48 protein-coding genes (1 of these 48 running past the window's edge) are annotated in these 57,671 nt (G+C 58.3%); 36 read left to right on the forward strand and 12 right to left on the reverse strand.

The annotated features are described in order from the left end of the window. Positions 1 to 90: 90 nt before the first annotated feature. The gene (locus Q3866_RS05300; protein ID WP_301830172.1) at positions 91 to 495 is read left to right on the forward strand and encodes a GtrA family protein; all 405 of its coding nucleotides are present in this window, start codon (positions 91 to 93) and stop codon (positions 493 to 495) included. Positions 496 to 615: 120 nt separating this feature from the next. On the opposite strand, the gene Q3866_RS05305 is transcribed toward Q3866_RS05300, so the two are convergent. The 5 genes from Q3866_RS05305 to Q3866_RS05325 all read right to left on the reverse strand — a co-directional run bounded on the left by Q3866_RS05305 (position 616) and on the right by Q3866_RS05325 (position 7,434). Then, positions 616 to 1,584, reverse strand: coding sequence for a glycosyltransferase family 2 protein (locus Q3866_RS05305; RefSeq protein ID WP_301830173.1), 969 nt, complete (start codon positions 1,582 to 1,584; stop codon positions 616 to 618). Positions 1,585 to 1,637: 53 nt separating this feature from the next. After that, positions 1,638 to 3,827 carry a hypothetical protein gene (locus tag Q3866_RS05310; protein ID WP_301830174.1) on the reverse strand — a complete coding sequence of 730 codons (2,190 nt, stop codon included), beginning with the start codon at positions 3,825 to 3,827 and terminating at the stop codon, positions 1,638 to 1,640. A gap of 218 nt (positions 3,828 to 4,045) precedes the next feature. After that, complete coding sequence (locus Q3866_RS05315; protein ID WP_301830175.1) at positions 4,046 to 5,641, reverse strand: ABC transporter permease subunit; 1,596 nt, start codon at positions 5,639 to 5,641, stop codon at positions 4,046 to 4,048. 9 nt (positions 5,642 to 5,650) lie between these two features. Beyond that, positions 5,651 to 6,445 carry an ABC transporter ATP-binding protein gene (locus Q3866_RS05320; RefSeq protein ID WP_301830176.1) on the reverse strand — a complete coding sequence of 265 codons (795 nt, stop codon included), beginning with the start codon at positions 6,443 to 6,445 and terminating at the stop codon, positions 5,651 to 5,653. Further along, entirely contained in the window at positions 6,433 to 7,434 is a 1,002-nt protein-coding gene (locus Q3866_RS05325) for an extracellular solute-binding protein (protein WP_301830177.1), read from the reverse strand. Before Q3866_RS05325 ends, Q3866_RS05320 begins: the two co-directional genes overlap by 13 nt. Positions 7,435 to 7,954: 520 nt before the next feature. Between Q3866_RS05325 and Q3866_RS05330 the strand changes: the two genes are divergently transcribed. Continuing rightward, entirely contained in the window at positions 7,955 to 8,848 is an 894-nt protein-coding gene (locus Q3866_RS05330; RefSeq protein WP_301830178.1) for an NTP transferase domain-containing protein, read from the forward strand. Between the two features lie 252 nt (positions 8,849 to 9,100). Here Q3866_RS05330 and ilvD read toward each other — a convergent pair whose 3' ends face one another. Next, a complete protein-coding gene (gene ilvD / locus Q3866_RS05335) occupies positions 9,101 to 10,741 on the reverse strand; it encodes a dihydroxy-acid dehydratase (RefSeq protein WP_301830179.1) in 1,641 nt (546 codons plus the stop codon). A gap of 482 nt (positions 10,742 to 11,223) precedes the next feature. On the opposite strand from ilvD, the gene Q3866_RS05340 reads away from it, so the two are divergent. The 11 genes from Q3866_RS05340 to Q3866_RS05390 all read left to right on the forward strand — a co-directional run bounded on the left by Q3866_RS05340 (position 11,224) and on the right by Q3866_RS05390 (position 20,576). Continuing rightward, on the forward strand, positions 11,224 to 11,850 hold the full coding sequence (locus Q3866_RS05340; protein ID WP_301830180.1) for a bifunctional 4-hydroxy-2-oxoglutarate aldolase/2-dehydro-3-deoxy-phosphogluconate aldolase: 627 nt from the start codon (positions 11,224 to 11,226) through the stop codon (positions 11,848 to 11,850). A gap of 2 nt (positions 11,851 to 11,852) precedes the next feature. Continuing rightward, positions 11,853 to 12,314 (forward strand): PTS sugar transporter subunit IIA, encoded by a 462-nt coding sequence (locus Q3866_RS05345; RefSeq protein WP_126422629.1) that lies wholly within the window; start codon positions 11,853 to 11,855, stop codon positions 12,312 to 12,314. Positions 12,315 to 12,375: 61 nt separating this feature from the next. Then, positions 12,376 to 12,654: a PTS sugar transporter subunit IIB gene (locus Q3866_RS05350; protein WP_301830181.1), complete on the forward strand. Its 279-nt coding sequence runs from the start codon at positions 12,376 to 12,378 to the stop codon at positions 12,652 to 12,654. Positions 12,655 to 12,760: 106 nt separating this feature from the next. After that, on the forward strand, positions 12,761 to 14,122 hold the full coding sequence (locus Q3866_RS05355; protein ID WP_301830182.1) for a PTS galactitol transporter subunit IIC: 1,362 nt from the start codon (positions 12,761 to 12,763) through the stop codon (positions 14,120 to 14,122). Between the two features lie 31 nt (positions 14,123 to 14,153). Continuing rightward, positions 14,154 to 15,149: an NAD(P)-dependent oxidoreductase gene (locus Q3866_RS05360; protein WP_301830183.1), complete on the forward strand. Its 996-nt coding sequence runs from the start codon at positions 14,154 to 14,156 to the stop codon at positions 15,147 to 15,149. Between the two features lie 77 nt (positions 15,150 to 15,226). Then, positions 15,227 to 15,493, forward strand: a complete 267-nt coding sequence (locus Q3866_RS05365; RefSeq protein ID WP_301830184.1) for a UxaA family hydrolase — start codon at positions 15,227 to 15,229, stop codon at positions 15,491 to 15,493. After that, the gene (locus Q3866_RS05370; protein ID WP_301830185.1) at positions 15,486 to 16,661 is read left to right on the forward strand and encodes a UxaA family hydrolase; all 1,176 of its coding nucleotides are present in this window, start codon (positions 15,486 to 15,488) and stop codon (positions 16,659 to 16,661) included. The genes Q3866_RS05365 and Q3866_RS05370 overlap by 8 nt, the downstream gene beginning before the upstream one ends. A gap of 52 nt (positions 16,662 to 16,713) precedes the next feature. After that, positions 16,714 to 17,805: an iron-containing alcohol dehydrogenase gene (locus tag Q3866_RS05375; protein ID WP_301830186.1), complete on the forward strand. Its 1,092-nt coding sequence runs from the start codon at positions 16,714 to 16,716 to the stop codon at positions 17,803 to 17,805. Positions 17,806 to 17,927: 122 nt separating this feature from the next. Beyond that, positions 17,928 to 18,908 carry a phosphoglycerate dehydrogenase gene (locus tag Q3866_RS05380; protein ID WP_301830281.1) on the forward strand — a complete coding sequence of 327 codons (981 nt, stop codon included), beginning with the start codon at positions 17,928 to 17,930 and terminating at the stop codon, positions 18,906 to 18,908. Positions 18,909 to 19,105: 197 nt separating this feature from the next. Further along, the gene (locus tag Q3866_RS05385) at positions 19,106 to 20,011 is read left to right on the forward strand and encodes a hypothetical protein (RefSeq protein ID WP_301830188.1); all 906 of its coding nucleotides are present in this window, start codon (positions 19,106 to 19,108) and stop codon (positions 20,009 to 20,011) included. Positions 20,012 to 20,042: 31 nt separating this feature from the next. After that, complete coding sequence (locus tag Q3866_RS05390) at positions 20,043 to 20,576, forward strand: hypothetical protein (RefSeq protein WP_301830190.1); 534 nt, start codon at positions 20,043 to 20,045, stop codon at positions 20,574 to 20,576. Between the two features lie 67 nt (positions 20,577 to 20,643). On the opposite strand, the gene Q3866_RS05395 is transcribed toward Q3866_RS05390, so the two are convergent. After that, the gene (locus Q3866_RS05395) at positions 20,644 to 21,435 is read right to left on the reverse strand and encodes a glycosyltransferase (protein ID WP_301830192.1); all 792 of its coding nucleotides are present in this window, start codon (positions 21,433 to 21,435) and stop codon (positions 20,644 to 20,646) included. A gap of 112 nt (positions 21,436 to 21,547) precedes the next feature. Between Q3866_RS05395 and Q3866_RS05400 the strand changes: the two genes are divergently transcribed. After that, positions 21,548 to 22,276: a glycosyltransferase family 2 protein gene (locus Q3866_RS05400; RefSeq protein WP_301830196.1), complete on the forward strand. Its 729-nt coding sequence runs from the start codon at positions 21,548 to 21,550 to the stop codon at positions 22,274 to 22,276. A 4-nt stretch (positions 22,277 to 22,280) separates the two neighbouring features. Further along, the gene (locus Q3866_RS05405; protein ID WP_301830199.1) at positions 22,281 to 22,634 is read left to right on the forward strand and encodes a DUF2304 domain-containing protein; all 354 of its coding nucleotides are present in this window, start codon (positions 22,281 to 22,283) and stop codon (positions 22,632 to 22,634) included. Positions 22,635 to 22,712: 78 nt separating this feature from the next. Here the strand turns inward: Q3866_RS05405 and Q3866_RS05410 are convergent, their stop codons facing one another. Further along, on the reverse strand, positions 22,713 to 24,722 hold the full coding sequence (locus tag Q3866_RS05410; RefSeq protein WP_301830201.1) for a hypothetical protein: 2,010 nt from the start codon (positions 24,720 to 24,722) through the stop codon (positions 22,713 to 22,715). A 447-nt stretch (positions 24,723 to 25,169) separates the two neighbouring features. Here Q3866_RS05410 and Q3866_RS05415 point away from each other — a divergent pair, with 447 nt between their 5' ends. Together Q3866_RS05415 and Q3866_RS05420 are read left to right on the forward strand one after the other, a co-directional pair. Continuing rightward, the gene (locus Q3866_RS05415; protein WP_301830203.1) at positions 25,170 to 27,356 is read left to right on the forward strand and encodes a L,D-transpeptidase family protein; all 2,187 of its coding nucleotides are present in this window, start codon (positions 25,170 to 25,172) and stop codon (positions 27,354 to 27,356) included. Between the two features lie 164 nt (positions 27,357 to 27,520). Continuing rightward, positions 27,521 to 28,519, forward strand: coding sequence for a hypothetical protein (locus tag Q3866_RS05420; RefSeq protein ID WP_301830205.1), 999 nt, complete (start codon positions 27,521 to 27,523; stop codon positions 28,517 to 28,519). Positions 28,520 to 28,602: 83 nt separating this feature from the next. Here Q3866_RS05420 and Q3866_RS05425 read toward each other — a convergent pair whose 3' ends face one another. Further along, a complete protein-coding gene (locus Q3866_RS05425) occupies positions 28,603 to 29,544 on the reverse strand; it encodes a DMT family transporter (protein ID WP_301830207.1) in 942 nt (313 codons plus the stop codon). Between the two features lie 3 nt (positions 29,545 to 29,547). Beyond that, entirely contained in the window at positions 29,548 to 31,317 is a 1,770-nt protein-coding gene (locus Q3866_RS05430) for a phosphotransferase (RefSeq protein ID WP_301830208.1), read from the reverse strand. Between the two features lie 235 nt (positions 31,318 to 31,552). Between Q3866_RS05430 and Q3866_RS05435 the strand changes: the two genes are divergently transcribed. The 5 genes from Q3866_RS05435 to Q3866_RS05455 all read left to right on the forward strand — a co-directional run bounded on the left by Q3866_RS05435 (position 31,553) and on the right by Q3866_RS05455 (position 36,398). After that, on the forward strand, positions 31,553 to 32,308 hold the full coding sequence (locus Q3866_RS05435) for a phosphocholine cytidylyltransferase family protein (protein WP_301830210.1): 756 nt from the start codon (positions 31,553 to 31,555) through the stop codon (positions 32,306 to 32,308). A 9-nt stretch (positions 32,309 to 32,317) separates the two neighbouring features. Next, on the forward strand, positions 32,318 to 33,382 hold the full coding sequence (locus Q3866_RS05440) for an alanine--glyoxylate aminotransferase family protein (RefSeq protein ID WP_301830211.1): 1,065 nt from the start codon (positions 32,318 to 32,320) through the stop codon (positions 33,380 to 33,382). Between the two features lie 92 nt (positions 33,383 to 33,474). Beyond that, the gene (locus Q3866_RS05445) at positions 33,475 to 34,269 is read left to right on the forward strand and encodes a phosphorylcholine transferase LicD (RefSeq protein WP_301830213.1); all 795 of its coding nucleotides are present in this window, start codon (positions 33,475 to 33,477) and stop codon (positions 34,267 to 34,269) included. 29 nt (positions 34,270 to 34,298) lie between these two features. Further along, positions 34,299 to 35,153 carry a phosphorylcholine transferase LicD gene (locus tag Q3866_RS05450; protein ID WP_301830215.1) on the forward strand — a complete coding sequence of 285 codons (855 nt, stop codon included), beginning with the start codon at positions 34,299 to 34,301 and terminating at the stop codon, positions 35,151 to 35,153. A 3-nt stretch (positions 35,154 to 35,156) separates the two neighbouring features. Next, on the forward strand, positions 35,157 to 36,398 hold the full coding sequence (locus Q3866_RS05455) for a lipopolysaccharide biosynthesis protein (protein WP_301830217.1): 1,242 nt from the start codon (positions 35,157 to 35,159) through the stop codon (positions 36,396 to 36,398). On the opposite strand, the gene Q3866_RS05460 is transcribed toward Q3866_RS05455, so the two are convergent. Continuing rightward, positions 36,399 to 37,460 carry an acyltransferase gene (locus Q3866_RS05460; protein WP_301830219.1) on the reverse strand — a complete coding sequence of 354 codons (1,062 nt, stop codon included), beginning with the start codon at positions 37,458 to 37,460 and terminating at the stop codon, positions 36,399 to 36,401. A gap of 238 nt (positions 37,461 to 37,698) precedes the next feature. Here Q3866_RS05460 and Q3866_RS05465 point away from each other — a divergent pair, with 238 nt between their 5' ends. From Q3866_RS05465 to Q3866_RS05505, 9 genes are all read left to right on the forward strand, one after another. Next, positions 37,699 to 39,789 (forward strand): DUF2142 domain-containing protein, encoded by a 2,091-nt coding sequence (locus Q3866_RS05465; protein WP_301830220.1) that lies wholly within the window; start codon positions 37,699 to 37,701, stop codon positions 39,787 to 39,789. A 12-nt stretch (positions 39,790 to 39,801) separates the two neighbouring features. Next, a complete protein-coding gene (locus Q3866_RS05470) occupies positions 39,802 to 42,171 on the forward strand; it encodes a glycosyltransferase family 2 protein (protein ID WP_301830222.1) in 2,370 nt (789 codons plus the stop codon). Between the two features lie 34 nt (positions 42,172 to 42,205). Continuing rightward, positions 42,206 to 43,414 (forward strand): DUF4422 domain-containing protein, encoded by a 1,209-nt coding sequence (locus Q3866_RS05475; RefSeq protein WP_301830224.1) that lies wholly within the window; start codon positions 42,206 to 42,208, stop codon positions 43,412 to 43,414. Between the two features lie 123 nt (positions 43,415 to 43,537). Continuing rightward, entirely contained in the window at positions 43,538 to 44,437 is a 900-nt protein-coding gene (rfbA, locus tag Q3866_RS05480; protein WP_301830226.1) for a glucose-1-phosphate thymidylyltransferase RfbA, read from the forward strand. A 2-nt stretch (positions 44,438 to 44,439) separates the two neighbouring features. Continuing rightward, positions 44,440 to 45,459, forward strand: coding sequence for a dTDP-glucose 4,6-dehydratase (gene rfbB / locus Q3866_RS05485; RefSeq protein WP_301830228.1), 1,020 nt, complete (start codon positions 44,440 to 44,442; stop codon positions 45,457 to 45,459). Between the two features lie 9 nt (positions 45,460 to 45,468). After that, complete coding sequence (locus Q3866_RS05490; RefSeq protein ID WP_301830230.1) at positions 45,469 to 46,932, forward strand: bifunctional dTDP-4-dehydrorhamnose 3,5-epimerase family protein/NAD(P)-dependent oxidoreductase; 1,464 nt, start codon at positions 45,469 to 45,471, stop codon at positions 46,930 to 46,932. Between the two features lie 88 nt (positions 46,933 to 47,020). Then, on the forward strand, positions 47,021 to 48,838 hold the full coding sequence (locus Q3866_RS05495; RefSeq protein ID WP_301830232.1) for a glycosyltransferase: 1,818 nt from the start codon (positions 47,021 to 47,023) through the stop codon (positions 48,836 to 48,838). A 240-nt stretch (positions 48,839 to 49,078) separates the two neighbouring features. Further along, complete coding sequence (locus Q3866_RS05500) at positions 49,079 to 50,578, forward strand: ATP-binding protein (RefSeq protein WP_301830233.1); 1,500 nt, start codon at positions 49,079 to 49,081, stop codon at positions 50,576 to 50,578. Between the two features lie 308 nt (positions 50,579 to 50,886). Further along, positions 50,887 to 52,218 carry a hypothetical protein gene (locus tag Q3866_RS05505; RefSeq protein ID WP_301830235.1) on the forward strand — a complete coding sequence of 444 codons (1,332 nt, stop codon included), beginning with the start codon at positions 50,887 to 50,889 and terminating at the stop codon, positions 52,216 to 52,218. Between the two features lie 101 nt (positions 52,219 to 52,319). On the opposite strand, the gene Q3866_RS05510 is transcribed toward Q3866_RS05505, so the two are convergent. Beyond that, positions 52,320 to 54,347, reverse strand: a complete 2,028-nt coding sequence (locus Q3866_RS05510) for a translation factor GTPase family protein (protein ID WP_301830236.1) — start codon at positions 54,345 to 54,347, stop codon at positions 52,320 to 52,322. A 224-nt stretch (positions 54,348 to 54,571) separates the two neighbouring features. Here Q3866_RS05510 and Q3866_RS05515 point away from each other — a divergent pair, with 224 nt between their 5' ends. The 5 genes from Q3866_RS05515 to Q3866_RS05535 all read left to right on the forward strand — a co-directional run. After that, a complete protein-coding gene (locus tag Q3866_RS05515) occupies positions 54,572 to 55,009 on the forward strand; it encodes a DUF4869 domain-containing protein (protein ID WP_301830238.1) in 438 nt (145 codons plus the stop codon). 31 nt (positions 55,010 to 55,040) lie between these two features. Next, positions 55,041 to 55,211 carry a hypothetical protein gene (locus Q3866_RS05520; RefSeq protein WP_301830240.1) on the forward strand — a complete coding sequence of 57 codons (171 nt, stop codon included), beginning with the start codon at positions 55,041 to 55,043 and terminating at the stop codon, positions 55,209 to 55,211. An 86-nt stretch (positions 55,212 to 55,297) separates the two neighbouring features. After that, positions 55,298 to 56,497 carry a Fic family protein gene (locus Q3866_RS05525; protein WP_301830242.1) on the forward strand — a complete coding sequence of 400 codons (1,200 nt, stop codon included), beginning with the start codon at positions 55,298 to 55,300 and terminating at the stop codon, positions 56,495 to 56,497. 254 nt (positions 56,498 to 56,751) lie between these two features. Then, positions 56,752 to 57,222, forward strand: a complete 471-nt coding sequence (locus tag Q3866_RS05530) for an arginine repressor (RefSeq protein WP_293824624.1) — start codon at positions 56,752 to 56,754, stop codon at positions 57,220 to 57,222. Positions 57,223 to 57,324: 102 nt separating this feature from the next. Continuing rightward, positions 57,325 to 57,671, forward strand: the 5' end (the start) of a protein-coding gene (locus tag Q3866_RS05535; protein WP_301830244.1) for an argininosuccinate synthase. 976 nt of this gene lie beyond the right edge of the window; 347 of the gene's 1,323 nt are visible here — the first part of the coding sequence; its start codon is at positions 57,325 to 57,327; the stop codon falls past the right edge of the window.

Raw genomic sequence — 57,671 nt, forward strand, 5'->3', positions numbered from 1 at the left:
GGGGGTCGAGCCGGCCCCCCGGGCGACGTCTATTTAATTAGGCTAATCTATGATCGTTTGTCATCCCCGAGGCACTACAGGAGCGTTCAAGTGCGCAATCTTATCGAGCAGTTCATGAAGTTTGGTGTGGTGGGCATCGTCGCCTTCTTTATCGATTACGGCGTGCTGATGCTCCTCTCGCAGGGCTTTGGCGTTGACGCGGTGCTGTCTGCCGGCATCTCGTTCTGTGTCTCCGTGGTGTTCAACTACGTGGCATCCATGCGCTTTGTGTTCACTCACCGCGATGACCTTAGCCGCTCTCGCGAGTTTTTCATCTTCATCATCCTGTCTGTTATCGGCCTTGTCATCAATGAGCTCATCATGCTGGCCGGCGTGGCTGCGCTGGGCGATTCCGCGTTGACGGTCACGATTACCAAGCTTGTCGCCACGGTTATCGTCCTGGTCTGGAACTTCTTCTCGCGGAAGAAGTGGCTCGACGGCGGAGACGTCGAGTAGAGATGTTCGCTATAAGCTGGTGCCAGAAAGAGGCCGCCTCATTTTTAGACCCATTGGTTTATAAATGAGGCGGCCATTTCTGTTAGTTGGCATCGAGCTGGATCTATAAGGGCGGAAGCTCTAGTTGTCGTCGCGGCTTTCCCAGGTGCGCTTGGAGATGATCCAGCGGGGGCGGCGCTTGGTCTCCATGTAGACCTTGCCCACGTACTCGCCGATCACGCCCAGGGAGAGCATCTGCACGCCCCCCATGAAGCACACCGCCGCGGTGGTGGAGGCCCAGCCCGTGACCGTGGCGCCCATGGCGTGGCGCACGAGAACCCACACGATGGCAACGAGGCTGGCCAGGGCGACGACCAGCCCCGTCCAGGCGATGAGGCGGATGGGCCTCACCGACAGGCTCGTGATGCCGTCGACGGCGAGCGCCACCATCTTGGAGAGCGGGTAGTGGGACTGGCCCGCCATGCGCTCGTGGCGCTCGTAGTAGACGGACGTGCTCTTGAAGCCCACGAGCGGCACCATGCCGCGCAGGAACAGGTTGACCTCGCCGAACCGCGAGAGCGCCTCCAAGGCGTCCTTCGCCATGAGGCGGTAGTCGGCGTGGTTGTAGACGCACTCCACGCCCATGGACCCCAGCAGGCGGTAGAAGCCCTGGGCGGTGGCGCGCTTGAAGGCCGTGTCGGTCTCGCGGGAGGAGCGCACGCCGTAGACCACGTCGCAGCCGTCGAGGTAGGCGTCGACCATCTCCCCCATGGCAGAGATGTCGTCCTGGCCATCGCAGTCGATTGAGATGGCGCAGTCGCAGCTGTGCCGGCACTCCATGAGGCCGGCGAGGAGGGCGTTCTGGTGGCCGCGGTTGCGCGAGAGCGACATGCCGCGGAAGCGCGGGTCCTGCTCGGACAGGCCCTCGATGATCTCCCAGGTCCTGTCCCTTGAGCCGTCGTTCACGAGCAGCACGTGGCTCGCGGGGTCGGCCCTGCCGCTGCCCACCAGCTCGTCGAGCTCGGCGGTGAACAGCCCGCTCGTCACGGGCAGGACCTCCTGCTCGTTGTAGCAGGGGATGACGATGCAGATGACGGGCGGCTTGCGCATGGGTGCTCCAAATCTTCTCAGCAAGAGGGCCGGTGCTGGCCGGCCCTCGCGAACTACTTTTGATTGTAGCCTTCCATATCGACGTCCCACACGCGGCCCGTCTCATGCCAGCTGGAGAATTCGTTGGCCTTGCCGTCGACCTCGTACTCGACCAGGTGCCAGTCGACCTTGCCGTCGTGATCGTTCCAGTAGAAGAGGCGCGGGCGATCCCCGTCCGTGACCTCGAAGACGGGCTTGCCGTCTGCCATGACGGTGGAGGAGCCCGTGGCGTCTGTCGCAGAGCCGCTCCAGGCGCCCGCGGCCCACTCGAGGGTGGCCGGCAGGTCAACGTGGCCGGTGGGCACCTCGCTTATCTGCATGGGCGTGCTGGCGTCTGCGCCGGCGGGCTTCACGAGCAGGATGGGCGAGGTGGTCTTGTTGAGACGCGCGTGGTTCCAGGGCCAGACGCCGTGGTCGGCCGTGATGACGATGGTCGACTGGTCGTAGACGCCCAGGTCCTTGAGCTGGCGGATGTACTCCTCGACGATGCTGAGCGAGCCACGCGCCTGGTTCACGAGCGAGGCGTGGTCTGACTGGTCTACCTGCACCGTGTTGCCGTTCTGGTCCATGATGTAGGGCCAGTGCGAGCCCTGGCAGTGGATGATGCGGTAGGCGCCGGCCTCGGCCGTGTCGTCGGCCTTGATGACGGGCTGGGAGAACTCGCGGTGGAGCTCGGCGTCGTCGAGGACGTAGGGGGTGTTCTCGGGCGTGCGGGCGTCGGTGGGAACCACGGCGTCGTTCAGCTGGTCTGTGGTGAACCAGAAGATGGGCTTGAGCGGGTAGGGGAGGTCGCGGTAGAGGCCGCAGCCGCCCAGTGCCTTGGCGCAGGCGAAGAAGTCTGCGAAGAAGGGTTCCACGGTGTGGACGTTTATGGTCTTGCCCTCGAGGGCATTCAGGCCATAGGTCACGGAGTCCGAGTAAACGCCCACCGAGTAGCCTTGGTCGTTGGCCACGTTGAGCAGATTGCGGTCGCTGAACCAGCTCTCGAGCTGCTGCGTGTCAAAGGTGCTGCTCGAGGGGTCGAAGTCGTGGCCCGTCACGATGAAGGGGATGCCGTAGCGCGTGGGGATCATCGAGCCCACGGAGTTGTGGTACCAGGTGAAGCCGTCCAGCTCGTCCGCGGCGTCGGGGTAGGCGGCCATGACGTCGTCCATGTCCTTGGTGTCGAACATGTCGAGGACGAAGACGATGACGTTGCTCTTGGATGAGACGCTCGTGAGGCCCTCCTCGGTGACGGTGGGGCGGCTCAGGGCCTCGGCGTAGCGGCCGGCAAGGGCACCGAGGCCCACGCCCTGTGCGAGGCAGATGACGAGGCAAGCGGCCACGGCGGCAACGCGGCTCCACAGCGGGCGGATGAGGGCAAAGGCAACGAATGCAGCGATAACCACGAGCCAGACGACAGTGGAGACGAGCATGCACTTGTCGTAGATGGACCAGTCGATGAGGGAGCCATCGGCGGAAGGCAGGTTACGGTTGAGCAGAACCTCCTGCAACAGGGTGCACACGCAGACGGCGGCGATGACGGCGAGCACAACGTCGAACGCGCGGCCGCAGGTTGCACTCGCGGCAAGGGCGATAGCCGCGGCGGCGAGGAGCGCGAGCACCACGAGCGGCAGCCATACGTTGGCGAGCGAGAACGAGAGCGACGAGCAGCCCGGGATGACGACCTCGAGCGGCGCCACGAAGAAGACACAGAGGGAAAGGACGAGGGCGCAGACGAAGGCGAGGACGAGGCGCGTGCGCCAGCGAAGCGTGGGCGCAAAGGGCTTGCGGGGGCGCATGAGGTCGCGGGCGGCGTCGTCTGCGGAGGCGAGGGAGGCAGCGCGAGCGTCAGCGCTTGTCTCGGCAGCGTCGAGGGCGTGGACGGTGGGCTCGACGGCCTTGCCGGCGTTCTCGTCGACGTGCATGGCGCGCAGTAGCCAGCGGCGGGCGCGGCGCCACACGACGCCCAGGACCGCCGAGAGGGCCACGGCCACGCCGGCGAGCGCCTGGATGGTGTAGGTCATGACCGAGGGGTCGACGTAGGCGAGCGCCGGGCGCGCGAGGGCGCCCCACAGGCAGGTGGCCGTGGCGGCGAGGAACAACACGTCGAGCGCGGCGAGTGCGAGGCGCGGAGCGTGCGTGAGGTGCGGGGCGCGTGCGGCCGTAGCGTGGCAGACGGCAGCTCGCGGGGCGGGGGCAAGGCGGGAGGCGCGAGAACTCATGCGGGGCCTTTCTTCATGAAAAAGCCGCCAGCCCGAGGGCTGGCGGCGTGTCAGCATCGTGCCTTATGAGTATAAGCGCAGCATGTTTGTTCGCTCGTCCAAAATACGTGCTAGAAGGCCGATGGATGCGTATTTTGGATGAGCGGATGGAGGTGGCCGGCGCGGCGAGCGCGAGAAGGGCGACGGTCTGCGATGGTCGCCGCCCTTCTCGGCCAAAGCTACTTGGCGAGCGTGCGCTTGACGGCGGCGAAGACCACCTTGGCGGCGACGTTGGTCACGAAGATCACCATGGAGACGAGCGCCGCGCACTCGACGAGCATCTGCGTGTCGAAGTCCGAGATGAGCAGGGCCAGCGGCATGTGCGAGACGTTTGCCAGGAACGCCACGGCGCTAATCGTGACCATGCAGTTCACGAAGAAGTACGAGGCCATCTCGATGATGGTGCCCAAGGTCTGCGGGACGAAGACGTCGAGGATCATGCGGCGGCGCGGGATGCCCAGCGTCTGGCCCACGGCCTCGAGGCTTGCGTTGAGCTTGTTGAGGGCGTTGTAGGCCATGAGGTAGGGGCTCGCGAAGAAGTGCACGAGGTTCACCATGATGAGGATGCCGATGGTGCCGTAGAGGGGCGTGCCCTTGAAGAACATCATGTAGGCGAGGCCCAGGACGATGCCGGGGATAGCCATCGTGGTGATGCACACGAGGTGGAGTGCCCGTCCGAACCCGCCCTGCGCGCGGGCCGAGACGTAGGCCGCAAGCCAGCTCACCGCGGCTCCCAGCACCGACACCGTAATGGCGATGACGATGGAGTTGAGCCAGTACTCGTCCATGCCAAAGACGAGGGCACGGTCGATGTTGGCGAGCGTGGGGGTCATGGTGATGGGGTATTTGACCACGAAGGCCACGACCGAGAAGGCTGCGAGCGGGCTCACCAGAAAGAGGGCAAGGGCAACGAGCAGGACCCAGCCTGCGACGTCGCGCCCGGCGCTCTTGCCCACGCGCTTGGGGTGCACGCTAAAGGCGAGGTTGCCCTGGGCGTTGGTGAGAAGGTCGACCACGAAGGCCACGATGGCCGGCAGGATGAGCGCCACGCCAATGGCCACGCCCGAGTCAAAGTTGAGGCGGCCGATGACCTCCTGGTACATGAGCACCGAAAGCGTGGAGTACTTGCCGCCCACCATGATGGGCACGCCGTAGTCGGTGATGATGAGCGTGAAGGTGGCGAAGACGGTCGAGACGAGCGGGCGGGCCAGGTAGGGCAGCGTGATACGCGCAAACTGGGAGGCCTTGGGGATGCCCATGATATCTGCCGCGTCGTAGACCTGGCAGTTCTCGTAGCGCAGGGCGTCGTAGAGCATGAGGAACGCCGGCGGGAACGAGTAGAGCAGCGCGCCCATGACGATGCCCTGCAGGCCGTAAATGTTCCAGCTGGTGCCCAGGAAGTTCGTGACGATGCCGTTGGAGCCAAAGAGGTAGACGAGGCCCATGCCGTGGGCGATTGACGGAATGAGCATGGGCAGAGTGAGCACGATGGCCCAGGCGTTGCGGAGGGGCACGTTGGTGCGCGTGAGCGTGAGGGCCGCGGCGAGCGCGAGCGCCACCGAAAGGGCGGTGCCGAGCAGCGACGAGACCACGGAGTTGCCCAGCGACGTGGCAAAGGCCGGGGTGGAGAAGACCTCCAGGGCACCCGGCGAGGCGAGGTGAAGCAGCAGCGCCACCACGGGGGCGATGACGGCCACGGCGAAGAAGACCGCGAGCAGAATGCGTGCGGCGCTCATGCCCGAGAGGCGAGCGACCGGCTTGTTGGAGTTTGCCATGTGCACCGCCTACTGCACGAACTGCATGAACTTCTTGAGGGAGCCGATCTTCCTCGAGAGGTTGTCGATGACGAAGGTGCGGATGTAGTCGCTCGCGGGATTGGAGAGCAGCTCCTCGGGCGTGCCCAGCTGCTCGATGGCGCCGTCGTGCATGACCATGACGCGGTCGGAGAGGGCGAAGGCCTCCTCCTGGTCGTGGGTGATGTAGATCATGGTGGTGCCAAACTCGGCCTGGATCTGCTTGAGGTCCGCGCGCAGGGCGAGGCGGGTCTCGACGTCGAGGGCGCTCATGGGCTCGTCGAACAGGATGACGCCGGGGTTCAGGGCGAGCGTGCGGGCAATCGAGACGCGCTGCTGCTGGCCGCCGGAGAGCTGGGAGACGCGCTTGGCGCCCTGGTCTGCGAGGCCCACGCGGGCGAGCAGATCGCTCGCGATCTTGGCCTTGTTGGGTTTAAGGTCCGCGTGGAAGGAGAGCGGGTACTCGACGTTCTCCTGCACGGTCATGTTCTCGAACAGGGCATAGTCCTGAAACACGATGCCCATGCCACGCTGCGAGGGCGCGAGGCGGGTGAGGTCTTTGCCGGCGGCGGTGATGGTGCCGCCGTCTGCGGTCTCCAGGCCAATGAGCAGGCGCAGCGTGGTGGTCTTGCCGCAGCCCGAGGGGCCCAGGATTGAGAGGAACTCGCCGGCGCGCACGTCAAAGGAGATGCCGTGCAGGATCTCGCGGCCGCCGTAGACCTTGCGCAGGGCGCGGACCTCGAGGACGTTGCCCGTGGCGGGCGTTGCGTTGTCTAGTACTTCCATGCGTCTAGCAGCCTTTCCTTGAGGTCGACGTCGAACAGGCCGTCCATGTTTGCGTACGTGATGTTGGTGGGGTAGCCCTCGATGGTGGTGTGCTGGTCCTTGAAGACCTGGTCGGGCACGAAGGCCTGCTTGTCGAGGAGGATGCCGCGGCTATAGAACCACTGCATGACGTCCCAGACGGCCTGGCGGTCTTCGTGACCCTTTACCACGGCGATGCCGTTCATGGTCCAGGGCACGCCCTCGGGAAAGAGGTCGAGCTCGGTAGGGGCGCCGTCGTTGCGCTCGTTGACAAGCTCGAAGACGAGGGAGAGGCCAAGGCCCGCCTCGCCACGGGTGAGGGCGCTTGCGGGGGCGCCGCCCGAGGAGGTGAACTGGTAAACGTTTTGGGCCAGGGAGTCGAAGTAGTCCAGCGCCCCGTCGAGGCCGAGGAGGTTCACCATCGAGTAGTAGAAGTTGTAGCCGGTGCTTGATGCCTTGGGGTTGGGCATGGTGACGAGGCCCTGGAAGCGCGGATCGAGCAGGTCGTCGAGGCCTGTGGGGGCGGCGATGCCTGCGCGGGCGAGGACCTGGGTGTTGTGGGCGAAGCAGCCGCACTCGCGGGTGAGGGGCATGATCTTGTCGGAGATTACGAGGTCGTCCGCGAAGGTGGAGAGGTCGAAGCGCTCTGCGAGGGGCACGAGGGAGTCTTCGGCGGCGCGCAGGTAGCCGGCCTCGACGCCGAGGGCGATGTCGAACTCGGCGGAGGCACCCTCCATCTTGAGGCGGGCGGCGAGGTTGCCGGTGGACATGTACTTGAGGCGGACGTCGAGGTCTGGGAGCTCGCTGCGAATGGCCGTCATGAGGTTCTCGTTGCGGTTGCCCTCGCAGGAGGAGTAGATGATGACCTGGTTGTCTGCCCCGCGCGAGGAGCACCCGGCGAGGGGTGCCGCGAGGCCGTAGGCCGCGACGCCGGCGGCGAGGCCGGAGACGAACTGTCTTCTTGTGATCATTGGTTTCCTTGGTTGCGCAGGCGCTGGGGCGCCCGGTTGGTGGTGCCTTTAGTTGTGTGGGCGGCGGGCGCGGGCCTGCCGCGTGTGGTGCTGGTAGGCGGACGCCGTGGGGTATCTGCCGCGTGCGATTTGCGGGCGCTGTTGGGTACCCGTCTCGCACGATGTTCAACAGTATGACTGAAGTGCGGCTGAAATGAGCGTGCAGTGGGACAAAAGTCGAGAAAGTGCGGCGTGTTCATGTTCAATACTATGGCAGCGAGCTGGCGGAGCTGGAACATGGGCGTACTAGTGCGTGCGCTCGTCCAAATTACGTACGGAGATCATTCGATCGTCCAAACTACGTGTTAAATGGCCTGGGAGTGCGTAAATTGGATGAACCGACAATTAAGGTGCGTTAATTGGACGAGCGGATGGCGCGGGCGGGCGCGAGAGCCTCGTGCGAGCGCGAGAGACGCGTGTGGCTTTGACGCGTAGAATGGTTGCTACGTTTATGAGTGAGCCCCGAGCTGTGGAGAGCCGCATGGAGTACAAGGAGTTTCTCGTTCTGACCGCCCTTGAGCAGGCCGAGGGGTATGCGCTGACGCAGCGCGAGCTGGCCGAGAAGACCAAGATGAGCGTTGGGAGCGTAAACGCGGTGGTGGCCGCGGCAACCGAGAAGGGCTGGATGAGCGACGGGGCGCTTGCGGCGGCGGGCCTGGCGGCGCTCGAGCCGTACCGCGTGAAGCGCGCGGTGTTCATTGCGGCGGGGTTTGGCAGCAGGCTCGTGCCCATTACGCTCAACACGCCCAAGCCGCTGGTGCGCGTGAGGGGCACGAGGATCATCGACACCCTGCTCGACGCGGTGCAGCGGGCGGGCATCGAGGATGTCTATATTGTGCGCGGGTACTATGGCGAGCAGTTTGACCAGCTGCTGTACAAGTACCCCAACATCAAGTTCATCGAGAACCCGATGTACAACGAGGCCAACAATATCTCGAGCCTCATGGCCGCGAGGTACCAGTTGCAGGGCGCGTACGTGATCGAGAGCGACCTATTGCTGTCGAACCCGGAGCTGATTCAGCGGTACCAGTACCACTCCAACTACCTGGCCATTCCCATGGAGCGGTCTGACGACTGGTGCTTTGACGTGGACAAGAAGGGCGTCATCGAGCGCGTGCGCGTGGGTGGCGACGGCGGCGTGTGGCAGATGGTGGGCATCTCGTACTGGACGCCCGAGGATGGTCACAGGCTGGTGGGCGACATCGAGAAGACCATTGCCATGCCGGGCGGTAAGGAGCGCTACTGGGACGAGGTGCCCCTGACGTACTGCGCCGACCACTACGACGTGCACGTGCGTGAGTGCCGTCAGGAGGACATCGTAGAGATTGACACGTTTAAGGACCTACAGCGGCTCGACAGCGCGTATGCGGGGTAGCGGCTGGTGCATGATGTGAGACTGAGGGGCGGCGGCGCCCCTCTTTTGGTGACGTGGCCCATCGCATTTCAGCATCGCTGGGAGGCTAGGATGGGCGCTGATGGGTGGAGGATGACGCATTGTGGGGCATGCACAGCATTGCGGGGTATGCGCATAAAAAGAGGCCCGACGCATCAGGCCTCTCAGATGCCGTCCGCAAGCGACACCGCTATTGATTGAAATGATAAAAGGGCGGGCCAAAGGGCTGATTGGTTATCTCAAGACGGCACCCGTCTTTGCGGACCCCACTTGCTTGGCATAGCGAGCAAGAAGCCTTCCGCCATTCTCGTGAATCACTGGCCTCCACGCCGCACGCCTGCGCTCCAGCTCGGCCTCATCCACCTCAAGCTCAATGAGGTTCTGACTCAGATCAACGCGGATGATGTCGCCATCCTCCACAAGCGCAATGGGCGCACCGTCGAGCGCCTCGGGGCACAGGTAGCCAACGGACAGACCGCCCGAGGCGCCAGAGAAACGCCCGTCGGTGATCACGGCAGAGCTGGGAATGCCCTTCATGATCTCCGTCACGCGGTGGAGCTCCTTCATGCCTGGCCCACCCTTTGGACCCTCGTAGCGCACGACAACGCCCGTGCCAGCGGCAATACGGTGCTCGTTATAGGCTGCAAACGCCTCGTCCTCGGAGTTGAACACCATGGCGGGGCCATTCCACACGTGTTGGCTGGCCGGAACGGCACTCGTCTTGACCAGCGCTCCCTCCGGAGCCAGGTTGCCGTAGAGAACCTGGATGCCATTGGCAACCGACGCCGGATCGTCCTGCGTCCTGATAACCGAGCGATCAACGGGGATGTCGCCCGCGAGCTCGCTGGCCATGGTCTTGCCGCTTACCGTCATGACACTCGTATCGAGGCTCGCTTCGATGGTCTTGAGAATCGCGGGGATGCCGCCAGCCTTGTATAGGTTGATGCACGAGATGTCCCCGTTGGGCACCACGTTGCAGACAACGGGCGTGCGCGAGGTCACCTCAGCGACCTTGGCCCACGTGCACTCAAGGCCAAGCTCGTCTGCCAGCGCGGGCAGGTGAATAAGCGCGTTGAGCGAGCCACCGATTGAGGCCAACAAGGCCACGGCATTGTCGAGCGCAGCCTGCGTCATGATGTCGCTTGGCTTGATGTTCCTGCGTACGAGGTCAACAACGGCAGCGCCGGTGCGCCTGGCGGAGAACCTGCGCTGGCTCGTCGAGGAGGGCCACAGGGCGCCATAGGGCAGCATCATGCCCAGGCCCTCGCAGAGGCACCCCATCGTGTTGGCCGTACCCAAGAACGGGCAGATGCCGGGACCCGTGTAGTAACGGAGCGTCCCCTCGATGACCTCGCGCTCGGTGGCTTCTCCCGCCAGGAAGCGGGCACGTAGGGCCTTGGATTCGGACGGCTTGATCTCGTCATAGCAGGGGCCCGCGGTAACGATGGCGGCAGGCAGGTCGATGCGCGCCGCGGCCATAAGCATGCCAGGAATGATCTTGTCGCAGCTACCCATGTAGACCACGCCGTCAAAGCAGCCCTCACCCACAATCATGGCCTCGCACGAGTCCGTGATGAGGTCGCGGTGGGGCAGACAGTAGCGCATGCCCGCATGGCCTTGCGCCACGCCGTCGCACATGCCAATGGTATTGAACTCGATGGGCTCGCCGCCAGCCTCGAGGATTCCCTTCTTGACCTCGGCGGCAAGCTGGCGCAGGGGCTCGTGGCCGGGGCAAAGCTCGTTCCAGCTGTTGGCAATGGCAATGAGCGGCTTGTCCGGATTCTCAAGAGAGTCAATGGATACGCCCGCCGCCGCAAGGTGAGCCTTAGAGATGGTCCTCTGGAAGGGCTCCAATTTGTCAATTGCTCGCTGCATGGGGAATCCCCTTTCCCGATAGATGGGGCTGCTTGGTAGACACCGCGGACGAGGAAATTCCTGATTGCGCGGCTGGGCCCATAGTATCGCCTCTCAAGGCGCATGCCCCTGCTCTTGCTCATTAGGCATGAAATATGGAGTAAGTGTGTAGAGACTTAACATATAAATGCTTAGATATGCAAAGAGAAAATGAAAATATGCAATTCGTAATGAATGAATTACGCGGTCGGGGGGGCGCCTCAAAGAAATCAAATTTAGTATTCGGTAAACGGTGCTTTATCATTTCAATAAAACGCAGGTATTTCGCATTTTTAGACTGGAAAATTGCCGTTTACGGATTTGAACTTTACTGTTTCTCCAAGAGCGAAGAAAATATGAACCCGTAATTCAGAGCTTTAGTGAATTATGCATTAGTAAAGACAAGCACTTTAACGACTTCAGGCCATGACTTCGGTTCTAACGGGGGAGAGGAGAAGAGCTGGATGTTTGACAAGAATGCTGATTTTCCCAAGGTGACGGTGATTCTTCGAGGCTATACGTACGAGCAATGCCGCTGCGTGGTCGAGCAGCTCGTTGGCACGAAGCTCAATGCCGTTGAGGTTGCGTTTAACACTCCAGGCGCTGCCGGCATTATCGAGAGGCTTAACGAGGAGTTTGGCTCCGAGGTAAAGATTGGCGCCGGCACGGTCACGACGGAAGAGCGCGCGGTTGCCGCCGTTAAGGCGGGCGCGCACTTCATGTTGTCGCCTATCAACTTCTCGGACCGGATCTTTGAGATTGCGAAGGACGCCGGTGTGGTAACGGTCCCCGCGGCGTTTAGTCCCTCCGAAATCGTTGAGATGTTCGACAAGGGCGCCGACATCGTGAAGGTGTTCCCCGCGGGCATCCTGGGCCCCAAGTACTTTAGCGACGTGCAAGCTCCTCTGGATTACTTGCCTCTCATGGCTGTTGGCGGCGTTAACGGCGGCAACGTCCAGGAGTTCTTCGATGCCAGCTGCTCTTACGCCGGAATTGGCTCCGGCATTTTCGACAAGCAGGACATCAGAGAGATGAACTCGTCGGCCCTGGCGGACCAGATTACTGAGTTCGAGAAGCGCGTGAGGTGGTAGCGATGGCGGGAGTTAAGTTCAACGAGTCGCTCGTTCTGGATCTTGAGAATCCCGAGAGCACGGCCCAGGTCGAGGGCGTACTGGCAAACCACCTTTATGAGCTTGGTAGCGTTAAGGAAAGCTATATGGGTGCCTTGGCTGAGCGCGAGAAGAACTATCCCACGGCGCTCGAGGTCGGCGAGATTAACGTGGCCATACCTCACTGCGACGCCGAGAACGCTAATGAGGCCGCGGTCTGCGTTGGCATTCTTCGCAAGCCAGTGGATTGGCGACGCATGGATGACCCCGACGCCACGACGCCCGTGAGGCTCGTTTTCATGCTTGCACTTAACGAGGCTCACTCCCACCTCGAGATGATTCAGAAGATCATCGGCGTTATCCAGGACCAGGAGTTTGCCAAGAAGCTTGCCGAAAGCAATGCCCATGAGGCTTACGAGCTTCTCGCTCCTCGATTCGCAGAGTAGTCAACTTGCGTAGGTTGTTTAAAACCGCGGCACGGGTCGCGGGGGAAGAAAGGATAGCCAGATGAAGAAGATCTTGTTTGCGTGTGGCAACGGCATGGTGACGTCGACAATGGTCGCACACAAGGTGACCGACTACCTCAAGGAGAACGGCGTTGAGGTCAAGTACAGCCAATGTCGCGTCCAGGAGGTGGAGCATCTCGCCCAGGATTACGACCTTGTGGTTACTTCGGGCAGGTTCAAGAAGGGTGCCGTCCAGACGCCGGTGATCATGGGAACTCCTCTGCTCACGGGCATTAACGAGAAGGCCGTCCTGCAGCAGATTCTCGACGCGGTCAAGTAGGCAGTATCCGGCGGGAGAGGCACTGTCGGTCTGTATAGGTTTGATGGATTACCAGTTTGAAAGGAAAGTGAGGTAAAGAGGCATGGACGCATTCCTGAATGGATTCATGACGGTGTTTAACGCCATCATGAACGCCGGAGTCTACGTGATGCTGCCTATCATCATCACGCTTCTCTCCCTGCTCTTTGGTCTGAAGCTGAGTAAGGCTTTTAAGGCCGGTGTTACGATTGCCATTGGCTTCGCAGGCATCAACCTTGTCGTTCAGCTTATGAAGGATCAGCTTGGCCCCGCGGCAAAGGCCATGGTTGATACCGTTGGTATTCAGCTCGATGTTCTCGACGTGGGATGGAGCGCTCTTGCGTCGGCCGCTTGGGCAAGCACCCTCGTTCCTGTTATCGTGCTCGAGGTTATTGCCATCAATATCGTGATGGTGGTTCTTAAGCTGACGGATACGATGGACATCGATATTTGGAACTACCACAGCATGCTTACCTGTGGTGGCCTGATCTTCTTCGTGACCGGCAACCCTGCATACGCTTTGATTGGCGTTGCCATCATGTCAATCATCACGTTCAAGTTCGCCGACTGGACGCAGCCCTTTGTGTCTCACTACTTTGGCATCCCCGGAGTTTCGCTGCCTCATGTGCCTGCTCAGAGCTCCCTTATCATTGCGGCTCCCCTGAACTGGCTCTTCGATAAGATTCCCGGTCTCAACAAAATCGATATCGATATGTCTGGCGTTCGCAAGTATCTCGGCTTCTTCGGTGAGCCCTGGATGCTTGGACTTATCCTCGGCTGCGTCATTGGTGCGCTTGCCGGCTATGATCCGGGTAAGATTTTCACCCTTGGTATTTACATGTCTGCCGTCATGGTGCTCATCCCCCGCATGACCCAGATCTTCGTTGAGGGCCTTATGCCCGTGTCCGAGGCGGCTGGCGAGTGGTGCCAGAAGCACTTCAACGGCCGAGAGCTTCACATTGGCCTTGACGCTGCCGTCATCGTCGGCGATGAGTCCGTCATTACGCTGACGCTGCTCATGACCCCCATCACCATTCTTCTTGCTGTGATTCTGCCTGGTAACCGCATGCTTCCGTTTGCCGACCTCGCGGTCATCACGTTCCGCATCTGCCTTATCCTGGCCATTTGCCGCGGCAACATGTTCCGCTCGCTCATCATCGGCACCGTTGTCATGGCATCGGTTCTCTACTGCGGAACTTGGTCTGCTGAGGCTATGACCGGCTTTGCTACGGCTACCGGTCTGAGCTTTGACTCGGGTCTCATCGGCTCCTTCTGCGGACCGTCCCTGCTTATGTCCTACATCATTTTCAAGGCCTGCACCACGAATCCTGTGGTCATCATCCCGATTATTCTCGTCGTTCTCGCTGCCGTTTGGTACATCGTCGAGAAGAAGGTTGGTATGAAGAAGGTCGAGGAGTACGCCGCCGCTTGCGACGACATGTTGGAATAGCTCGAGCCGAGCGCATCTGAAAGGTTGAGTCATGGGGCAGAACATGAGTGGTGTGAGTATAGCTATCACCAATACGAATTCTTTTGGCTATGCCATCCCTGATCATATGGAGCGGCTCGAGAAGCTTGGACCCGTGAAGCGGGTAAGCGTACCTGGCGATTGTTGTGGCAGGGAGCTTGCTGAAGCGGTTGGCGATGCGAATATTATCATCACCTCTGGAACGCCCCAGTTCGACAGGGAGTTCTTTGAGTGCAAGCCTGAGATGAAGCTTGTTGCTCGCCACGGTCTCGGATTCAACAACGTTGACGTTGACGCCGCAAGGGAGTGCGGATGCTTCGTCACGAAGGTTGAGAAGTCTGTTGAGCGGGAGGCCGTGGCCGAATGTGCCGTCTGCGAAATGATCGATTTGATTCGCAAGTTCTGGCGTGGCACGCGTGCGGCCGAATCTAACAGATGGCTTGACCGTGGCCAGTTCGTTGGATTTGAACTCCGTAACCGAACGGTTGGTATTGTTGGCTGCGGTAATATCGGCAGTCGCGTTGCGGAGATTCTCCATCACGGTTTCGGCGCGCGGGTAATTGCTAACGATCCCGTAAGGGATGAGGCGTGGGCGCAAGAGGCCGGCATTGAGTATGTTGGTCTGGATACGCTCGTTGCCGAGTCTGATGTCATTACGCTCCACGCGACCCTTAACCCAACATCCTTCCATCTTGTTGATGAGAAGTTCCTTGCTGGAATTAAGCCGGGGGCATATCTCGTTAACACGGCGCGAGGCGACATGCTCGATCAGGATGCCGTTGTCAACGCCCTTTCGAGCGGCAGGCTTGCGGGACTCGCAATCGATGCCACGAGCGTTGAGCCCCCTGCTCCCGACGATCCGTTCCTCAATAATCCCCGCGTTCTCATCACGCCGCATATCGGGGCCTATACGGTAGAGGCGCTGAAAGGTATGGGCGACATCTGTGTCGGCAATGCCGAGCTTGTGGCTAGGGGAGAGAGGCCAGAGCATATCGTCTGGGAAGAGTAAGAGTGGCGAGGGGCGGGCACCAATACCGCCCGCCCTTTTCTTTTGATCGGAGAGCCATGAATAAGCGCGCCTTGCTTATGAACGAGAAGGACAACGTCATCACGGTTATCGACGCCGTCCAGAGCGGTGACGTGATTACGGTTACGCGCAAGGACGGAACCGTCGTGGGCGACCTGAAGGCGCTCGAGGCGGCTGACCGCTATCACAAGCTGGCTTATTTGGATTTGGAGCCGGGCGATCTTGTAACTAAGTATGGCCAAACCATCGGGCGCGCCACTTGCGCAATTAGGCGTGGGGAGTATGTGCACGTCCACAACATCGAGAGCGTAAAGACCAATGATTAGCGGATTTATTAGGCCTGACGGCAAGGTCGGAATTCGAAACAAGGTCCTAATCCTGTCAACTGTTGGCTGCGCAAACAACACTGTCAAGAGGATTGCCGCACAGGTCGAGGGGACGGTTGCTCTTCCCAACGTTAAGGGTTGCGGACAGATTGGCAAAGGCATCGATATCATGCGCCGCTGCCTTGCCAACGTTACCCAGAACCCGAATGTCTATGGCACGATCATTGTGGGCTTGGGCTGCGAGACGACTAAGCCGCACGAGCTGGCTGAGCATGTTCGTTCGCTTTCTGACAAGCCCGTGGAAGTGTTTACCATCCAGGAGCTTGGAGGTACGCCCAAGGCAATTGCCTACGGCGTTGCGCTCGCCCGGAAGATGGTTGCCGAGGCGGGGCTTGTGCCTCGCGTCCCTGTTGAGCCCTCCAAGATTGTTCTCGCTACCAATTGCGGTGGGTCTGACGCCACGAGTGGTCTCGCCGCCAATCCAACCGTTGGCGCCTGCTCTGACATCCTGATTTCCAAGGGCGGAACGGTGATGCTGGGAGAGACTACTGAGCTCATTGGTACCGAGCACCTGCTTGGCGAGCGTGCAAAGGACGATAAGGTCAGGAACGACATCTACACGATTGTTCAAGACCTCGAGCATCAATTTATTGCCAACGGTATTGACGTCCGTGGAGCAAACCCGACCCCGGGCAATATGAAGGGTGGCCTTTCTACTCTCGAGGAGAAGGCCCTCGGAGGCATCTCCAAGGGGGGATCAGGACCTATTAACCAGGTTGTTGGATATGGCGAGATCCCGTCTGAAAATGGCCTCGTCATTATGGATACGCCTGGATATGACATCGAGAGCGTGTCGGGCATGGCCGTTGGCGGTGCACAGGTCTGTATCTTTACGAGCGGACGCGGTAACCCCGTGGGCAATGCTCTCATTCCCGTGATTAAGGTTACGGGTAACCCCGAGACGTACGAATCGATGAAGGATAACACCGATCTTGATACCTCTGGTGTTATCGATGGCTCTGACACAATTGATTCTCTTGGCGAGAAGCTGTACGGCATTCTCGAAGATGTGTGCAACGGCATGCCCTGCAAGTCCGAGGCTTACGGGTTCGATGACTTTGCGGTCTATCACAACGAGGAGATTTGGTGTACCTGCGACCTTTCGTAGGACTTGATGGGCTGCCCGTCGCATTAACCGTTTCGTTTGCATGGAGGTTCTAATGGATTTGTCTTCGCGTGACTCGGCAATTAAGTTTGGTATGGGTCGGTACAGGCAGGCGTCAGGCCTGTTGGAGCAGCTTGGAGATGAGTTGTCTCGCTTTGGCAATAAGGCTCTTGTGATTGCTGGCGAGCGCTCATGGGGAGCTGTGAGAGACCGTCTTGTTCCCGTGTTTGAAGAGTCAAAAATCGAAACAAGCCTTGTGATCTGGAAGGGTGCCTGCTGTGCCGAAGGGGCTAGGGAGCTCAGCGGTAAGGCGAAGGAAATTGGAGCAAGCCAGATTATTGGCATTGGCGGAGGCAAGATAATAGACCTCGCCAAGGCTACTGCGGAGCTGAGCGGTGTTGGTGCAACGCTCATTCCCACCAACGTTGCTCAGTGCGCACCAGGGGCATGCACGAGTGTGATGTACACACCAGATGGAGCCAAGGATGTTACGTGGCGCTATGGGCATGAGGTCAACGGGTGTTACATAGACCTCGACGTGATTGCCCAATGTCCGCCCCGGTATCTTGCTGCCGGGATCGTCGATGCAATGGCCAAGAAGATCGAGATATTGAACGGCAGACCAGACCTCGAGCTGGCGTCAACGGACATCGATTTGTATACCGCGTATAACCTCGCGTGCTACACCTATGACGTTCTTGATGGTCGCTGGCAGCAGGCTATTGAGGACAACAGGGCGGGTCGGGTAACTAAGGCCCTGGAAGATGTCGTTTTTGCCGCGGTGCCCGTTACCGGCGTTATCTCCAACACCACGAGGGGATATAACCAAACTCAGATTGCCCATGTGATATATGACGGGGTGCGAACGCTCTTTACCGAAGAGGCGAAGCAGTCCCTTCACGGGGAAATTGTTGCCGTTGGCCTGTTCTGTCAGCTGTATTTCAATGGGCTTGAGAAGGAAGAAGATGGCCTGAAGAACATGCTGAGAAGCATGGAAATGCCGCTTACGCTTCCGGACCTGGGCATCGACGCCAAGGAGGAAAACCTCGAAGCGCTTGAGCGTTATATTGCTGGGTCGCGCCACTTCAATGACAAAGATCCTGACGCCAGAAAGAGGCTCCACCGCGCGATGCTTGAAATGATTTAGCCGCCTGCAACATAGAGGCGGGACGGGCCGGGTCAATCTAACAAAATGACCCGGCCCATATTTGTGCCGCTCCGTTTTATACTCCTGTCCAGATTCGTTATTCAAGAAGAAGAGCCTTGGAAATGCAGAATGCCCCCTTCAAAGTCGTTTCTTTTGCCGCTACGTTTGGCGTCTTTACGACGGAGCCAAAACAACGGCTTGAAGATGCCGGCTGCGAGGTAAAGATCATTAAGCATAGCCGCGTGCTGACCGATGCCGAGAAGATTGGCTGCGCAAGGGATGCCGATGCCGTCATTCTTGGCGTCAATGGCATGTCGAGACGCGTGATTAACGCCCTGCCAAAGCTGAAGGTCATTGCTCGGCATGGTCGCGGCATAGATGGCATTGACTACAAGGCGGCGACAGACAAGGGCGTTATGGTCGTGAATGCCCCTGGTGTCAACATTGAGGAGACAGCAGACCTTACGTTAGGCCTCATCCTCGATCTTGAGCGGCACATTACCCAGATGAACAATGACCTCAAGGCTGGTATCTGGGAAAAGCGTGCTGGGCGCAGTCTATATGGCAAGACGATTGGCATCATTGGCGTGGGTGACATTGGCCTTGCCGTTGCGCGGCGTGCGATGGGCTTTGGCATGGATATCCTGGGCAACGACATTCGTCAGCGGCCCGATGCGGCAAAGACGGGGCTGATGTTCACGGGGCTGAACGACTTGCTCAAGCGAAGCGATATCGTGACTATTCACACGCCGCTCACTGCATCGACTGCCAACCTGATTGGTGCCAAAGAGCTGAGGATGATGCGCGAGGACGCGATTCTTGTTAACACCTCGCGCTGGGGAATCATCAGAAAGGAAGCACTGGAGAAGGCGCTACGATCTGGCCAGTTAATGGGATATGCGACCGACGTGCACGAGCAGGAGCCAGGCCCTGCCCCGTCGTTTGCCGACCTACCGAACGTTATTGTTACGCCTCATGCTGGATCGGCTACATACGAGACCAACCTGCGCATGGGCATGACGGTTGCTGACAACATCATTGCCGTGAAGGACGGCGTAACGCCGCCCAACCTGGTTACGCCGGTCTCGTTAATATTTGGGTAGAGCGATGGCGCGTTGCTTGGCAATGGCTGTCTCTCTTAGTCGCTCGCTCTCTCCCCGTACGAGCCGGCAGATGTTGGCTCGGATTGGCCTGGGCTGTCCTGAGCCATAGGACATAGATGTAAATTGAGTAAAGCCGAGATGTGAAATGACGTGACGATACGGCTCGCTGAGTTGGGCGAAAGGAAGATGAGCAAGGAATGAAAACCCTGTCTGCGAGAAGAACCTTGGTCGTGTATCGCCTGTGGCTCAACAAGCCAGGAAAACCCGATGAAGTGTTTTGGACAAACGATATTGCGGGCGTCGATATCTTGGAAGTATTTGGAGAGTTTTGCCGTAACGAAAATGACCTCATTCAGGTCAGTGGCACCGAACGATTCCTCATGGTCGGTACGCCTGCACAAGACTCTGACTGCTGCTTTGTTACGGTGCAGTCTGGCAGGGCGGGCGTTTCAGGCTCGGTTATTAACACCGCGACTGCAGAAAAGAGTTACGGATATGGAGCGAACGAGGCGGATATGGTTTCCTCGCGTTTCGTGCTAATTCGGCGAAAGGAGTATGGGTATGCCCTTGCATGTGTGGAGAGGGTTCCCAACGATGCCGGGCCGACGGTCGTGCTTTCGGCGTTTGAAGGATATATCAAGAAGGGGCAGATACGGGCAAGCGTAAATCGCGAGCAGGTACAGGAAGAACAGGCGCTCAAGGCGTTTAAGGGAATTGAAGAGATTGAAGTTAGAAGGTATGTTCGCAGCTCTGACAGGAGCGAAGGAGTAATTATCGAGCCAGCTTATATTTCGCATATCGTAAAGCATAAGAGGAACATGTTATTCCCGCTTCGTCTGATAAACGACATTTTTAATGATAAGAGCAGTTTGACTGCAGTATTGGGAATACCTGATGAATTCGACGGAAAAGAGGAATATAAGGTTCGTCTTAGAGGAAAAGACGGGTCATCGAGAGCGTTTGCACTTGATGGTGACTTACGTGTTCCAGTGGTTGAAATTTTGAACGAATCTGGGGAGGCGCCGGTCGCAGATAGCGAGCTTATAAACCGCTGTCGAGAGATTGCCGACGGAATCTATGATTCGTATGGCAGAATGCTGTAGGTTCTTCATTCGCTTGAACGGAGGTGGCGGAATGGGGAAAATGAACCTAACAAGTGTTTATTTAAAGTACTTCGCCACGCTTGTCGATGCAAGAACTGAAATAATTAGCTACTCGGATGTCGGAATTCAAGTGGTCGCACCATTAGTGGGTGGCGCCGCATTCTTTGTGTGCTGGCCGCTGGACCCTCAAGCAGTCGATAGCCTGTCTACCGACGTCATAACGGCAGTCTCAATTATATCGGCGCTTCTATGTGGTGTGGCTGTCATGATTTTTCAGCTGCGCTTGCAGCTTGCATCGAGTGACGGACCCATTCCAACTTCAGGCGAATCAAAATTAATAGATGAGCTATTTAACGAAGTCTTATGGGCAGTACTTTGTGGTTTTGGGGCCGTCCTGTTGTTGGCGCTAAGAGCTGCGGCTCCAATGGGAACGGATATCTGGAAGATCGATATCTCACTATCCGTGGCGCTTATGATTAATTTTGTTATGGTGACATCAATGTGCATAAAGCGCCTTAGTGCTGCTTACGAAATGATAACCAAGAATTGGATTCCAAGACATTAATTGATAGCCTACATTTTTCAGGCCGAGGTTTATAGCCTCGGCCTGAATGTCTCCATCAAAGATAGCCTTACCCGTTGCTCTTTTGCCCGGCTGCGTAGAAATGGTTGATGAATGCGGCTATGGGCTTGGGCCAGAAGAGGGAGAGCATGGCCAAGTCCTCCCTGGTCCTCGTATTGTCCTTGATGAGGGCCGATGTCTCAGAGCCGCCATGAATCCTGTGCCACATGAGAACCTCAGGGTCATAGGCAAACGAGCCTTCCATGCGCGAGAACTTCTCCCAAGCTTGCCAGTCGAGGTCGGACTTAAAACCTTCCACAAATAGGGGCCTATTGAGGTTTGGCATGACGTAGGTTACGGCTGGGCAGCAGATGGGCGATCCAAGTGAGAGGCAGCGCCTGCGAATTAGCCTCGAGCTGCCAAAATGGCCGTTTTCAAGGGGCTTGAGCAGCGCGTGCTTAATGTTGAGAAGTCTGTTGCTGGTGACCTTGCCCTCGGGGCGAAGCTCGCCATAGCCGGAGAAGAAAATGAGCGGCCTTGCCGTGCTATTTACTTTTTCGAGCATTCGCTCAGCATAGCGGGGTTCGTAGAGATCATCCTGGTGGGCGATGGTAACAAGGGAAGTCTCGCAGTGCTCGATGGCACAGTTCCAGTCATGGGCAATTCCTGGCTCGCCCGTATTAACGAAGAGCTTGATGCCGTACTTGCTTGCTACGGAGGAGATGCCTTCGTTTGGCGTTGAGGTTGAGATGAGGATGTGCGAATTAACCGTTTGGCTCAAGAGGGATTCGACGCACTCACCAAGATAGGGGGATGCTCCGTAGGCGCAAAGGGCAAACGTGTGATCGGAAGGCGAGAACAAGACGGAACTCCTTGAAAATGGAGGGCTGAAGCGATGTTTCAAACGCGGATCGTAAGCATTAGACTTAACTATACTTCAGAAGATTGAAGCCGATACGAAACCATGGAGCTACATGCCATCTATTGAAACAACGAATGCTGCGGAGCCGCGCGTTCTCGTCATTATCCCTGCTTACAACGAAAGTGAGTGCATTCTTGCGACTGCTCACAAAATTGAAGCGTGTGGTTATGACTATATTGTTGTAAACGATGGCTCAAAGGACGACACGCTTTCAATTTGCCGTGCAAACGACTTAAACGTCCTCGATCTTCCGCAAAACCTTGGAATTGGCGGGGCAGTACAGGCTGGCCACAAATATGCTCAACGATACGGGTATGACATCGACATTCAGGTCGATGGCGACGGTCAGCATGATCCTTCATACATCCCAAAGTTAGTCGAGCAAATCAGCAATGGTGCTGACCTCGCGGTCGGCTCTCGCTTTCTCGAGAAGACGGACGGATTCCAGTCGACCTTTATGCGCCGCGTTGGCATTACTTGGCTTTCATGGTGGATTAAACTCTTTACGGGAGAGACAGTTACAGACCCAACATCTGGCTTTCGCGCGTGTGGCAGAAGGGCCATTGATCTTTTCTGCAAGAACTATCCTGACGATTACCCGGAGCCTGAATCACTTGCCCTGGCAATGAAGACGGGGCTCTCCGTTCGAGAGACGTCGGTAAAGATGCTGGAGCGCCAGGGTGGCCAATCGTCCATCGGTGGCTTTTCCTCGGTCTATTACATGATTAAGGTTTCTCTGGCCATTTGGATTGTTTGCTGGACTCATGGAAAGGAGGCATAGCGACATGAGCGTTGTCATTCGCATCTCCGCTGCTGCTTTCTTTCTCATATTCCTTATCTATGTGCTTGGACTTGTTTCCAAGGGGAAGCTACAACTTAAATACTCGTTGCTTTGGATGGTACTTTGCATCGCGATTCTCATCTGCGATGCGTTTCCGGTTATCCCATTCTGGTTTTCGAGAACGTTGGGCTTTATAACACCCTCTAACTTCATTCTCATCGTGGCTATTGCCGTCCTTTTTGCGATATGCCTTTCGCTCAGCATCGCTGTCAGCAGGTTAGTTGCTGCGGTCAAGAATCTGGCCCAGAGAGTTGCCCTCTTGGAAAAGGAGCTCAAGGATGCCGAAAAGACGGACTAAGGCAGTCCGCGAGTGAAAAGCGCGCCCGGTACGGAAAATTGCCATCCGTACCGGGCGTTCAATTTGGCCAAGTTGCCGCTAGCGTTCCTTATTGGGAATCCAACGTCCGCTCTCGTCTACGTAATACGGTCCAATCCACTGGCTTTTCGCCATGGCTCCGCTGCTGGTGAGGTAATAGTTGCCAAGCCAGCATGAGTACTGCATGGCACCACTTGAATTCAAGTAGTACCACTCATCTCCAATAGGCACCCATCCAGTTTCCATTGCCCCGGTATTTGTATCCAGGTAATACCATGTGGAGCCTATGAGCTGCCAACCGGTTCTCATGCTCCCGATGGTCGGATCGAACCAGTACCAACTTCCGTTCGTGTACAGCCACCCGGTATCCATGGCGCCCGACGACGATAGGTGATAGAGGTCACTTCCAATACGAGCCCAGCCGACACGCATTGCATAATTTGCGGTGTCAAGCCAGTACCAGCTTCCGCCAACGCGAATCCAGCCACTAACGAGGTTGCCGTCTCGAGTAGTCCAATACCAAGTTCCATCGAGAAGAGCCCAGCCGTTGCTGCACATTCCGCAGCCCGAATTAAATGCATATGAGTAGCTGCCTATGTGTAAGATTTCGTTCTGGGCGGCCTTTCCAGTGCTAGGGTCAAACCAGTACCACCAGCTGCCAATATGCTGCCAGTCGACGGCGCGCGTTCCGTTGTCGAGCCAGTACCAAGCCCCATCGCGATTATCCCAGCCCGAAGAGTAACCGGTCCATATGCCAGAGCTGGTGAAGTCGGACCACTGGCCGCTAATCAATGTTCTCGATGTGGCCATCGCTCCGCTTGAGGAGTCAAACCAATACCATGAGCCTGAGATGATATTCCAGCCAGTTGCCATCGCGCCGGACGAACTAAGCCAATATGTGCCACTACCTAGTTTGAGCCAACCGGTTTGCATTGCACCATTTTGATTCATCCAGTACCAAGAACCGTCGACATTGACCCAGCCCGTCTGCATGGCGCCAGTCGTGGGATCGAGATAGTACCAGGTACCATCGATGTAAGCCCAGCCCTTGCTGCGCTCGCCATTGGAGACGGCCTGCCAATACCAATTCCCATTCTCGTAGACCCACTTCTTCATTACGGAAAGATAATGGGCCTTCTCGTCGCGATAACGGTTCTGCCAGCCGTTCCAATACTCGGGCTGGCCGGGATAACGACGGGCGACGTTGTTAACGACGAAGTCGCATAGCGTGGTGACGAGCTGCTCGTCGTCCATCGCTCCGTTGATTCCGGAGTTCTTGATAAACCAGTTGGCGCCGTAGTAGAGGCCGCTTTGTACATAGCTTCGGCCACCGCCCTGCCCAAACAGGTTGGCCATGCCCCAGACGAGGCTCTTGACGCTGTCCGAGCGGTTGTCGATGTTGATGCCAAAGGCCTGCATGCTTCCGCGTATGCCGGTGACACCATCGTAGTACTGGGTGTAGGCCCAGTCGTTCTGGAGCTGGGAGAACTCAGTGGGGTCTGCCTTATAGCAGGCGTGCCACACGGAGTTGAGGTCGTTGCCGAGCTGGGTGAACGTTCCGTTGCTTCGAGTGGCGTCGCTTACGTCCCAGCTATATCGGGAGCCAATGATTGCAAGGCACGAATACTTACTCGGGTTGTAGTAATAGACAGATTGGAGAAACGAGCCAAGGTCGTAGCGATTGTCAAACTGGAAGTAGCCCAGCGCGTGATAGCCGTCGCCCCAGCTCAGTCCCTGGTCGTAGTTCTGACCGCTCTCCCATTTGCAGAAATAGAGCATCTCGGAGGGAATGCTGCGAGGGGAGATGGAGCGAGCGCGTGGACTTGCGGCGAAGAGGGCGATGCCGTTGTCCTCGTTTTGCCCGGCGTCGTCTGATTCGGCTTGAGCTTGGGCCTCGGCCTCGTCCGGATTCTCTCCCGCGCTTAGAACTTGGGCCCTATCGAACTGATTGCCGTAGAGTTCGGACAGCGTGTCCGCCCATGAGGGAGTGGGGCAGAACAGACTGCCGAGCAAGAACGTAAAGGCAATAATGGCGGCAGTGTAACGAGGCCGGCGGCTAGTGATAAGCATACGTGCTCCGTAGTGTAGTGAGTTTGCATTTGAGAGCGACCCCTTCATTCTATGAAACTGTGGGAAACGGCTGGGCGCGATTGGTCAACTTTTCGCTTGGCCAAATAGAACCCATCTATTTCTGGGGGAGTGGATTGCAAAGTTTAAGATTGTCTTAAATTGAGAGAATGGCCGTTTGGTTTCCGGGGAGTACAGACAATGGCTTTTAAGAATAGATTGCCCTTTCTCGTGACGGGAAGCATCCTTGTAGCTTCAGTTCTAATTACCTCCCCCTCGATAGCTGTTGGTGAGGAGTCCGTTTCGGAAGCTTTGCAAGCTGCTGACGAAAGCGGTCTGCAGACTGATGAACGCGATGCTTCTGGCGAGGCACAGGGTACGCCGATTCAGGATGGATGGGCGGATGCCACTCAAGGTCGCAAGTATTGGAAAGACGGAACAGGCGATGCCTTGGCGAATGACGGAATAACGGGCGCGAGCGTTGCCGACGTGCCGCTGAGTGACGAAACGCCCAGTGAGCCCAACGCCGGCTCCGGCGCCCCCGCCCAGCCGGCCGCGGGCTGGGTCGAGAGGGACGGGGCGCGCTACTACCTCGACGAGGACGGCGCCGCGCGCACGGGCTGGCTGCTCGACGGCGGCTCCTGGTACTGGCTCGACCCGCAGACCGGCGCCATGGCCACCGGCTGGGTCGCCGCCGGCGGCTCCTGGTACTGGCTCGACCCCGCCACGGGCGCGATGGCCACGGGCCGCGCCGAGTGCGGCGGCGCCTGGTCCGACTTCTCCGGCTCGGGCGCCTGGCTCGGCTACTCGTCGGGCTGGGACCTGCGCGACGGCTCCTGGCACTGGCTCGAGGGCGGCCGCCGCGCCACCGGCTGGCGGCTGATCGGCGGCTCCTGGTACTGGATGGACCCCGACGGCGACATGGCCACCGGCTGGGCGAGCGTGGGCGGCTACCGCTTCCACTTCGCCGGCTTCGGCGGCATGGACACCGGCTGGCTGCTCGACGGCGGCTCCTGGTACTGGCTCGACCCCTCGCGCGGCGACCTGCGCACCGGCTGGATCTCGAACGGGGGCCGCTGGTACTGGGCCGACCCCGCCACCGGCGCGTGCGCCCGCGACGGGGTCGTGGAGGTCGGCTCGGCCTCCTACGCCTTCGACTCCTCCTGCGCCATGGGGGAGGGCGGCTGGTGCCTCGCCGGCGGCAGGCGGTACTGGGCCGGCGAGGGCGGCGCCCTGCTCACCGGCTGGCGCAGCGTGGGCGGCTCCTGGTACTGGATGGACCCCTCGACGGGGGCGATGGCGACGGGCCTCGCCGAGATCGGCTCCTACAGGTACTACCTCGCCCCCTCCGGCGCCATGGCAACCGGCTGGGCGCGGGACGCCTCCGAGGGCTGCTGGTACTACGCCTCGCCCGACGGCAACCTGCTCACCGGCTGGCAGCTCGTCGGCGGCAGGTGGTACTGGATGGACGGCGTCACGGCCAGGATGCAGACGGGATGGCTGACGCTGGGCGGGGCGACCTACCATCTCTCCGACTCCGGCGCGATGGACACGTCTTGCTGGGTTGACGGTGCCAACGGTGAGTCCAGCTGGATTAATGCCGATGGCGTTCTCTCCGCGACCGTCTCGGGCGATGTCGTCAGGCTCGCAGACGGGTCGACTCCGGACGACGGCCTCACCAAGGTTGGTGACGCTTGGTTCTATCTTGTTGATGGCAAGATCCAACATGGCGGCGTGACCATCGGCGGGGTTGCGCACCTGTTCGACGAGACGACCGGTCGCGCTGTGACTGGCTGGCACGTTGATGCCGATGGCGTCCGCCGTCACTATGACGACAAGGGCGCCGTTCAGACCGGCTGGGTTCGCGATGGCGGATGGTACTATCTCGGCTCCGACGGCGCCGCAACTACCGGCTGGAAGGTCGTCGACGGGCGTTGGTATTACTTTGACTCCAGCGATGGCAAGATGCAGACGGGCTGGCTCCTCGACAACGGCCGCTGGTACTGGTTCGAGAACTCCGGCGCCATGGCCACGGGCTGGGTTTGGACCGGCGGCGCCTGGTACTACATGGACGCCGACGGCTCCATGCATACTGGCTGGCTGAACCTCGGCGGTACCTGGTACTACCTAGCTTCCTCCGGTGCCATGCAGACCGGCTGGGTTTATGACGGCAGCGCGTACTACTTCTGCGCGAGTGACGGTCATTGGGTTCCCACCAATGCCGAGTACCGTGACATGCTCAACTGGGCTCAGGGTTATTCGAGCGCGACCAACTACCTTATTCTGGTAGACACGGTCAACTGCAGGGTCGGCATCTACTACGGTAGCTATGGCTCTTGGACTGTCACCAAGGAGTTCATCTGCAGCCCGGGCGCGCCTTCGACGCCCACGGTTAAGGGCCAGTTCACCGTGCAGGACAAGGGCTACGTGTTTGGCCATGGCTACAGCTGCTATTACTACACTCAGTTCTACAACGACTATCTCTTCCACTCCGTGCTGTATAACGAGGGCACGAGGGTGATTCAGGATGGTCGTCTTGGCCAGCACCTCTCGCATGGTTGCGTGCGTCTTGCCATCGAGAATGCCAAGTGGATCTATGACAACATTCCTCGTGGCACCAAGGTGGTTATCTGGTAACTGCTTTGATCGAAGCTTTTCTTGGAGGTGCTCGTCGGCTTTCCGGCGGGCGCCTTTTCTGTTTATCGGCAAAAGCGGGCTTCTACAGAATTGCGTCCTCGGATTATGAATGCATGGATAGACTAAAGGCGTCTATAGGCAGCCGGTTAAGGAGCGTGGTCTCTATGAGGTTGGCAGGGAAATCGGGCTTTAGAGAGAGACTGTTCGTGGCTCTGCTGCTTTCAGCTTTAGTCCTGTGCGGCCTGCCTGCGCCTTTGGCATATGCCGATACTGCGGGACAGGATGGCATCGTCTCTGGAGCTGTCGATACTGAGCCCGAGCCAGCCGAGCCCGCTGGTTCTTGGAAGGCTAACGGCCATGGCTGGTGGTACGAGTTTGAAACGGGCTCTTACCCATGCAGTCAGTGGCTTGATCTTGACGGGACCTGGTATTGGTTTGACTCCAGTGGTTATATGGCAACGGGCTGGGTTTCCGTTGGAGGAGCTTGGTATTATTTCGATTCCTCTGGCGCCATGGCGACTGGCTGGCGCTACCTGGGTGGGTCTTGGTACTACCTTCGCGACTCTGGCGCCATGGCCACCGGCTGGTTTATGGTCGACGGAACCTGGTACTTTGCCGATGCCTCCGGTGCTATGAGGACGGGCTGGCTCAATCTCGGCGGCACTTGGTATTACCTTGCTGGCTCTGGCGCCATGGCAACTGGATGGCAGGCCTTGGACAGCTCCTGGTATTACATGGATACTTCTGGAGCCATGAAGACCGGCTGGCTCTTGCTGGGTGATACCTGGTATTACTTCTCCGGGTCAGGTGCCATGCTGACTGGCTGGCAGTCAATTGGAGGCTCCTGGTACTACTTCTATGGCTCTGGCGCAATGGCGGCTTCCTGCTGGGTGGGCAACTACTATCTCACGGCATCGGGCGCCATGGCCACGAGCCAGCGGATTGATGACTACTACGTTGGCTCCGATGGCGCTTGGATTCCTGGCTATGGCACTGGTGGTAGCTATGGATCGTGGGATGGCGTCACGGTGTACTGGACGGCTTATGGAAAGGCATGGCACAAGTCAAAGTCTTGCCCAACCTTGAACCGAAGCAATCCTATCCAGGGAACGATCTCTCAGGTTGGCAGCAGGACCAGGTGCAAGGTCTGTGGCGGGCACTAAGCATCGCGCGGCGCACCTGTAAGGAAGGAGGGCCCGCCTCGATATCGAGGCGGGCCCTCCTTTTGCAAGTGTTTGCTTGTTAGCTAGACTTCGGCCCTCTTGCCGAAGAGCTCGTTCCAGTCGGAGGCGGCGAGCACCGTTCCAACGAGGATGACGATGCAGAAGAAGACGGTGGCAAGGGAGGGGACGGTTCCCTGGAGGATGAACCCAAAGGCAACGGCCCAGGCCGAGTAGGAGATGTTGAGCGCCATGGCCTTGGCGGCGCCAATGAGTGAGATGCCCTTGTAGTAGAAGAGATAGGATGCCGTGCCGGCAAGGGCGGACAGGGCAACAACGCCTGTAGCGAAGCTGGGAATGGCACTGGCGGCAAAGCCCCAGGCACCAAAGACGGGCACAACAACCAGGCCATAGACAAGGGCGGACGTGGTCTCGCGAATCTGGAGGGCCGTCTCGTTGTCCACGGCGTCATCCTTCATGCCCCAGGCGCACAGGACGGCTTCGGAACCCCAACCAATGACGGCGAGGACGGCCCCGGCGAGGCCAAGCGTCGTGTTGCCCATCTCGGAGTCGCCTGCAGAGATGACGCCCATGGCCATAACACCGAGCAGGGCAACGATGAGTGCCGCAATCTGCTTGGCACTCATGCGCTCCTTGAGCAGGATAAAGGACAGCAGCGCTCCGAGTGCGGGATAGAAGGCAGAGATGATGGCAGTGTAGGCGGGACCAATGTTGTTGATGGCGATGACGTAGCCCGTCATGCCAATGGGGCCACCGAGCAGGGCGCCGAGCATGACCACGAGGCCGCTCCTGGTCTTGAGGGCCGCAACGGTGTCCTTGAGACGACCGCGAACGCCCATGTAGATGAGTAGCCAGATGGCGCATCCCGCATCGTGGATGAAGGAGCTGGCAATGCTGGCGAAGGCGGCGGCGTCCGCCGTGCCAAAGTAGGGGGCCATGGCAAGAGCAATGCCCAGAACAACGGTATCAAGGCCCCAAAGGATGCCACTAAAGAGTCCAAACTTCATGGCTTACTGCTCCTCTCGATAGAGCTCGAGCGCCTTAGTGAGGTACTCGCGGCCGTAGTTGTAGTAGATGTAGAGCCACTCGCCCACAAAGTCGCCCTCGGCCTCCTTGAGAAGGGACCACAGGTACCAGCACCAGCCGGCAAGGGCGATGTGGGCAAGGTTGTGCGCACGCTCCGCGCGCGTGGGCTTGCGACCAAAGTAGGCCTCGAGCGCCGCGTCAATCTCCTCGGGGGAGAGCTGACAGCACACGCAGAAAGTGCCAAAGTCATTGGCGTAGTCGCTCATGCCGGAGTACTCCCAGTCGATGAGGTAGTACTTGTCTGCCTCATCGATAAGGAAGTTGAGCATGAAGAAGTCGTTGTGGCACAGGCAAGTGGGGGCATTGTCCGCGGCGACAAAGGCCTCCAGGGCGTCGGCGTCTGCGGCGTCATCGGCGTAGCCGGGGATGTCGATGGGGCCCTTCTCCAGAAGGAGGCTCTCGTAGCGCTTTGCCTCGGCATAGAAGTCGAACTTGGTGTCGACCTTTACGTCTGACTCATGGAGCGAGCGAGCCATCTTCATGGCGCGGGCCACCTGGGAGGCATCGTGTGGGTCGAGGTTCTTACAGTTGGGAATGAAGTGGGAGATTTTCCAGCCGCGGGCGGGGTCCTCGTAGATGAAGGTCTCATCGATGCCCAGCTCCTTGGCGACCTTCTGGGCGGCCACCTCGCCAGCGCGGTTGATGAGCAGCTCGGTGCCAATGCCCGGGTGGCGGTAGACGTACTCGCCGCTGTTGGTGGCAAAGTGGCAGGAGAGGTTGGTAAGACCCTGCTTGAGGGGGTAGACGTCGTGAATCTCGGCCTTGGTGCAGCCAAGGACATTGACGATGTTGTCGAAGATCTCTGAGTCGACGTTTTCTAGGAAGTGCGGGTCGAAGACGCGAAGCTCGTCGAGGGAGTCGAACTCGTTGATGACGCCCGCGGGGTAGGGACGCAGCACCATGTCGAGCTCCTTGATGTGCTCGATGTAGAGGTCTTCCCAGAGCTTGTCCGTGGTCTCGGGGAGGGCGTACTCTTCGTCGAGAATCTGGGAGAAGCGCTGCGAGAAGGTGCGGTCGAAGTAGACGTGGCCCAGCATGTACCAGGAGCTGGCCCCACCAACCGTCACCTTGGTGATGCGGTTGTTTGCGCCCGTGGTGATGCACCACTCCTTCGTGGCCCCCTCTGCGTACTGTGCGGAGTAGTAGGCCTTCCAGACATAGGCCTCAAAAGGATTCTCGGTGAAGTAATCATCGCTCGAGCAGACATAGGTGTTCCCAAGCTTGTTGCGGACGCGCCACAGGGAGCCGTTGTTGTTGCGGGAGGCATACTCATCGTTGTTGACGATCTCGACGCCGTACTTGTTGCGAAGGTAGAAGAAATACTCCTTCTTGTAGCCAACCACAACCGTGATGTCATCGATGCCGGCGGCCTTGAGCTGCTCGATCTGGCGCTCGATGAGAACCTCGCCGCGCACCTTCAGGAGGCCCTTGGGCTTCTCATAAGAGATGGGGGCAAAGCGGGAGGAGAGGCCGGCGGCAAGGATGATGGCGTTCTCTACTTTGTAGGGAGCGAGGGCATCTTTGCCGGTGCTGGTGAGGCTGCCGTTCTCGATAAAGCCGTTTGCAACGAGGGCCTTGAGCGTTGCATTGACGGTTCCGAGCGAGAGGTCTGAGGCCGAGGCGATGTCTCGCTGGCTGGCGTTGGGCGCCTGCCTGAGGGCGTTGAGGACCTCGAATTGATTCTTAGTGAGCATTGCGGCTCCTTGTTGTTGCGTTCAAGTTCTATTTGAGTATAGCGATATTGAACGATTGTTCAATTATGTCGAGCAAAATAGAAGAATGAACAGCCGCTGAACGACAATAACTATAGGTTCCTTATCAAAAACCTCTGGTTTCTCGGGGTTGCTGGTAAGGTTGGTAATGCGGCGCGAACGAACGCGCGCTTAGCTGAGATGTGCGTCTAAAACCGACGCCCGTTTGGAGGCTAGTGTGAAGGCACTGATTATGGCTGCGGGGGTAGGCAGCCGCTTAAGCGATGCCCCCCACGATCCCAAGTGCACACTTTCTATTGGCGACGGCGAGTCCGTCATTGCGCACACCATGGGAATTCTCAAAAACCGTTGCGTGGAGCCGCACCTTGTTGTTGGCTTTGAGCGAAATAAGGTGCGCGCTGCGTTGTCAGCCTATCCTGAGGTTGTCTTTCACGACAATCCCTTCTATCGCGTGACGAATTCAATTGGCTCCTGCTGGCTTGTGCGCCCGGTTATTCTCGAGGCGATCAGGAATGGTGAGGATCTCCTTCTGGCAAATGGCGATGTGTACTGGAATGAAGAACTCCTTGATTTGCTCTGCAGCGTCCCTGATGAATGCCTGATGCTGTGCGATAAGACGAGGGCTGAAACGGGGGATTACTTTTTCCACCTCGAGAACGGTTATATCACCGAGTATGGAAAGGAGATGGCCCCCGAGAAGCGTGACTGCGAGTACGTTGGTATCACGCTGATTCGCTCCAGCTTCCTTCCAGTTTTCCTGGCACATCTGGACCAGCTAATTTGGCAGGAGAATTATGGAATGTGGTGGGAAGACGCACTATATGCCGCTTGTGAGTCGCATCCCATAAGGGCGCTGGATGTCGAGGGACATTTTTGGAGCGAGATCGACTACATCGAGGACTATCAGCGCATCCTTGACCATCTTGGCATGGGGGTCGATGCCCGGCAGTTGCTTAGGAAAGCCCGATTTTAGGTGATGGACATGAAGCTATTTACCATTGGTCCGGTAGAAATGTATCCGGAAACACTAGAGATTCGAGCGAGACAGATTCCCTATTTTAGGAATCAGTCTTTCTCAAGAGTCGTTCTGGAATCCAGTGAAATGCTCAAGAACCTCCTTGATGCCCCCGCTGATTCTGAGTGCATTATGCTCACATGCTCGGGAACGGGTGGTATGGAGGCTGCGGTCATGAATTGCCTCGGCATAAATGACCGCGCTTTAGTTATTGACGGCGGCTCTTTTGGTAATCGATTCTGCGAGATTCTGCAGACGCGCGGGATTCCCTACGATAGAGTTAAGGTGCCTGAGGGAGAGGCGCTCAGCTCCGATCTCTTGGATGCTGCCGATGGCGGCTGTCATACGGCCCTTCTGGTAAATTATGACGAGACGTCTACGGGCCAGCTATATGACATCGAGATGCTTGCAGATTACTGCCATCGCAACAGCCTGACATTTATAGTCGACGCGATTTCGGCATTTCTTTCTGACCCGCTGTCGATGAGAGCTTCCGATATCGATGCTGTAATTGTCAGCTCCCAAAAGGCCCTTGCCCTTGCGCCGGGCTTATCATGCGTGGTTCTTTCGCCCAGAATGAAGGAAAGGATTCTCTCTTCCGACGAGTGCCCTTCGTACTATTTCGATTTCAAATCTTACATTTCTAATGGAAAGCGTGGACAGACGCCGTTTACCCCTGCAGTTGGTGTCATCTACGAGCTTCATCAACGTCTGGGTTCGTTGATCTCCAATGGAGGAGCGGCCGTCGAAATTGCGAGGGTTAAGGCGATTGCCAATGACTTTAGGCAGAGGGTTATCGAACTTCCGGTTGAGCTGCCGAGCTATCCCATTTCGAACGCGCTGACACCCTTGATTCTTCGCAGCGGTGGTGCAAGGGCATTGCTCGATAAGCTCGAACAGGATGGTTTTGTGCTAAATCCATGCGGGGGGAAGCATTCTGATGACATGGTGCGCGTTGCCCACGTGGGCAATCACTCTGTTTCGAATAACATAGAGCTCGTCGAAGCAATGACTAGGGCCTTGCTTAACTAGCCAGAGCTTCTTTGATTCCTCAAACTGGGACGGGGCATAATTTGAAAGTTTATGATCAGGAAACGCTCACTCATGTTCAGCGATGCGAACTCATGATTCTTAGGGATTTTGTCTCAATTTGCAATGAGAACGGCCTTTCTTATTTTGGTATCGCGGGAACTGGAATTGGCGCTCTGCGGCACGGGGGCTTCATTCCCTGGGATGACGATATTGATGTGGGTCTTTTGGCGGCTGACTACGAAAAGCTGATCTCCATTGTCCGCAGGGACTATTCGGATAAGTACGAGGTAATCAATGCCTCGATCAATATCGAATATCCCCTTCCGACAACGAGAATCATGCTAAAAGGGACGCAGTTCTGTGAGGAGTCTCTTTCGCACCTTCCTCTGGACTTGGGCATATTCCTTGATGTCTATTCATTTGACAATGTTGCTGCAGACGAGCGCTCATATAGAAAGCAAGCGTGGGATGCTTGGTTTTGGTCACATGTGAGAATCTTGCTCAGCGTTCCCGATCCAGTTATCCAGATCAAGGGCGTTCGCGGCAACGCTGTTCGTCTGGCGTGCAAGGCTGCGTCGAAGACGTTTAACCTGATTGGCCTTTCTAGGGAAAAGGTATACGAGAAAGAGACTGAGGCTCGCAATCGCTACAGAGGTGTAGATACCGGTAGAGTGGGATACCTCTGCGACACCGATCGTCTTACGCAGACCTATTCTCTCGATGACGTCTTTCCACTGAGGACTATTCGATACGAAGGCATGGATATAACGTTTCCCAACAAGCTTGAGAGCATGCTCGAGGCCCTCTACGGGGACTATATGCAGCTTCCACCTGAGGATTCGCGAAAGAATCACTACCCTGCCAGGCTTAGCTTTGGGAGCTACTAATATCCAGTAAAGAAGTAACGGGGAGTACCGTGTCTTTTACAGAATACGAAGATAAAGATGAGCTTAGAAAGCTGCAGCTCGTAACGACGATGGTCCTTGGTGAGTTTGACCGCGTTTGCAAGCAGCTATCGATTCCGTATTTCATCTACGGAGGCACGGCGATAGGCGCCGTACGTCATGGAGGCTTTATTCCGTGGGATGACGATATCGACGTGGCAATGTTTAGGTCCGACTATGAGAGGTTCATGGCTGAGGCGCCGGCGGTTCTGGGCGATGACTATGGTCTGGTTGATTACAAGACCGAGCGTGACTATCCCGCTTGTGATGCCAATCTCGTGCTGAAGGGCACTCTCTGCGTTCCCGAAGAATTTGATAAGTGTAAATTTCAGTATCCCATTGGCATCGGTGTTTACGCTTTTGACAAGCTGTCTGATAACCCAAGACTGAGAAAGCGGCAGTTGTCTGCAACCTGGTTCTGGGCTCGCCTCGCTTTTCTCTGCGGCACTCCATGTCCTCATTTGTCCCTTGAGGGGTGGAAGCGCGGCTTCGTTCTTTTGTTGTGTTATTTGGGCCACGGCCTGCTAAAGGTTTTCCATATTTCTCCTACATGGATTCATTCAAAGTGGGAGAAAGCTGCCATGGCTGCATCGGATGAACCGGATGGGCTCTTTGTCGACTTTACTGACAGGTCTCCCATTGACTGGGGAGTGCATAAGGAAGAAGTCTTTCCTCTGAAAGAAATCACGTTTGAGGATTTAGCTGTTTCGATTCCCAGGCAGTATGATGCGATTCTTCGTAGGGGCTATGGCGATTACATGCAGCTGCCTGCTGAAGACAACCGTAAGAATCACCATCCGTCAAAGCTTGATTTTGGAAGGTTTTAGATAGTGTCGGAATCAGCCGAGCAGCTGAAGAAAAACTACTTCTGGAACACGCTCGGGAGCCTAATGAACGCGGCCTCAAGCGCGCTTTTATTGTTGATCGTTACACGCTTCACGGGCGCTTATAGCGCGGGCGTCTTTTCGATTGCCTACGCGGTCGGCCAGCAGTTTCTATCCGTTGGCTCATTTGAGATGCGCACGTATCAGGCTACGGATTCTGAAGGGCGCTTTCCTTTCTCGGTTTACCTCGGGTCTCGCGTTGTCACCGTGGTTTTGATGGCGCTGACAATTATCGTTTACGCATTGTACGCAGATGGACCAACATATGATGCTCTGCTAATTGTTTTGATTGCCGGGCTCCGCTTCTTTGATGCCACCGAGGACGTATTTCATGGCATGTTTCAACAGCGCGGGCGTCTTGACATTGCGGGCAGAGCCTTTTTCTTTCGAGTTCTTACTACCACGGTGCTCTTTAGCGCTGGCGCGATCCTTACGGGTGATTTGCTGATTTGCTGTTTGCTTTCGGCTGTTGGCTCTCTGGCGGTTGAGGTCATCCTCAATCTGCCTCCCGCAAAGAAATACGAAAATGCGATAAAGCTGTCGTTTGAGTGGAAGTCTCTCGCAAGACTTCTAGCAGCCTGTTTCCCACTGTTTATTGCCTCGTTCCTTCTCAATGACTTGGTGAATGTTCCAAGGTTTGGGATTGAGGCGGTGATGCAGAAGGAGACTCAGACTGTCTATTCGATTCTGTATATGCCGGCAATGATTATCAACTTGCTTGTTGGATTTGTATTTAAACCTCTTCTTACTAGTCTCGCCGAGAAATGGTCTTCTGGAGACAGGCTTGGCTACTATGGGATTCTTGGAAAAGGCGCGGCCCTAATTGTCGTTGCCCTCATCTTGGCTATGGCCGTCGCCTATCCATATGGCACCCCTGTCCTTTCGTGGCTGTACGGCGTTGACGTCTCTTCTTATAGGACGGAGCTGATGGCTATTCTTATAGGGGGCGCCTTCAACGCGCTGAGCGTGATTCTGTACTATGGCCTGGTGACGGTGAGGCTCCAAGGCCTTGTTGTAGTCGGCTATGGCGTTTCTGTCTTGGTCGCCCATGCTCTATCAGGCATAATGATTGCCGAGAGTGGGTTGATGGGCGCAGTTCTCCTATACGACTTGTCTATGGGATTGCTTGCTGCCTTATTCGTCGCCTTTCTGTTCCTTGGACTAAGAATCGCTGGAAGGCAGAGCTAGCTAGTTTGAATTCTGCCAAGCCTTGTGCGCCAGTGAAGTGAGCATATTTGAGGCCTTTAGTCCGAGCATGCCAAAGAGACCTGCAAGGATAAAAGAAAGAAGAGAAAGACCATGTACGTCAATGGTGGGAAAGGCTTGAACCACTATTTGGCCCATAGGCCAGCCCCAAAGATAGATTCCGTAGGAAAGCTCGTGCTTGTTTAGGAACAAACTCGCTTTTAGTGGCGTTGCGTAGAAAGCGGCCCATGTTACAAAGACGGGGAAGCAGACAATCATTGCGAGGTCTGACAACCCCGCTGCAAGAAGACAGAGGAAGGCGGCGAGAGAAATCGAAGCCGCCTTCCTTGATATACGGATGGAATCTCGGAAAACATAGGCGGTTGTTCCCAGCCAATATAGAATGACTGGCCTAACAATACTGACTTGGGCAGGATATGCCGCCAGTAGATATCCAATGGTTGGGATAAGACAGATGCTGCACGCTGCAAGATAGCGCTTCTTGTCGAAGTGCGTCAGCTTATACGCACAGAAAACGAATATATAGCAGCAGAATTCAACGGGCAGGGTCCACAGTGATCCATCTACAACATCCGGATAAGGATTCGACATGAATAGTCCAGGCAAGTAATGGTATGGAATAAGAATGGCGTTTAGGAGGAATAGAAGTACCTGATTACTGCCGAAGTACTCGCCGAAGCCTAGGGATGAAAAGAGCGGACCGAGGATAAAAGCTAGGAAAATGACGAGGAACAGGAGCTCAGGCAGAAGCCTAACCAGGCGCTTCTTGAAAAAGGAAGAACCCGTATGGCTTCGCGCAGCGCTGCCTGCGATGAGATAGCCTCCAAAGAAGAAAAAGCAACCAACAGCAAACGCGCCGAAGCCCAGAGATCCATGAGAGATGGTGTCCAAAAGCTCTCTCTGAGAGTGCTCCGCTCCATATCGGAGGGCAAAGGAGTGGCTGAGAATGACGAAATAAGAGCATATAAGTCGAATGACTGCGAGGTTATTGCTGCGTCCGACGGCCATGGCCTTCAGCGTCTTTACGTTGTTGTCGCGGAACATATCGGCTCCAAATCAGCTGTGTTTCGGAATGTGCGATTTCGCTTTGCGGATGAAATGGTAAAGAATTGTATATCCGTCGATAGCGCTCTGGCCATGAGCTTCTAATGACCTACTATATCTTCTTCTATAAGTGCCTTGTTTTATAACCGCTTTTCACAGACTGCAGTTTTACTGTCATACTGACTATGAATTAACGCGAGACATTTTAGTTGGAATCCATTTTGCGGGAGGGCATACAATGAGTTCGGCCTTTCACCTTGTTGGCGGTGACGCTCTGCAGACTTATCCCAAGATTGTGGGGAAGAGGCTTTCAAAACTGCTGATTGCATCTGTCGGGATAGCTGTAGCTGGAGCTATTTTCATCTATACGCAATTGGGGACTAACCTGCTTTCAATGTATTTGGTGTGGGCGACTGGGCTCCTCATAGCGGAGGCATATGCGTTCCTAACCTTTTTTCGCCGCCCTAAGGACAGCGTATTTGGTAATACGACTCCAAAGAAGTTGGCGGTTCTTCTTACTATCGATCTGGGCATAAGCGTTCTGATTGAGTTTTTGACCATTTTGGGAACGAAAACTGGCTCGGTCCTATCCGTTGCGTCGTGGCAGCCAAAGCGTATGGCTATCGTTCTCGCGGCCTTGGTTGTGCTAACGATGCTCGCTACGGAGTATCTGCCGGTTAAGGACGATGCTAATGGCGTGAACAACGTCGACAACGTTCGACCTTCACGACTTTCGAAGAAAAGTAAGGTTCAGCTAAGGCATGCGGCCCCTTATGTTATTGCAGCCGCGGTCGTTGCACTCTTAATCTGCATTATTCCCGCAAACATTTCAGCTGCGTCTAGGGCGATTTTGGTCGTTTTCGTTGAGATTAGCCTTGGGGCATTGGCGTATAATGCGTGTTCGCCCGCATTTCGCCCCGAGCGCATCTTTGTCGCTATAGCATTTGGCACTGGCCTTGCAATCATGGCCGCGTTTCCCGTCTCCAACCTGTTCTCTTGGGACGATGAGGTCCACTACAGCAGCGCCGTCTCGCTTTCTTATATCGCTGATGTCGAGACAACGGCATCGGATCGCATGATTGTAGAGCTATTTCACAGCGAGCCGGGCATTAGCCATGATGCTTCTTTTTCCAGGTGGAAGCCCGAAGGCAATGTTGACTATGAACGTCAGTGGAACCAAGAAGAGGTGTACGGCTATCTTTCCGAGCTGAACGAAGCAAATACCGTATCTACGGTTGGAAAAACTGATGGAGTTAGCAGGATCGTTACGCAGTTCTGTTCGTTTGCGTATATTCCCTCGGCGTTTGGCTTGTGGCTTGGGAGGCTACTTCACCTCTCATTTACAGCCTGCTTCGTTCTCGGCAGGTTCATGAACCTTGTCTTTTACGTGGCCGTCTTTTCACTTGCCATTCGTATCATTCCGGTCAAAAAGACGCTAATGGGTGTCGTTGGGCTGCTTCCTACCAATCTATTTCTGGCGGCGAATTACTCGTATGATTTCTGGCTCACATCGCTGCTGGCGCTTGGCGTTGCGATGCTGATTAGAGAGCTTCTTGATGGCACTCCGCTTACAACTTCAAGGTGTTTTGCTCTCTTTTTTGTCTTCTTTATGGCGCTGGCACCGAAGGCGGTCTATTTTCCGTTGCTTGCGCTGCTTCTCTTGATTCCTCGGAGTAAGTTCGTCAGCGATAGGCAGAGGAAGCTGTTCTATTTAACGGGCGTTCTCGTCGCCCTTCTTGCAGTTGCAACTTTTGCGCTTCCCCTGTTTGAAACAGGTGGAGGCTCGGGCGATGCTCGGGGCGGTTCGGACGTAAATTCCTCTGCCCAAGTCTCTTACATTCTGGCCGACCCTGCGGGGGCCGCTTATGTTATCTGCCGTTACATGGCCAAGGAGTATTTGGCCGTTGCCAACATTGACCTGTCCCTTATGAACTGGTCTTATCTCGGTAGCCTACAGGGGCTCTATCCATTTACGACTGGCGCTCCGCTGCTGCTACTCGTCATGGTATCTATGACAGACGGAACTGCTCGAGCGGGTTTTCCGTCTTCGATATCTGCGCGTGTTTGGACGCTATTTCTGGTTGGCATTACTGTTTTCTTGTCCTGCACTGCTCTCTATATATCGTTTACGGCTGTTGGATCTCCAACGGTTGCTGGCATGCAGCCTCGTTATCTCTTGCCATTTGTTGTGCCCGTTTCAGCGATCGTGCTGAATATCAGCTTTGAGAAGAGACCTAGCGAACGCGTGTATTGTTCCGTTGTTTTTGGACTCGCATCGTTGTTGGTCGCTGCCCAGATGGTTCTCCTTCTGCTTCTCAGGATTCATTAATGTGGGGTAAAGATGTCTATTCAGATTAAGAAGATGTGCCGAGGCCAAGGCGCTGCCTACCTATCAGTCGAGGTTTCCGATTGCGGTGTTCCGGATTTTTCCGCTGTATCAGAAACCGGCCAGCAACTTCCGCTTGAGGTCTATGAGATGGAAGCTGCGGGCAGGAACAAGCGCTATGTTCTTGTTACGCCGTTGTTAGATACAAAGAAATTAATCGTTCGTGGTAAGTCTGCCAACGGCGACATATGCTTCAAGAAGTCGATGTCCCGCGAGCGTATTAAGTGGAGCTCGCGTCTCTTCTATCGCTTTGGGTGGGAGGAGGCGCATCGGATGAGGGACATCGATCGCAACACCTATACGAACCAAATTCACATCAATCCCCGCGTCGTTATTCCCTCATCGCGCGATAACAGCCTTATCGTCAAGGGCGTCATTTGCGGCCCGGATTCGTCGTACCATTATGAGCTCGATTTGCTTGATGGTTGTGGAAACCTGGTCTCAGATTTTTCGGCTATTTTTCAAGGCGGAAGCGAAGTTCTATACAACGGTGTTCGCAGGAACGAAGAGTCTTTTTCGGCGAGGATTCCAAACGACGGTAATACATATTGCCTGGTAGCTAGGGGAGAGGGCTGCAAGGTCGGATTCCTGTGCTTCGATGCCCCGTCTAAAGCCCTATATCTCGAGACGTGTTCTTCGGCATGGTTCCGCCACGCCGTTGGAGGTGGCTGGCAGCAGGAGATTGGCAGCAGGACCAAGCTGCTAGAGTTTGCTAACCCCGGCGATTACGCAGTAGCCGAGGGACCCAAGTTCAGCATCGTTGTCCCTTTGTACAATACGCCTCTCGATCTCTTTAATGAGATGTTGAGCTCGGTGTTTTCCCAGTACTACTTCAACTGGGAACTGATCCTTGTTAATTCGACTCCGGCTAACGCCAGCCTTCGCGAGACTTTGACTAAGATTGACGATGCTCGAGTTCGAACCGTCACGCTCGATGCAAACTACGGCATTGCCGAGAATACTAACAAGGGCGTTGAGGCTGCCGAGGGTGACTACGTTGTGTTCTTTGATCACGACGACTTGCTCGACCCTAGGGTTCTTGCGGAATACGCGAAGCGAATCAAGATGGATTCGTCAATCGATGCTCTCTACTGCGACGAGGACGTGCTCAACGAGTGCGGCGAGTTCATTAATCCTCACTTTAAATCTGATTTCAATCTCGACCTATTGAGGGTTCACAACTACATCACCCACCTTCTTGCCGTAAAGCGGGAAATCGCAACTCAATATCCCTTGAGGAAAAAATTCGATGGTGCCCAGGATTACGACTTCGTTCTCAGGCTTGCTGATGCCGGCTGTCAGTTCGAACATGTCCCTGAGATTCTGTACCACTGGCGAATGAGCGATACGTCAACGGTTAAGAACTCCGGCAGCAAGCCTTATGCCGAAGAAGCCGGCCGCCTCGCCCTTGAAGAGCATCTTGTTCGTTGCGGTCTTAAGGGCTCGGTTTCATCCTCGGATGTGCCTTTCTTGTACAAGACGAAGTACGAGGTAAAAGGCTCTCCTCTTGTTTCAGTCATCATTCCCAATAAGGATAGCGTTGAGGTCCTGACTCGTTGTATCGATTCAATCGAGTCTAAGTCTTCGTATAGAAACTTCGAGATCCTTCTCGTTGAGAATAACAGTACTGATCAGGCAACCTTCGATTATTACGAACGCGTTCAGACTCAATATGACAACGTTCGCGTTTTAATTTGGCAGGATGATTTCAACTACTCAAAGATCAATAACTTCGGTGTCACACATGCGAAGGGTGAGTATTTCCTCCTTCTTAATAACGATACTGAGGTAATTACCCCAAACTGGATTGAGTCTATGCTTGGTTTTTGCCAGCGCGGGGACGTGGGGGCAGTTGGAGTAAAGCTGCTCTATCCGGATGACACTATTCAGCATGCCGGCGTTGCCATGATGTACTGCGCCTCCCCTGTGGAAATGGGCGGTCCTGTTCACGTTTTCTCCAATTTGGACAAGGACGACCCTGGCTACATGTTCAGGGCTTCTGTGTCGCAGGATGTCAATATCGTTACCGCTGCATGTCTCATGACGAGCAAGGCTGCTTTTGAGAGGGTCGGTGGCTTTTCCGAGGAATACGCGGTTGCATACAACGATGTTGATTTCTGTCTAAAGCTAAGAGCTGCGGGTTTCTTGGTTGTCTATGACGCTAACGCCGTCTTGTACCACTACGAGTCTTTTAGTAGAGGCAGTGATGTGGCCGATACGGCTAAGAAGACTCGCTTTATGTCAGAACAGGGCAAGCTTAGGGCTGCATGGCCCGAGTATTACGCCAAGGGGGATGGCTACTACACGAAGTTTGTTACTGATTAGATTTGCCGGTAGCGTTTGATGATGGGGGCCATCCATGAAGGTGTTCATCGTTTCTCACAAATTCGTTGATTTGCCGCATGACGAGATATACGCTCCGCTGTTTGTGGGGGCGGAACAAAATGCGCGCAACGAGCGAGAGGCCAATTGGCTGTACGATGATTCGTGCGATGGCTCCCTGTCGGGCAAGAACAAATACTACTGCGAACTGACCGGACAGTATTGGATGTGGAAAGCAGTCCGAGAAGATATTGTTGGCCTGGTTCACTATCGAAGGTTATTTGCATCGCCCGATGATCAGAGGCGTCGTCTCAATGAGACCGAAATCCGCGGGCTGCTCGAAAACTACGACTGCATTATTGCTAATCGCTATTCGTGCTCTCGAGCGGTTGGGTATTCTGCGCCGACTGTGGCGGAACAATACCGTGCTTCTCACTGCTCGACCGACTTGGTACAGCTGTACTTCGTCATCCGCAAGCTTCATCCGTTCTACGTTGATGCTTTCAAAGAAGTATTTCTTCGCTCGAGCTCGTTTAGTCCGTTCAATATGATTATTTGCAAGAAGAAGCTTCTCGATGACTATTCGAGGTGGCTCTTTTCGATTCTGAGGGAGCTGGAGGACCGAATCGACTTCGATAGGTATCGAAGTGCTTATCAGAAGCGCGCTCTTGGCTTTATGGCAGAGCGCTTGCTAAATGTGTTTATTCTTAAGCGTGGACTAAATCCGTATTATTGCGACGTGTTCGATCCGAATGAGCCTGATGCCTTACTTGGAAGCAGTGCTACGGCGTCTGCGCCCGAACTGCTAGCCGTAGGCGAGACACCCAATGGGCCGTTTCTCCACAACGGTCTTGACTACGGAAAGATATACAGGCCCGATTTCTATCTTCGCCATTACGAAGATCTAAATCATCTGTATCGCACTAATCCCGATGGGGCGTTTGACCATTTTGTTTCGTTTGGACTCAATGAGGGCAGGGTGGCGCATCCGGGCTTCTCTATTTCCTCGTATATGAATGGAAACCCTGACCTTACTGAGAAGCTTGGAAACGACCCTATTGCCTGTGCCGAGCACTATATTCGAACGGGATATTCGCACCATTGCATCGGCTTTGAGAATCTCGATTCGAAGCTGGGCGTTGAGAGCGCCGAGGGAGGGGCGGTAATGTCGCGCCATGAAGAGCGCACGGCAAGAAAGCGCGAGCGATACTTAGCGAAAGCTGAGGCTTACGGGGTGCTTGACTAGTCGTTGGCTAAGGGCGGCCAAAATGGTGAATTGGCGCTGACGTTGATTTAGTCAAAATGCGGGTGCCTCGCTTTAATTCCATATCATGTTAAGTGACGCTTTGCCTAAGGAAAGGTACTGCCAATGAAAGGCATCATCCTCGCGGGCGGGTCGGGCACGCGCCTGTACCCGCTCACGCTCGTGACCAGCAAGCAGCTGCTGCCGGTCTACGACAAGCCCATGATCTACTACCCGCTCTCCACGCTCATGCTGGCGGGCATCCGCGACATCCTGGTCATCTCCACCCCCGCGGACCTGCCCAACTTCGAGCGCCTGCTGGGCGACGGCTCGCGCTACGGCGTGTCGCTCTCCTACGCCGAGCAGCCCAGCCCCGACGGCCTCGCGCAGGCCTTCACCATCGGCGAGGAGTTCATCGCCGGCGACCCCTGCGCCCTGGTGCTTGGCGACAACATCTTCTACGGCAACGGCCTCTCGCGCCACCTGCGCCGCGCCGTGGAGAACGCCGAGGCGGGCCGCGCCACGGTGTTCGGCTACCACGTCGACGACCCCGAGCGCTTCGGCGTCGTCGAGTTCGACGACGAGGGCAACGCCGTCTCCATCGAGGAGAAGCCCGAGCGCCCCAAGAGCTCCTACGCCGTCACGGGCCTGTACTTCTACCCCGGTGACGTGGCGGCCAAGGCCGCCCGCGTGGAGCCCTCGGCCCGCGGCGAGCTCGAGATCACGACCCTCAACCAGATGTACCTCGACGAGGGCACCCTCTCGGTGGTGACCCTGGGCCGCGGCTACGCCTGGCTCGACACCGGCACCATGGAGAGCCTGCACGAGGCCAGCGAGTTCGTCCGCGCCGTCGAGCACTCGCAGGACCTGCCGGTCTCCGTCCCCGAGGAGATCGCCTGGGAGAACGGCTGGACTACCACCGCCCAGCTCGAGGAGGCCGCGAGGGCCTACGGCAAGAGCGTCTACGGCCAGCACCTCAAGAAGGTCGCCGCCGGCGAGATTCGCAGCAACAGGAGGGACCACTAGGCATGGCAGAGACCTTCGAGCCAAGGAACATCATCGTCACGGGCGGCTGCGGCTTCATCGGCAGCAACTTCGTGCACTACGTGGTGAGCAACCACCCCGAGGTCCACGTGACCGTCCTCGACAAGCTCACCTACGCCGGCAACCCCGCCAACATCGCCGGGCTGCCCTCAGACCGCGTGGAGCTCGTCGTGGGCGACATCTGCGACGCGGCCCTGCTCGACGAGCTCGTGCCCGGCCACGACGCCATCGTGCACTACGCCGCCGAGTCCCACAACGACAACTCCATCGCAGACCCCGAGCCCTTCCTGCGCACTAACGTGGAGGGCACCTTTCGTCTGCTGGAGGCCGTGAGGAAGTACGGCATCCGCTACCACCACGTCTCGACCGACGAGGTCTACGGCGACCTGGCCCTGGACGACCCGGCGCGCTTCACCGAGGAGACGCCCTACCACCCGAGCAGCCCGTACTCGAGCACCAAGGCGAGCTCCGACATGCTCGTGCGCGCCTGGACCCGCACCTACGGCCTGCGCACCACGATCTCAAACTGCTCCAACAACTACGGCCCCTACCAGCACGTGGAGAAGTTCATCCCCAGGCAGATCACCAACGTCATCGACGGGGTGCGCCCCAAGCTCTACGGCACGGGCGAGAACGTGCGCGACTGGATCCACACCGAGGACCACAGCTCAGCCGTGTGGGACATCCTCACCAAGGGTCGTATGGGCGAGACCTACCTCATCGGTGCCGACGGCGAGCGCAACAACATCACAGTGCTGCGCATGATCCTCGAGGCCATGGGGAGGGACCCCGAGGACTTCGACTGGGTGGCAGACCGCCCGGGCCACGACCGCCGCTACGCCATCGACAGCACCAAGCTGCGTCGCGAGCTGGGCTGGGAGCCGGCCCACACCGACTTCGCCGAGGGCCTGCGCCAGACCATCGACTGGTACGTGGCCAACGAGGCCTGGTGGCGCCCGGCTAAGGAGGCCACCGAGGCGCGCTACAAGGCGCAGGGACAGTAGGGGGAGAGCATGACAGAGATCGAGTTCGAGAAGCAGCTGAGGGTTGAGGAGACCGGCATCGAGGGCCTCAAGGTCGTCGAGCTGGCCGTCCACGGCGACTCGCGCGGCTGGTTCAAGGAGAACTGGCAGCGCGCCAAGATGGTCGCCCTGGGGATCCCCGACCTGCGCGTCGTGCAGAACAACGTCAGCTTCAACGAGGAGCGCGGCGTCACCCGCGGCATCCACGCGGAGCCCTGGGACAAGTTCATCTCCGTCGCCCGCGGCTCCGTGTTCGGCGCCTGGGTCGACCTTCGCGAGGGCAGCGCCACCTTCGGTAAGGTGTACACCTGCACGCTCGACCCCTCCAGGGCTATCTACGTGCCGCGTGGCGTGGGCAACTCGTTCCAGGCCCTCGAGGACGGGACGGCCTACACCTACCTGGTGGACGCCCACTGGTCTGCCGAGCTCAAGAGGACCTACACCTTCGTGAACCTCGCCGACCCGGAGCTCGCCATCGAGTGGCCCATTCCCCTCTCCGAGGCGATTGTCTCCGAGGCGGACCTGCACCACCCGATGCTGTCCGACGTGGCGCCCATGGCGCCTAAGCGTACGCTCGTGACCGGCTGCAACGGCCAGCTGGGTCGCGCGGTGAGGGCGCTCGCCGAGGAGCGCGGGGTCGCCAAGGACTTCGACTTCTGCGACATCGACACGTTCGACATGTCCGACCCCGACGCCTACTCCCAGTACGATTGGGACCTCTACGGCACCGTGATTAACTGCGGGGCCTACACCGCCGTGGACAGGGCGGAGACCCTCGAGGGCCGCGCGACCTGCTGGGCCGCTAACGCCACGGGCCCGGCGCTGCTCGCCCGCGCGTGCGCCGAACACGGCATCACGCTCGTGCACGTCTCGAGCGACTACGTCTTCGACGGCACCCGCGAGCTGCACGACGAGTCCGAGCCCCTCTCGCCCCTGTCCGTCTACGGGCAGTCCAAGGCCGCCGGCGACCTGGCCGTGGCGGGGTGCCCGCGCCACTATGTGATGCGCTCGAGCTGGGTCATCGGCGACGGCAGGAACTTCGTCAAGACCATGAGGGCGCTGTCCGACCGCGTGGCCGACCCTGCCGATGGACTCGACCGGGTGACCGTGGTCGACGACCAGCTGGGACGTCTCACCTTCACGCGCGACATGGCGGCCGCCATCTTCCACGTGCTGGGGACGCACGCGCCCTATGGCACCTATGACTGCACGGGCTCCGGCGCCGTCAGGAGCTGGGCCGATGTCGCCCACAGGGTCTTCGAGGCCGCCAACGGCAACGGGGACCGCGTGGTGACCGTCAGCACGGCCGAGTACTACGCCAACGCCGAGGGCCCCATCGCCCCGCGCCCCCACTTTAGTGCCCTCGACCTCTCCAGGCTCGAGGCCACCGGCTTCCATATGCCCGACTGGGAGCAGGAGCTCGACGAGTACCTGGAGACGCTGCTCGCCGAGTAAATGCGTCTGGTGCGAGTAAACTAGTGTGTGATGCCCCGTCGGTATCCCCGGCGGGGCTTTTGCTGCCACTTCGGATGTTTGGAGCAACATGGGAACGATGGTCAACGCTGCTCGCAAGGTCTATCACGCTGCCAGGAAGGTCGCGGGCGTGCGGTCTGAGGCGGACCTTAACCCGTTTCCCATTGATGCCTGGACAGACCGCGCCTATACGACTTGGTTCGAGAGCCACAAGGCTACCGCGGAGGAGCTTGGAGCACAGAGGGCCGCCGCCGGTCAGTTTGCCTTGCAGCCCTCTTTTAGCTTCATCGTGCCGCTTTACAAGACGCCTCTCGACTTTCTTGAGGTTATGGCGTCTTCCGTGCTCTCTCAGACGTATGGGATCCTGCAGCTTGTGCTCGTGAACGCGAGCCCCGAGCTGCCCTCTCTTGCCGCTGCGGTCCATGCGCTGGAGCTTCGTGATGCTCGCGTGACGGTTGTGACGCTCGAGAAGAACCTGGGTATCACGGAGAACACGAATGCTGGCCTCGAGGTGGCGACGGGTGATTTCTGCTGCTTCCTCGACCATGATGACTACATCGATGCCGATTTGCTGTTTGAGTACGTTAGGGCCATCAACGAGGACCCCACGATTGACTTTCTCTACTGCGATGAGGACCTTGTGCTCGAGGACAAGAAGAAGGGCGGCTTCAGGCATCAGAATCCCTTCTTGAAGCCTGATTACTCGCCCGAGCTGCTCCTGTGCAAGAACGCCATTGTGCACCTCATGGCCATCCGTAAGACGATCATCGAGTCGATGCCTAAGCCCGGTGCCGAGTTCGACGGCTCGCAGGATTACAACATGGCTCTGTATTGCTCCTCCGCGGCGCGTGCCGTGCGCCACGTACCCCGCGTGATGTACCACTGGCGCATCAGTGAGAACTCTACGGCTACGAATCCGGACTCCAAGCCGTATAGCCTCTTCTCGTGCCGCAAGGCCCAGGAGCTTCACTACGAGCGCATTGGGACAAACGCAACGATTGCTTCTTCGGGTCTGTACCTGCTGCACAACCCCTGGTTTGGCAAGGTGCGGGGTAGGGTGAGTGTTGTCGTTGACGTTGCGGACGCTGTTGGCGAGATCTCTGCTGCCTATAGCCTTCTCGAGCAGTTTGTGGAGTTCTTTAGGCAGGGAACGTCCTACGAGGATGTCGAAGTCCTTCTCGTGAGCTCCAGGGCTGGTGAAAGTGAGCATGAGGCGCCCTTCCGCGTGGTTCGTTGCGAAACTGGGGATGGCCTGCTTGCGCGTCTTAACGCAGGCGCCGCCGCGGCAACGGGCGATTACCTCATCTTTGTTGATGCTGGGTGTTTCTTTGTGACGCCGGAGGCGGTCGAGCAGCTTATAGGGCTGTGCGGGCTGGCTGGCGTTGGCGTGGCTGCTCCCAAAACGCTCTACAGGAATGGGCGCAACAAGACATATGGGGTGGCCGTGACGCCCAAGCGCATCATGCCGCTCTACCGTGGCTATGAGGGTGATTTCCCTGGTTACCAGTGCTATACAAGGGGCTTCCTTAATGTGAGTGCCTGTGGATGGCAGGGACTGACGATTTCTCGTGAACTGTTCGAGCACGTTGGAGGCTTTGACGAGCGCTTCGAGGGCGAGGTTGGCGCCGCCGATCTGTGTCGTCGCGTGCTTAGCGAGGACCTCCGCGTAGCCCAGACGTGCACGGTGAAGCTCAGGACGAACGATGCCTGTCCCGAGCGCTATTACGTTGAGCCTGATAATGCGCCCGATTATCCCGAAGCTGATGTGCGGCTGTTTGATGAGAAGTGGCCGAGCGTTAGGGCAGCGGGCGACCCGTATTACAGCCCGAACCTTGATCAGGCTTCCGGGTACTGCAAGGTTGCGAGGACGTCGAAGGGACGTCATTAATTGTCGGGAGCGTCTCGCCTTGCTCCTGCGATAAGATAAACGCGGTGGCCACCTGGCTCGATGTGTTCATGGGGATGACGCACGAAGGCTGGGCGGCCACTTTTCGTTTCGCGCCCTGGCGGCCTCATGGGCGCATGCGTCAGTAACACGGGCACCCATCACTCACAATTCTCATTGATAGTGTGAGTGACGAGTGCTATTATGTTAGTGACATCACTGACAGCGTGAGTGAGGTGCGGCATGGAGGACTTTGATCTGGAGCAGATAGTCGCTCGTCTGCGCAGGCAGGGCACTGATGACTCCGAGGTGGAGGTCAAGGAATGTGCCGCCTCGCTCTCCAAGGACATCTGGGAGACGGTCAGCGCCTTTGCCAATACCTCTGGTGGCCTCATCGTTCTGGGCATTAGCGAGAGAAACGGCTTTGCCCCCGTTGCTGACTTCGACATCAACCGTGTGCGCGAACAATTCGTGGCTGGCATGGGGGATGGCGGCTCGCGGGGCAAGCTCGTTAACCCGCCTCGGTATTCCATCTCGCGTGCGTTTCTCGACTCATGCCCCGTTCTCGTCATTGAGATTGAGGAGCTGCCCCCTGAGTCAAAGCCCTGCTATCTGCTTGGCCGCGGCCCCAGGGCTAGCTATAAGCGCGTCGACGACAAGGACATCCTCCTCTCTGATAACGAGCTGTTCTCGGTCGCCATTGCGTCGGAGCGAACTGCCTTTGACCGCTCTCCCGTTGCCGGTGCCGTGCCATCTGACCTCGACGACGGCCTGGTCCAGGGAACCTTTGCTCGCGCTCTGAGCCTGACTCCTCGGGCGCTCAAGGGGGCGGGGGACGGCGCAACGAAGCTCAAGCGTCTCAACTTCACGAACGAGGACGGTTCCGTCACCAAGGCGGGGCTGCTCGTTGCGGGCGTTTATCCCCAGCAGTTCTATCCCCGGCTGGTCGTTGACGTTGCCGTTCACGCTGGGACCGAGAAGGGGGCGTCTGGCGCGCTGCGCTTTCGTGACCGAACGATCTGCGAGGGCACCCTGGGCGAGATGGTCGTGGACGCGGTCGCAGCCACTGCCAAGAACCTGAGGCGTCGCTCCGTGGTGGTTGGCGCCGGGCGTATCGATGAGCTCGAGGTTCCCGAGGAGGTCATTCGAGAAGCCATTGCCAACGCCCTGATCCACCGCGACTACAGTCCCCGTTATGACGGCCAGGCCGTCTCTGTCGACATCTTTGACGACCGTATCGAGATTCTTAACCCCGGGGGTCTTTACGGCACGAAGACGCAGCTCAACCTTGCCGACGGTTCCTCATGCTGCCGCAACGCCACTCTCATGAGGCTCATGTCCCTCGTTCCGCTGCCCGACGGCGCAGGCTCTCCGGCCGAGGGCAATGGCTCGGGCATTCCCATGATGCTTAGGGAGTGTCGCGAGCGAGGGCTCCCCGAGCCTGAGTTTTGCCCTCGGCTCGACAGCTTCAAGGTGATTCTGTACAGGCCAGTGGATTCTGGTGCCTCCGTACGGCGCGTAGCGTCTCGGCTGCAATTGACTGCTACGCCGAGCGGGGATTGTGTGCTCGAGATCATCGGTGACCGTGGGGAGATGTCTGCCAGCGATCTGGTGAGGGAGACGGGGCTGTCCATGAACCAGGTGCGCTACCGCATCAAGCCGCTTCTGGAGGCCGGTCTCATCGAGGCCACGGCGCCCAAGACGAGCAGGCTGCGCAAGTATCGATTGGCGCAGAGGCGCTAGTGCGTCCGGGTTTGGTGCGGTGACGGCGTCTTTGGGTACCGCTGGGCCTTCTCGCGCGGATCTTTGAAAAATGAATTTAGTTGCGCCACAACGCCGTAAGCAGGGGAGATGCCCGCGGGCGCCCCGCAATATTGCGTGGGCGCAAAAACCGTTGACCGACCTCGGCAATAATGTCCCTAGAATGGACTAATATTCTAGTGCCATGCGCGGGAGGCTCCTTAGGTGCGAGCCCCCTTCTTTACTCGCGTGCTCCTCTCGCGCATGGTGCCTCTTGGCCCCCCTATGGGCCTTTTTCTTTAATGTCCCGCTTGTTCGATACCATCCTCCCAACTAAAGCTTGGGAGGTCATCGTGGGCAAGACGGTCAAGAAGGTTCACCAGCAGGGGCGCATCCACAAGCACGCCAGCATCGATGTGACGCCGGAGACGTCCGAGCAAGTCCACGCGCGCATCTACAAGGGCATTAGGGTGGTTTGCCCCAGCTGTGGCGCCAAGGTTGTCCTGGCCTCGCTTGCGAGCGATGACCGTGCCTTTCGCTGTTCCGCCTGCGACTGCGAGCTCTCCGAGGCCGCCTATGATGCCCGCGCCCGCGAGTTCGCCGCGCAAAACGATGCGGCCAAGGCCATCATTGATGCCGCCAAGGACCTTGAGGGGCAGCTTGGGCAGGCCGGGTTTGTTCGCAGGCTCTACCTCAAGGCCCGCCTCGCCCTGGGCAGGCGAAGGGTCGAAGAGGCCCGCGAGCGCTATGCGCAAGGCCGCGCGCTCTGCTTTCGCCTTGCCCAGTGCCGCTACTACGTGAGCCAGTGGTTCCGCGCAACGGGTACGCGCCTTGAGTCTGCCCCAGATGCCAAGGGCGAGGAGCGCTATGCCCTCAAGGCCCGCTATGCGGATGGCTCCTTCTCGGTGGTGCCGGCGGACGCCAGGGCCTTGTCGCGCGGCATGGTGGGCGAGTGGGCGTTGTTTGAGACGCTGCGCGTGCGCTCACGTGATGCGGCGTCGCCCCTGTTTGGCTCGCAGCTGGCGGCAAATTTGTTCCTGCCCGTGGCCTCGCGCTCGTTGCCGCGCCGCTCGGGCGTGCTGACTCCGTTGTGGCGCCAGGTCGATACGGTGCTCTTTACCGAAGTGGGTGCCTTTGTCTTTGAGGCCAAGAGCAAACGCGCGGAGGTGAGGGTCACGAAGAACTTTGGGGATATCGACCTGCGCGACCGCAAGGGCAAGCATCGCTCGGAGCTGCGGGCCTTAAAGCAGTGCGCCATGCATGTGGACTCGCTCGAGGAGGTGGCGGCGGGTCTTACGCTCGATGACATCTACGAGGTTACGGTGTTTGTGGACCCGTTCTCGTTTGAGAGCGCCGAGGCTGGCTTTAGCTCGGACAACGTGTATGTGGGCTCGCTTGGCTGTGATGGCGTCGAGAGCTTCGTGGCGGTGGTCGAGCGCAAGGTGGCCGAGCTGCGCGGGCAAGGCGTGAACGTGATGGACCCCGAGCGCTGCGAGGAGCTGGCGCGCGACCTCACCCTGCGCTATGGCGACCTGGGCCGTGGCAAGATGCGCCGGCACATCTCGCGTCTGCGCGAGATCTCGTCGGGTGGGGCGGGGTCGGCCGGCCACCAGGTGTTCACCTCTGGCTCGATGTGCCGCTAGCGTCGATTTGAGCGATTTGGTGAGCTTCAAGTGGGGTAGCGTCGATTTCAGCGATTTGACGGCGAGGCGTCGCTCGCACCCGTGCGTGCGGCACAGGCCGTCTACCCTGCAAAGAAGGACGCGTCTGCCTCGCGCCAGGGGCGCAGGAGGGTGGGGTCGTCCTTTACGTGGGCATGCGCCGGCACCTCGTTCCACTTGACGGTGTAGCCGGCGCCGTGGCTGCAGAAGACGGAGTCGGGCGTGTTGGGCAGGTCTGCCTCGGGCTCGTAGGCCATCTGCTCGATGACCTTCTCGGCATCATGGCAGGGTTCGTAGCCCGCAAGCTCAAGCGTAAGGCTGCCGCGGCCGCTCGTGTAGGCCGCCACGTCTATCGCATAGTCTCCCAGCTCGCTGGCCGGCAGCTCGCCTGCGACCGTGGCCGTCTCACCCGTCGCATCGGGCGAGCCAAAGCGCGCGTGCATGCGTGTGAGGTCTGCCAGGGCGCGGCCGATCTTGTTTGCCGGAATGGCGAGCTCAAAGTGGTACCACGGCTCGAGCAGCACGCAGTGGCCCTGCTCCCGCGCGCACATGAGCGCCTGGCGCACTGCCCGGTAGGTGGCCTGCCTAAAGTCGCCGCCCTCGGTGTGCTTGGCGTGCGCACGTCCCGCGCACAGCGTGATGCGCACGTCGGTAAGGGGCGCGCCCGTGAGGGTGCCCAGGTGGTCGCGCTCCATGGCGTTGGTGAGGATGAGGCGCTGCCAGTTGCGGTCGAGCTCGTCCTCGCTGCAGCGCGTGCCAAACACGACGCCGCTGCCGCGCTTGCCCGGCTCCAGCAGCAGATGCGCCTCGGCATAGTGGCGCAGCGGCTCAAAGTGGCCAATGCCCATCTGCGGCGCGTTGATCGTCTCCTTATAGAGGATGCGCCCGGGGCCAAAGCTCACGGCAAGGCCATAGCGCCGCTGCAGTAGCTCGCGCACGACCTCGAGCTGAACGGCGCCCATGAGCTGCAACCTTACCTGCTGCACCCGCTCGTCCCAGGCAACGCCCAGCATTGGGTCCTCCTCGGCCAGCTCGCGTAGGGCCAAGAGCACCGTGTGGTTGTCTGCGCCCTCGCCAGGCTCCACGCCGTAGGCCAGGACGGGAGCCAGCATGGGCGGCTCGCCCGCGGGCTCGGCGCCCAGCACGTCTCCCGGGCGCACATGGCTAAGGCCCGTGACCGCACAGGTGCGTCCGGCGGCAACCTCGCTCGCAAGCTCGAACCGCTCGCCGGTGTAGACGCGCAGCTGGTTGGCCTTCTCGGCCCATGGCTTGCCAGAATCGATGCCTTCTAGCTGCTGCTTTGCACGCAGCGTGCCGCCCGTGACCTTGAGCCAACAGAGACGCTCGCCGCCCCCGTGGCTCACGCGGTACACTCGTGCGGCAAACGCGGTGGGCCAGCTGGGCTGCAGGCCTAGGACAACCAGGGCGTCGAGTAGCTCGGTGACGCCCTGGTTCTTGAGCGCCGAGCCAAACAGAACGGGGAAGACGCGCCGCTTGCCCACGAGTCGCGCGAGGGTGGCGGGTGCGAGCACGCCCGTCTCGAGATATTCGTCGAGGGCCGTCTCGTCGGTTGCGGCGGCTGCCTCCCGTGCGGCGTTGGCGTATGTACTGTCCCCGTGCATGAGCGCGGCCGCATCGATGAACTCGCCGCCGTCTGCGGCAAGGTGGGCGCGCAGGCTTGCGAGCACCTCCGCGCGCGTCTGGGGCGTGTCGCCGTCTGGCAGCAGGTCCATCTTGTTGGCAAAGACAAAGGTGGGGATGGCGCGTCGCGCAAGGAGGCGCCAGAGGGTCTCGGTGTGGCCTTGCACGCCGTTGTTTGCGCCCACTACCAGCACGGCGCAGTCAACGGCCGAAAGCACACGCTCCGCCTCGGCCGAGAAGTCGACGTGGCCGGGCGCGTCGACGATCGTGACGCTGTGGCCCGCATGCTCGAGCTCGGCCTGGGCGGCAAAGATCGTGATGCCGCGCTCGCGCTCCATCTCGTTGGTGTCGAGCGCGGAGTCTCCGTGGTCCACGCGACCCAGCCTGCGCGTGCGGCCGGCGTCGTAGAGCAGGGTCTCCGCGAGCGTGGTCTTTCCTGCGTCGACTTGTGCGAGCAACCCTACGATCACGTGGCCTCCCGGGAAATGAGCTTGCGGCGTGCACCACACCAAAACGAGGCTGGGATGGTCTTTGGCCTTGTCCCTGCGGTTGCGGCGTGCGCTGCGCCAATACCCTCGCATTGTCTCGCGAGGACACGCTTGGGCGCAAATGCCTTGTACAATAATTTGTACGCTTCTGGTGTCCAATTTGGACACCATGGTGTACCTGCGGTTATGGGAGGGCTGAGAGCAATATGCTGAACATCTACTTTGGGCACATGCCCGAGGCCATCTACAATACGGCGGTGTACTTCAAGAACACCTATCGCGACTCGTGGATCACGAACCCGCTCTCCGTCGAGATGATTCGTGACGTCGATAAGTCTGAGGTTGTCTCGGCAAGTGTCATCGAGAGCCCCGTTCTTGGAAGCATCACGCCTCTTTCCCTCTCGGGTGGCGTTAAAACGCTCATGCTCGTGAGGTTCGACAGGGAGCATGTCTTTAATGCCTCCACCTGCGGCGACAACTGTGCAAAGTGGTTGCTTGAGATTGCGAAGAGCCGCAAGGTGGTCGTGAACCTCCACCATGTCATGGACTTTGGCCCCGAGGAGTTCAAGCTGCGCGTTGCCAATAGCGGCAAGATCGTCCACAACATGACCGACCTCCTTCGCGAGGCCACGGCGTACCTGTAGGAGCTGCGATGATCGGAACGCACCCTACAGCATGAACGAGGTCTATCGCATCAAGACGAGCGGCAAGTTTCATACGTTTGAGCCTCTGTACAAGCGCGGGGAGGGCGAGCGCTACAGCTTTTCTCGCACGGCACCAAAGGCCGACTTCGATGCGCTTCTTACCGAGGGTTCGCTTCCGTTTTGCGGTGATTATCGGAAGTGAAGTTAGATTCGCTTCCGAAATTAGGCGATTTTCAGAAGTGAAGTATACTTTGCTTCCGATTATTTCGTGCGAGGAGAAGTGAGCGCATGGGACAGTGGCCGCATATTGAGCATGAGACGCTGCCGTGGCACGGCGACCCAGACCTTGCGCCTCTCATCTCCAAGACTCAGCGCCGCAAGATTGGCTCTGCCTACGAGGCGGCCCTGCCGCTGCATATCGAGGGGCTCTCCGTTGACGTGCCTGCCAAGCTTTCTGCCCGCATGTCTGAGCTGCTCGTGCGCCTTGCCCAGTTCGACGCACAGCAGCAGGCTCGTGGCTATGACCTGCCGGCCCTGCTGCTGAGGAGCGAGTCATCCGCAAGCTCGCAGATTGAGCACCTGACCTCGAGCGTTCGTAACGTTGCCCTGGCCGAGGTCTCCCGCGATGTGCCCCGCAACGCCCGTCTCATCATGGGTAACGTCGCCGCCATGCGCGAGGCGCTCTTGCTCGACGGCCCGCTTGACCTCGACGCAATCCTTGCCATTCACGCCGCCCTCATGAACCGCGATGGCGCCACGTTTGGCGGCAAGATACGCGAGGAGCAGGTTTGGGTGGGCGGCGGCCCCTACAGCCCCCATGGCGCCCTCTACGTGCCGCCAGCCGCCTCGCGCGTTCCCGACTACCTGGACGACCTCATGGCTTTTGCCGCCCGCGCTGACCTGACGCCTATCGTCAAGGCGGCCCTTCTCCACGCCCAGCTCGAGACCATCCATCCCTTCATCGATGGCAACGGCCGCACGGGGCGCGTCCTTATCCATAAGATCTTGGCCGGCGAGGGCATCTTGTCCCATGCGACCCTGCCGCTCTCGGCCGGGCTTCTCCACAACGTGGGCAGCTACATGGATGCCCTCACGAGCTACCAACAGGGAGACCCGCTGGCCGTTATCGAGCAGCTGGTCGAGGCCCTGGAGTTTGCCGTGAGCGTGGGCGCGCTCACGGCCAAGCGCATGGACGAGACATTTGCTTCCTGGTTCGAGCGCATTGGCGAGCGACGCGGCTCGAGCATCTATAGGTTGCCGGAGCTCTTGAGCGAGCAGCCGGTGGTGAGCGTGAGCTATGTTGCAGATGGTCTGGGCATTACGACCCGCGCGGCCCTGACGCTGGTGAATCGTGCCTGCGAGTACGGGATGCTGCGGCCCCTGGGCAACCGCCGGCGTGGCGATTTCTACCAGTCTGACGAGATCATCGACCTGCTCGAGCCCATCTGCGACGCCGCGGGCCTGCGTCGGCTGCTTGCGGGAGAGTAGCGGCTGCGGCGCGCGTGCCGGTGGTTGGCGGTGCGTGCTCCTTGGCATAGCGGGCCGTGCGTGCTTCTCGGCGGCGTGGGCGTACGCCTGAGCCTGCCTGCGTCCTTCTTGGTGGCTGATGCACGAAAGAATGCGTATTTCTCGCATAGAGATGTTTAAAAATTCGAATATTTGCGAAAATCTCGTATGAAAGCGTGCTAATATGCATTTCGTTGTGAATGCAGAGTTGCGCGCATCGTCGCTGCGCCTTGTGTATGCAACGAGAGTATAACGGCCAGAAAGGCAACCAGGTGAAGAAGCGCTTCAATAGGCAGGACGCCATTCGCGAGATCGTTCGCGACAAGTCCATCAAGACCCAGCGCGCGCTCGTCGAGGAGCTCGAGAAGCTCGGCTTCGTGTGCACGCAGGCCACCATCTCGCGCGACATCGCCGACATGGGGCTGCGCAAGCTCCCCGAGGGCGTCTACGTGCTCTCCGAGGACCTGCACCTGCAGACCATGGTGTCGACGCTGGTCACGAGCGTTGTCCGCGCCAACAACATCGTGGTGATCCACAGCCAGGCCGGCACCGCCCAGGGCGTCGCCGCCGCCATCGACGATGCCAGCCTGCCCGACATCGCCGGCTGCATCGCCGGGGACGACACGATCATGGTCGTCTGCATGACCGATGCCGAGGCCGCCTCGCTTGAGCAGCTCGTCAACAAGCTGCGAGGCGTGCGCGAGTAGGCATTTGCCCCTCTCGCGCTTCTCGCATTAGCCGGTCGCCGCGCGCGGCCGCGCCTGCACCACCCCAAACCGTTATCAAGCCTTGATATTAAGGAGACCCACATGTCCGAAAAGGGTAAGGTCGTTCTCGCGTATTCCGGTGGCCTCGACACCTCGTGCCTGCTCAAGTACCTGCAGGACGTCGGCTACGATGTGGTCTCCTGCATCGCCGCCCTGGGCCAGCCGTCCGAGGAGCGCTCCGACATCGACGCGGTGAACGAGAAGGCCAAGAAGCTTGGCGCCGTCGCTGCCTACGACGTTGACATCCGAGACGAGTTCGCCGAGGACTTCATCGCCAAGGCCATCTTTGCCAACGGCATGTACGAGAACAAGTACCCGCTGCTCAGCGCCCTGTCGCGCCCGGCCATCTGCCGCCACCTCGTGAAGGTTGCCCAGGCCGAGGGCGCCGT

This window comes from uncultured Parolsenella sp. (genome assembly GCF_958346945.1).
Lineage (GTDB): Bacteria > Actinomycetota > Coriobacteriia > Coriobacteriales > Atopobiaceae > Parolsenella.

Excerpts from the sequence above, each read along its gene's own strand:
- Q3866_RS05390 (WP_301830190.1), top strand. The coding sequence starts at position 20,043 with ATGGGGAAAATGAACCTAACAAGTGTTTATTTAAAGTACTTCGCCACG.
- ilvD (WP_301830179.1), bottom strand. The coding sequence starts at position 10,741 with ATGCAGCGAGCAATTGACAAATTGGAGCCCTTCCAGAGGACCATCTCT.
- Q3866_RS05460 (WP_301830219.1), bottom strand. The coding sequence starts at position 37,460 with ATGTTCCGCGACAACAACGTAAAGACGCTGAAGGCCATGGCCGTCGGA.
- Q3866_RS05445 (WP_301830213.1), top strand. The coding sequence starts at position 33,475 with ATGATTCTTAGGGATTTTGTCTCAATTTGCAATGAGAACGGCCTTTCT.
- Q3866_RS05520 (WP_301830240.1), top strand. The coding sequence starts at position 55,041 with ATGAACGAGGTCTATCGCATCAAGACGAGCGGCAAGTTTCATACGTTT.
- Q3866_RS05370 (WP_301830185.1), top strand. The coding sequence starts at position 15,486 with ATGATTAGCGGATTTATTAGGCCTGACGGCAAGGTCGGAATTCGAAAC.
- Q3866_RS05440 (WP_301830211.1), top strand. The coding sequence starts at position 32,318 with ATGAAGCTATTTACCATTGGTCCGGTAGAAATGTATCCGGAAACACTA.
- Q3866_RS05430 (WP_301830208.1), bottom strand. The coding sequence starts at position 31,317 with ATGCTCACTAAGAATCAATTCGAGGTCCTCAACGCCCTCAGGCAGGCG.
- Q3866_RS05530 (WP_293824624.1), top strand. The coding sequence starts at position 56,752 with ATGCAACGAGAGTATAACGGCCAGAAAGGCAACCAGGTGAAGAAGCGC.
- Q3866_RS05345 (WP_126422629.1), top strand. The coding sequence starts at position 11,853 with ATGGCGGGAGTTAAGTTCAACGAGTCGCTCGTTCTGGATCTTGAGAAT.
- Q3866_RS05350 (WP_301830181.1), top strand. The coding sequence starts at position 12,376 with ATGAAGAAGATCTTGTTTGCGTGTGGCAACGGCATGGTGACGTCGACA.
- Q3866_RS05410 (WP_301830201.1), bottom strand. The coding sequence starts at position 24,722 with ATGCTTATCACTAGCCGCCGGCCTCGTTACACTGCCGCCATTATTGCC.
- Q3866_RS05425 (WP_301830207.1), bottom strand. The coding sequence starts at position 29,544 with ATGAAGTTTGGACTCTTTAGTGGCATCCTTTGGGGCCTTGATACCGTT.
- Q3866_RS05325 (WP_301830177.1), bottom strand. The coding sequence starts at position 7,434 with ATGATCACAAGAAGACAGTTCGTCTCCGGCCTCGCCGCCGGCGTCGCG.
- Q3866_RS05490 (WP_301830230.1), top strand. The coding sequence starts at position 45,469 with ATGACAGAGATCGAGTTCGAGAAGCAGCTGAGGGTTGAGGAGACCGGC.
- Q3866_RS05470 (WP_301830222.1), top strand. The coding sequence starts at position 39,802 with ATGTCTATTCAGATTAAGAAGATGTGCCGAGGCCAAGGCGCTGCCTAC.
- Q3866_RS05525 (WP_301830242.1), top strand. The coding sequence starts at position 55,298 with ATGGGACAGTGGCCGCATATTGAGCATGAGACGCTGCCGTGGCACGGC.
- Q3866_RS05400 (WP_301830196.1), top strand. The coding sequence starts at position 21,548 with ATGCCATCTATTGAAACAACGAATGCTGCGGAGCCGCGCGTTCTCGTC.
- Q3866_RS05310 (WP_301830174.1), bottom strand. The coding sequence starts at position 3,827 with ATGAGTTCTCGCGCCTCCCGCCTTGCCCCCGCCCCGCGAGCTGCCGTC.
- Q3866_RS05475 (WP_301830224.1), top strand. The coding sequence starts at position 42,206 with ATGAAGGTGTTCATCGTTTCTCACAAATTCGTTGATTTGCCGCATGAC.
- Q3866_RS05515 (WP_301830238.1), top strand. The coding sequence starts at position 54,572 with ATGCTGAACATCTACTTTGGGCACATGCCCGAGGCCATCTACAATACG.
- Q3866_RS05465 (WP_301830220.1), top strand. The coding sequence starts at position 37,699 with ATGAGTTCGGCCTTTCACCTTGTTGGCGGTGACGCTCTGCAGACTTAT.
- Q3866_RS05385 (WP_301830188.1), top strand. The coding sequence starts at position 19,106 with ATGAAAACCCTGTCTGCGAGAAGAACCTTGGTCGTGTATCGCCTGTGG.
- Q3866_RS05495 (WP_301830232.1), top strand. The coding sequence starts at position 47,021 with ATGGGAACGATGGTCAACGCTGCTCGCAAGGTCTATCACGCTGCCAGG.
- Q3866_RS05355 (WP_301830182.1), top strand. The coding sequence starts at position 12,761 with ATGACGGTGTTTAACGCCATCATGAACGCCGGAGTCTACGTGATGCTG.
- Q3866_RS05360 (WP_301830183.1), top strand. The coding sequence starts at position 14,154 with ATGGGGCAGAACATGAGTGGTGTGAGTATAGCTATCACCAATACGAAT.
- Q3866_RS05320 (WP_301830176.1), bottom strand. The coding sequence starts at position 6,445 with ATGGAAGTACTAGACAACGCAACGCCCGCCACGGGCAACGTCCTCGAG.
- Q3866_RS05500 (WP_301830233.1), top strand. The coding sequence starts at position 49,079 with ATGGAGGACTTTGATCTGGAGCAGATAGTCGCTCGTCTGCGCAGGCAG.
- Q3866_RS05330 (WP_301830178.1), top strand. The coding sequence starts at position 7,955 with ATGGAGTACAAGGAGTTTCTCGTTCTGACCGCCCTTGAGCAGGCCGAG.
- Q3866_RS05315 (WP_301830175.1), bottom strand. The coding sequence starts at position 5,641 with ATGGCAAACTCCAACAAGCCGGTCGCTCGCCTCTCGGGCATGAGCGCC.
- Q3866_RS05380 (WP_301830281.1), top strand. The coding sequence starts at position 17,928 with ATGCAGAATGCCCCCTTCAAAGTCGTTTCTTTTGCCGCTACGTTTGGC.
- Q3866_RS05420 (WP_301830205.1), top strand. The coding sequence starts at position 27,521 with ATGAGGTTGGCAGGGAAATCGGGCTTTAGAGAGAGACTGTTCGTGGCT.
- Q3866_RS05405 (WP_301830199.1), top strand. The coding sequence starts at position 22,281 with ATGAGCGTTGTCATTCGCATCTCCGCTGCTGCTTTCTTTCTCATATTC.
- Q3866_RS05365 (WP_301830184.1), top strand. The coding sequence starts at position 15,227 with ATGAACGAGAAGGACAACGTCATCACGGTTATCGACGCCGTCCAGAGC.
- rfbA (WP_301830226.1), top strand. The coding sequence starts at position 43,538 with ATGAAAGGCATCATCCTCGCGGGCGGGTCGGGCACGCGCCTGTACCCG.
- Q3866_RS05340 (WP_301830180.1), top strand. The coding sequence starts at position 11,224 with ATGTTTGACAAGAATGCTGATTTTCCCAAGGTGACGGTGATTCTTCGA.
- Q3866_RS05305 (WP_301830173.1), bottom strand. The coding sequence starts at position 1,584 with ATGCGCAAGCCGCCCGTCATCTGCATCGTCATCCCCTGCTACAACGAG.
- Q3866_RS05375 (WP_301830186.1), top strand. The coding sequence starts at position 16,714 with ATGGATTTGTCTTCGCGTGACTCGGCAATTAAGTTTGGTATGGGTCGG.
- rfbB (WP_301830228.1), top strand. The coding sequence starts at position 44,440 with ATGGCAGAGACCTTCGAGCCAAGGAACATCATCGTCACGGGCGGCTGC.